Source organism: Kordia sp. E (genome assembly GCF_056033805.1).
The window spans coordinates 403,700-460,924 of record NZ_JBRASR010000002.1; the positions used below are offsets into that span (position 1 = coordinate 403,700).

Sequence of the window (57,225 nt, forward strand, 5' to 3'; positions counted from 1 at the left end):
GAAAAGCAAACACAAAACTTTGATTTTTAGTAATTTTTTGCCAAATTTGTGATAATCTTAACATTTCTAAATGTTTATTTTCATCATTGCTTTTTGAATTAGTCCGTTAAGGTTAAAACCTAAAATCACAATACTAAGTCCCGTTTTCGGGACTTTTTTTATAGCAATAATAAGCCTAAAATATATACTGCCGAACCGACTAACATTAAAATAATTGTATATGGTAGTATTTCTTTTGCTTTTAAACGTGTAATTCCTAATAATGGTAATGCCCAAAACGGTTGCAACATATTTGTAATTTGATCTCCATACGCTAATGCCATGATTGCTTTTGGTAATGAAACGCCTAATTTTAAAGCTGACTCTATGACAATTGGACCTTGAACTGCCCATTGTCCGCCGCCACTTGGCACAAATATATTGACCAATCCTGCACTAAAGAATGTAAATATTGGTAATGTTGTTTCGGTTGCAACCGAAACAAATCCGTCTGAAATCATTCCGACCATTCCAGAACTTTTCATAATCCCCATAATTCCAAAATATAATGGAAATTGAATTAAAATTCCTGAAGTTCCTTTGATAGCTTCTTCAACACCATTAAGAAAACTTTTAAAATTACCATGTAATAGTATTGCCAAACCTAACATAAAAAAGTTCAACATATTTGGCGAAAGTGAATGTAAACTATTTCCATATTGAATAAAGAATACAACCAATAACAAAGCACCAAATACAATTGCAAACCAGAAAGAATAGTCTAGTTTTTCTGCACCTTCCAAGGTTTCTTTGTCTGTTGTTTCAAATTCATAGTTTGGCAAATTGAGTTCTGTAGGCTTTGCTTTTTTTGAAATTATACTTAGCGTAAAAGGAATCACTAGTAATAAAACTCCAAATAAGAGTAAATTCCACCAACTAAATATGGTACTACTTGATTTGATGACTTCTGGAATTTGCGCCATCATATTTGCATCTAACACACCATTCATTAATCCTTGCAAATGACCTATTTCAGCAACTTTTGAAGGTGCCGAACCACTGATTCCTCCATGCCAAACCATTAACCCAACATATCCTGCTGCTCCAACTAATGGATAGTTTATAGGAATTTGATATTTCTGCGCATGTTCACCAACTTTTCTAGCTAAAATAGCGCCAAAAATTAAACCCAATCCCCAATTAAAAAACGCTACTAACATCGTGGTAACACTTACCAGAATTACAGCATTTGTAGTATTTGTGACTGATTTTGTAATTTTTAGAATTGCCCAATTAACAGGTTTACTTAACACCAATACATGACCTAAAACTAAAATTAACATCATTTGATAGGCAAAAACGAGTAAGCTCGAATTCCAGATGCCATCTTCCCAATACGACAATATTTGTATGAAATGAGTTCCTGTTGTTGCTGTTGTTGGTTTTGTAAATATTGTTGCTAGTGCAATAGTTAATAGTGTCAATAATACAGCAATTGTAAATGGTGAAGGTAAATAACGCTTAAATAACGTTTCAATGGCTTTGGTGATTTGCATTGGTTGATTTTTGTGTGAATTTACAAAATTATGACTTAGGATTTAGATCGCTTCGCTTTCAGGATTTTGGGTTTTGGAGAAACAATAATTAAAAGAATTTTTATTGTCATTCCTGCGAAGGCAGGAATCCATTTCAGTTCAAAGTAGATTCCGCAACAAGTGCGGAATGACACCAAACATGAACTTAGTTATTATTTAAGTAAATAAAAAAACCTCATAACAAGTTGCTATGAGGTTTTTATATATGTTTTTATTCCTTAGAAAGGTAAATCGTCGTGATCTTCTTCTTTGAAATCATTTGCTGGTTCAAAAGCATCTGCTGGTGGCACAGGTGGCATTCCTCCTCCTTGCGCTTCTTGTTGTGCTCCTTCAATTCTCCAACCTTGAATAGAGTTGAAATATTTAGTTTCTCCTTGTGGATTCACCCATTCTCTACCACGTAAGTTGATGCTGATTTTTACTGCTTGTCCAACTTGAAAGTTATTCAGTAAATCACATTTATCTTGTACAAATTCCACCATAATGTGTTGTGGATATTGTTCTTCTGTTGTTACTACAACTTCACGCTTTCTAAACCCATTGTTACCAAACGTCTGAGTCTGACCTACCATTTTTATTTTTCCTTGTACTTCCATCTTATTTATTTTGCTAATAATATTTTCCAAGCAGTTGTCACATCTCCTTTTGCTAAAAATTCTTGTGCTGCTTTATGATTTTTTTCTTCGTTTTCTGAAATCGAAATTTCAGTAGTTTTTATAAATTCTTGAATGTCTTCGTTTGATGGTAATTGTTCTACATTTCCAAGAACTCCAAGATCATTTCCTGTTAATACTTTACTTGTACGAATGTTTTCTGGAATTTGATCTACACCAATTCCTAACGTTGAGATAGGTTTTGGGATTTCAAAAAATCCGTCACGTGCTCTACTGTAAAAACTTCCACCTGCTCTGGCAACCAAATCAATTTTGTAATGATCAATCGTTCCGCGATCATTCAAAATATCTTCATTAATGTGTAATTTAACAACTTCACAAATGATCAAGTTGCCTGCGCCACCTTCATTTCCTAAAGATACAACTTCATTTACCTTACATTCAAATTGTACTGGCGATTCTGCTACTCTGAATGGTTTTACTTTATCAGAAGGCAACATTGTCAATCCTGCTTTTTCAAATTCATTCACATCTGCAGCATATTCCGTACTACTCAATGACATTTGCTGTACAATAGCATGATTTACCACATTAATCACTACTTCTTTCGTGGCAATAGCATTTTCAAGCGTATGCTTTGTTGTATTGTTACGAACTCTTCGCGCTGGCGAAAATATCATGATTGGCGGATTGGCACTAAATACGTTGAAAAAGCTATACGGAGATAAGTTAGGATTCCCTTCTGCATCTACAGTACTTGCAAACGCAATCGGTCTTGGCGCTACAGCACCTAATAGATAGCCATGCAATTTGGCAGTTGGAATTTCTTTCGGATCAATTGATACCATTTTCAATGTTTTGAGTGGCACAAAATTAGTGTAAAAAAGCGGAGCAAGCAACTATATTTATGAACGTCATTTATAGGTCATAAACATCAGGCTGAATCAAGTTCAACACATAGTTCGGAATGACTGAAAAGGTATTTTATTTACTTTCATTTTAGACTAGCTTTTCTACATTATTACCTCATCTTTTAAATTACACAATAAAACTGCTAGTTTTCGTTTATATTAGTGTTTTCAAAGTATTTGTATGATTTTTAAAAATAAACCAATCTTAATTCGAAGAATCTTAATTTTAGCTTCTTTTATTATTGTTTTAGGTATATTATGGAATACCTATATTTTCTTTCAAGAGTTTAAACAAGAGGAACGCGCAAAAATGGAGATTTTTGCAGAAGCAGTTTCGGAAATCACTCAAAATTCTTTACAAGACAATCTAAGTAATTTATCATTAAAAATTATAAGTAGTAACGTTTCAAACCCTAGAATATCTGTAACCGTAAAAGGAATTATGGATGCGCAAAATATGGATGAAGAAAAAGTAAAAGATTCTCTTTATCTGAAAAGAAAGATAAAACAATTCGCCAAAGAAAATGTACCTATAAATATTTCCTATTTTGATGAACAGTTAAATCGTCGTGTTGAACTAGGAACCTTATATTATGGAGATTCGGAAGCTTTAAACAAGCTCAAATATTATCCGCTTGCGTTATTATTAATTATTGTTTTATTTGCCGCAGTTGCTTATTTCTTTTTTAGTGCTTCTAAAGCGTCCGAACAGAATAAATTGTGGGCAGGAATGGCAAAAGAAACCGCGCATCAGATTGGAACACCTTTGTCTTCACTTGTTGGTTGGACAGAAATTTTAAAGACTGAAAATGTAGATCCTGAATATATTTTGGAGATTGAAAAAGATATTGATCGTTTGCAAACAATTACAGAGCGTTTTTCTAAAATTGGTTCTATTCCAACCTTAAAACGACTCGATATTGTACAAGAAACCAAAGATTCATATGATTACTTATTGACACGATCTTCCAAATTAGTCAACTTTACTTTTGAAGCTCCTGAAACGCCAATTTATAGCGAAATTAACGATCAATTGTATAGTTGGACCATTGAAAATATGGTAAAGAATGCTATTGATGCCATGAAAGGAAAAGGTGCTTTGAAGCTGGAAATTATTTCTGCAGATACTTTTGTAAAGATTCAAATTACCGATAATGGAAAAGGAATTCCAAAGCGAAACTTCAAAAAGGTTTTTCAGCCAGGATTCACAAGTAAAAAACGTGGTTGGGGATTGGGCTTATCACTTGCAAAACGTATTGTTGAGAACTATCACAACGGAAAAGTAAAAGTGTTAAAATCTGAACTTGGCAAAGGAACTACAATGCAAATTTCGTTGAAAACAGTTGATTAGATTCGATCACTCTTGGGTTTTGGGTTTTAAAAAGTAGATTTTATCATAATTTCGAAACGTCACTTCGAGTTAAATTCTGAAAGAATTTTGTATCGAGAAGTGTTGAAACGAAAATTAACCTTTTAAACTTCTAAACCTAAATTATAATGCTGCTTGAATTTTAGCTACAACTTCTTGAAATTCTTCAGGAGTTAGTTTTTGATTATTCCCAAAGTTCATACTCTGCATGTTTTGCAATGGAATTAAGTGAACATGTGTATGTGGTACCTCTAGTCCAATAACCGTTAAACCAACACGCTGACATGGAATTGCTTTTTCTATGGCAATAGCCACTTTTCGTGAAAAACGCATTAAACCCATATATGTTTCTTCCGACAGATCAAATATTTTGTCAACTTCCTGTTTTGGAATACACAATGTATGTCCAACAGTATTTGGATTGATATCTAAAAACGCATAATAGTTTTCATCTTCTGTGATTTTGTAAGATGGGATTTCTCCGTTTACTATTTTAGTGAAGATCGAAGGCATGAGCAGTAATTTTGTATTCTTCTAAGATAAAGAAGTTCTTTGTATAAATGCAAAAAAATCCTTTTTTAACATGTAAAGAAGGATTTTTTATGATTGTATTTTGATTTGCGATTAGCTACGTGTGATTTCTAATACTTCAAACTTCATTGTTCCGTTTGGCACTTTTACCTCAGCAATTTCACCAACAGATTTTCCAAGTAATCCTTTCCCAATTGGAGATGTTACCGAGATTTTCCCTGAGGCTAAGTCTGCTTCACTTTCTGCAACTAACGTATAGGCAACTTCCATTCCATTAGTTGTATTTTTCATTCGTACCGTAGACAGTACTAATACTTTAGAAGTATCTAACTGACTTTCATCAATAATTCTTGCAGTAGATAGTACAGTTTCCATTTTAGAAATTCTCATCTCTAATAATCCTTGTGCTTCTTTGGCTGCATCGTATTCTGCATTTTCACTTAAATCTCCTTTATCACGTGCTTCTGCAATATCTTGAGAGGCTTTGAGTCTTTCAACATTTTTTAAATGATCTAGCTCGTCTCTTAATTTTTTTAATCCTTCTGCGGTATAATAAGATACTTTACTCATAATTTCTTCGTTTTCTATCTATTGATATATCATTAAATTCATAATATAAATAGACATCCTTATAATATAGAACACAAAAAATCCCATCGAACACGGGATTTTGTAAATACAAATATAAGAAAATATTTAAAGTGCTTGCGAATGTGATTTTTAAAAAATGATTTTATGTAACTTGCAAGATGTAAACATTACGCCTGCTTAGCATTGTATTAAAATAAATAGTATGTATGTAAGCTTTTGTATTTTTTACAACATATATAATGAATGAATTAGAAATATAATTTAAATAGATTGATGAAACGTTTTTTGATTTTATGCTGTACAGCTATCCTTTTATTTTCATGTAACTCAGATGATGGCGGAATTAACAATAACCCTTATATACCAAATGCATTGGTTCAATTTCAGATTGATTTAGGATTACCTTCGTTTGATAATTTACGTTTTGCAGGTGGTTCTACATTTATTGCAAATGGCGGCGGTGTTCGTGGTTTTTTTGTGTTTAACTTGTCTGGAGATCAGTTTTTAGCTTGGGAAGCAAGTTGTCCAAATCATATTCCAAATAATTGCTCACGTATGACAATTAATGGAGTTTTAGCAACGTGTGCTTGTGAAGATTACGAATATAGTTTGGCAAATGGCCAACTATTGAATCCTGTTGAAGGAAGCGAAAATTATCCTATGATTAATTATCGTATTTCAAAATCAGGTGATGTATTGACAGTTTCTAATAATTAAACATCGTTATGGGATTTTAGTAGTGAATATATAGATACTGATTCTTGAATTTCAATAACATTCAATAGTATATAAACTAAAAAAGCGATTCAGAAATGAATCGCTTTTTGTTTTTTTAACATGCTACATTCCAAGAAGGACAACCTCTTGTATTATCAGGATCTCCTGGCTCTGGTGCTGGTGCTGGTGTACACAAACCAAGATATGAACAAACTAAATAACTTGCTATTGTAATTGGCACTGTAGTTTCTGTTCCGCCACCTGTTCCTCCTTTTACTGAATTTAGATCATTCATCTTAGAGATATCTACTTTATTCAGTTGTAAATTTTTAAGTTTCTTTTTTTTCATTTTTTTAAATTTTTGATAGTTAATAATCTTAAAACTAAAAGATTCTCAACCTTCATCCAATAAACAGTGCTCGAGATTTATGAATTTCTTGTATTATTTTTTAAATAAAAAAAGCGACTCTTTCAAGTCGCTTTTCTAATTATATGATATATTGTTTTTACTAGAATTTTAGTGTCATTCCTACTAAGAAGTTTCTAGTGGCTTGTGGATAAAATCCTGCGCCTTCAATAGTTGTCGTCGTTCCTGGATTTGACCAAGTATCATCAAATGTAAAGAAGTATCCGTTTGAGACATATTCTACTCCAAATATATTGTTGATCAATCCTGAAAAAGTAATCGATTCAAAAATCGTATTCATCTTAATTTCATATGTCAAGTTTATATCATTAATGAAATAACTATCTAATTTTGAAACATCTGAATCTATGTTCCCCATGTATTGTTCGCCTACATATTTAGACAATAATGATACCTGAAAAGTATTAGATGGCGCATATGTTAACACATTTCCTGCAACAAAATCTGGTGAAAAAGAAATGTTTGTGTTTCCTAAGTTCACTAAACTTCCATCTTTAGAAGTTACAAAGTCTTTGTTTTTATTTGCGCTAATAGCTACGTTAGGTCTTACCGTTAATTGATCGCTCAACTTGATAGAAGCATCAATTTCTAATCCTAAACGGTAACTTTTTCCACTATTGGTACGTAATGGTGTTCCTGTATCGTCTAACGCTCCTGTAAGTACCAATTGATCGTTATACAACATGTAATACGCGTTTGTGTTTACCGTGAATTTTTCACCTTTCCAACGCCAACCTAATTCAAAATCATCTAATTGTTCTGGTTTTACAGCATTGTTATTTTCAAAATCGCTTCGGTTTGGCTCTCTGTTTGCTCTTGCATACGAGAAATACAAACTGTTATTTGGGTTAATTCTGTAGTTAATTCCAGCTTTAGGATTGAAGAATGTAAAATTTTCATCAATGTTAAACGCAGCTAAATCTGAGTTGATTCCAGATGTTTTATAGCTTACTGTTCGTAATTGTAAATCTCCGAATAAACTTACTTTTTCATTAACGCGAATGGTTGCTTTTGTAAAGAAACTTAGTTCGTTTTTCTTTCCTGTTCCATCATAATAACGCTCTCTAATTTCGCTATCGCTTGCAAAACGTGCCCAAATTACTTCTCCAAAATGATCACCATCATAGATTCCTAAGAATGCTCCAAAATCCATATCCAAGTTTCCTTTTTTGTAGTTCGCATTTGCATTCACTACATAAAAATCATTGTCTAACCAGCGTCTGCGAATCAAATCCGTTTCGTTAATCGTTGTTCCATTGATTACAATTTCTTCAAAACCATATTCTGCAAATGGTTCATCTTCTTTATATTGTTCAAAGAATCCTCTTCCTTGTGTATAGTTCAAGCCTAAATTCGTAGTCCAAGTTTCAGACAATTTTTGATTCCAATGAAATTGATAATGATCTTGTCTGTAGTTGTCTACTTCATTGTCATGAAAACGCACATTTCCGTTTTCGTCTGTAAATTGTCCTGAAGGATTGAATGTTCTGTTTTCACGTAAGGTAGTTTCATCAATTCCGTTCCAAGCTTGGTATGTAATTTCATGTCCGCCAAAAGCCAATGCTTTTATTAAAGTATTTTCATCTACAAATGAAGCTTGTAAAAAGTACGAACTCAAGTCTGAACTTGCACGATCAATGTATCCGTCAGATTTAATTTTAGATAAACGTCCTGCTAACTCAAAGTTGTCATTTAGTTTTCCTGTGCTAAATTTTACGGTATGTTTTCTTGTATTAAAGCTTCCAAATGTATTTGAAATTTCTCCGTTTGCTTTTTCAGAAGTTGCATCTGTAAGTAGACTTAAACTTGCTCCAAAAGCTCCCGAACCATTTGTAGAGGTTCCTACTCCACGTTGCAATTGAATACTTTCTGTAGATGAAGCCATATCGGGTAAGTTTACCCAAAATGTCCCTTGACTTTCTGCATCATTAAATGGAATTCCGTTAATCGTAACATTTACACGCGTTGCATCACTACCACGCACACGAATTCCTGTGTATCCAACACCAGCTCCTGCGTCAGTAGTTGTTACCACAGAAGGCATAAAATTCATTAACACTGGAATGTCCTGACCAAGATTTCGTTTTGAAATTTCTTCTTTTTCCAAGTTAGAATACGTAATTGGAGAATCGGCATTTACACGAACTGCTGAAATTAATACAGCATCTAATGCTTCATTGTCTTCACCAAGTGTAAAGTTCAAAACAGTGTCTTTTGTAATTGTAACTGTTTTTTCAATAGGTTGCGAAAGCATACGTACTACAATAGTGTATGTTCCGTTGGAAAGTCTGAAAGCATACTTTCCTTCAATATCAGAAATTGTTCCGTTGGTTGTTCCTTTTACCAATACAGTTGCGCCAGGTACTGGTTTACCTGTTTCATCTGAGATGGTTCCTGATAGTGTAACATTCTGTGCCTGTATACTGACTGAGAGTACAAGAAGGCATAAAAAAGCGAATAAGTTTTTCATTCGTACTATAAATTTAGTGACGAATAAAAGGGGTAATTATTCTTTGATTAAAATAAAATGATTAAAATTTGACAGACTATGACTGTCGGCATACTAAACTTTAGAAATACATACATATTTTTAAATTTTAGTTCCTCCCTTGGCAGCATTACCTGCCCAGGTTCATTGGGTATAATCTCAGCGTTTTGAATATAATTCAAATTGCACCCCTTTGAGATGCTGCAAAAATAATTTAGTTTTTTCAATTGCACATCGTTTTTGTAGAATTATTTATCCATATGTTTTTATTCTAACAAAAGTCTTGCGTAAAGCTATAGAAATCAACAACTAAGATCTTTTTTTAACGTAAAAACGTTTCAAAATTTAGTATTTTTAGTACATAACCAAAAATACTTTTAATTATGAAAAAACAAAAATTTCAAAAAAGACTTCGTTTAAAAGCTAGAAAGATTTCTAATTTATCCATCATGAATACAATTTCTGGAGGAATGGTCGCTGTAAGATTCACCGAGAATCCATGTATTATTTCTGATGTAAATACATGTCAATCTGCTACAGAGCCTATTAAATTAACAGAAGCTTTGTACTGTACACATACTATTGGGAATGGACAAAACCCAGATGGAACTCCTTGTAAATTTTAAATGTAACTTTTTGAAACTTGTATTAAAAACAATTCAATATTAAAAGATTTTAATACAAGTTTTGCTTGTAAAATATTGCAAAATCTTCCCCTGTGATTATCGAATCACGGGTTGCTTTTCTTTTATAAGTCGCTAATGTGTAGTTCATTTACACTTTAACATCAAAATTATTTATTATGAAAAAACAAAGTCTAGACAGAAAATTGTCTTTAAAAACGTCAAAAATTTCTAAGGTTGGAAATGAAAATGCTATTATTGGAGGCGCAACTACTTTTTGCTTAACACAACCTATATGTGCAATTACCGATCAACCTCGTTGCACGCATACTATAGGAAACGGGCAAAACCCTGATGGAAGTCCATGTACTTTTTAAAAGTTAGATTGTAATAGTATCGAGAATAATTATTAATCTTGATTGTTCTCGATATTTTTAATTATTTTACCTGATGTGTAGGCTTTAGTAAGTTATTAATCGTTTTTACAGGATTGAACGTTACCAAAGGAACTTCCACAAAAACAGAATTCCAAAATGCCATAGCACCATTCCACAAGCCTGGCAATTCTAAGGCTTTTATTTTTTTACCACTTTTAGATTTTGCTGCAATGAAGTATGATTTTTTATCAATAAATTGGGTTAAATCATATTTATTTCCTTGATAATCTTTTATTCCACAAACGATATCTACAGGATTAAAATGCGTTGATTTTTTTAAGATACTTTGATGGTACTCGTTTTTTTTGTCAATCTGAGCAGATTCAACAATTTGCAATGAAACTGAGCCATTTTCATGTTTTACCCAAAATGGTCCACCACCAGGTTCTCCTTCATTTTTTACCATTCCGCATACACGAATAGGTCTATTTAGTTTTTCAATGAGGTATTCGATTTGATATTTTCGCGAATATTTTTCAAATTCTTCACTGATTTGAACATTTAGTTCTTCAAAAAGAAAGTGTAATGTTGTGGTGAGTTCATCATCAGAAACACCATTGTGAAGCATTTTGGTAAATTTGAATGCTTTTTGTTGTAGTTCAATTAGTTTGCCTCCTAAGATTTTTTTGTTGCGTGAAATCTCATCTACATATGTATTTACAACAACATTGTCAATATTTTTAATGAAGATTAAATCTGCATCAATTGCGTTTAGATTTTCTATTAAAGCTCCATGCCCACCAGGTCTAAATACTAATTCACCATTGGCATCTAAAATTGGTCTGTTTTTGAGGTCAACTGCAATGGTGTCTGTCTTTTCAGATTGATACGAGTATGAGATTTCAAATTCACAACCCGTTTTTTCTTCTATTTGTGGTACAATTTCTTGTTCTTCCTTGACAAATTTATTGTAGTGCTGCTTTGATATTGTAAAATGAAGTTTTGATTTTCCATTTTGACATGCATAGCTTGCAGCTTCATATAAGTGTTCTTGAAAAGGTGTAGATAAATGGTTTTTGTATTTGTGAAAAGGCAATAATCCTTTTGGATAATTCCCATAATTTAAGCCTTTTGTAGCCAATAGTGCTTGAGCGAATTCATAGTTAAAAGCATCCTCATTTTTAATACGATCTATTTCACTTTTATTCATGAATTTTAAGACATCATCGTAAAAAGGCAATTTTTCTGATCCTATAAAAAATAATCGAATTTCTGGTTCTCTTTCTTTGTTGATATACGAATTGATAGAGTCTTTTTTGGGGTCGTATGTATCCAAAAACTTGTATAGAAATTTAAACATTCGTGTTGCAGCTCCAGAAGCAGGTGTAAATTTGAGTATTTCTAATTTTCTATGCTCTTGCTCATATAGTTCAATGTACTTTGTTTCTGCAGCTTGATCAAATTTGGCAATTCCACGATCAATACTAGCATGCTCCGTAATATCTGCATACGGTATTTTTTCATCAAACTTACCTATTTGTTCTTTTACCTGTGCTTGCGTTAATCCTTTCGCTTCAATTTGTTTGCTTTGCTTGTCTGAGAATTTCAATGGCTTTCTAGGAGTTTATCTATTGCAACTACGGCTTTTTGAAATCGTTCTGTAGGGTTTCCGTTGAGCAATATATATGGTTGGTTATAGGTTTTTAAGGTAGCTTCAAATTCTAAAAATGCGCGTTCACGTTCATTTGGCAAATCTCGAATTCCATCCGCTTTCCAAGGCACATCAATATAAGTTAAAAAATATAAAGTTGCTGTGTTTTTTGTTACATATTTTTTAAGTGTTTCACTTTCAAATTTAGGATAATATATACGTGCATAGGTTAATGTTTCTAGTACGTCTGTATCACAAATTAACATTGAATCCCCAGAAGCTTTACATTCTAAACGTAGTTGTCCTTTGGCAATAGGTATTACATCAGCTGATGTTAACTCTTCTCCTTTTTGTTGTTTCTCTTCCGCGTAGATACGTGCATATTCAGGCACATACGCGGCATTGTAATGTGCTGAAAGTTGCTTTGCAAGTGTAGTTTTCCCTGTAGATTCAGGTCCAAAAACAACTATTTTGCGGCTTCTATTGTTTTGTTTTTTAAGGTTTTTCTCCATGCGATGTATCCAGAGATAGCTAAAAATAAGAAAATTGTGAATTGTATTGCCGTAAATCCGAGTCCTTTTACAAAATATAACGGAACTGAAATGATGTTTCCGAAAATCCAAAATAGCCAATTTTCGATTTTTTTCTTTGCCATTAACCACATTCCTGCAAAGAAAACACCTGTTGTAAACGTATCAAGATATGGTGTAATTGTTTTTATTTCTGCTAAAGAACCAAAACTTGAGAAGACTAAATCTATCGTTTCTTGCACATCTAAATGCTTGTCAATGACATCAAAATGCACATATACTACATAGGTAAAAACTGCTGTAAATATGAAAATTCCGATCGTTTTTAGTTTGTCCCAAAAGTTTGTTCGTGAAATTTCGAGTTTTGTGTTTTCTCGAACACGCGTCCATAAATACCAACCATATATGCTCATAATAGAATAGTAAACATTAATAATCATGTCACCATATAATATGAATTTGTAACATAAGTATATATAGATAATTGTGCTTACGATTCCTGTTGGATATACCCAAATTTTCTCCTTTTTAGCAAACCAAACACTTGCAATTCCAAATGCAGCGGCAGCAAATTCTAAAAATATATCTAACCAAATAGCTTCTTTGTATGGTTCTAGTAAAAAATCAAAAAGTTGGCTCATAGTTACTTCGGTCTGATTTTACAATTTTCATCGTTAATAGAATGTTGTCTTCTTTTTCAAATGCAGTTTTTACTTCAGAAGTTAGTAGTTTCATGATTCCGTCATAGTCACCATAAATTTGTGTACTTAATGGATTTTCTAAAACCGTATATTCAGAAGTTCTGAGTTTTTTGATGAAGTTGATTATTGGTGCTTCAAAATCATCCTGCAATGGAGTTAAGGTGAGTTCTACTGATATGTTCATTTTTTTTAGGTCTTAGCTTTTGGGCTTTAGGTGTTAGGTTATTTGCTTTTTGTTTATTCGAAATGACGTTTTTGAATTACAAATTATAATCTCAATACTCATTTCTAACTTCTCAATTCTAATAGAAAAGCTTCATTTTCTTCAAAAGCTGTTCCTATTACTACTAAATCTGCACCAGCTTCAAAAGCTGCATTTAATTGTTTTTTTGATCGAATTCCACCGCCGACGATTAATGGAATTTTTAATTGGTCGGATACTTTTTTTATTATTTCTGGCTTGACCATTTTTTTAGCGCCACTTCCAGCTTCTAAATAGATGAGTTTCTTTCCAGAGAATTCTCCAGCCAATGCTGTATGCAAAATTAAGGTTTTTTCTTCTTGTGATATTGGTTTTGTTTTACTCACACGTTGTACCGCTGTTTCTACATCGCCATCAATTAAAATATATCCTGTTGGAATGATTTCTAAATCAGCGTCTATTAGCTTTGAAACTGATTGTATTTGCTGTTCAATTAAGTATTCAGGATTTCTGCCAGAAAGTAATGATAAGAATAGTATTCCGTCTGCTGCTTCCGTGATTTGCTCATGACTTCCAGGGAAAATCAACACAGGTAATTTTGTATGTTGCTTGATGGTTTTTGTTACCATTCCCATCTTTTTTTCTTCATCTGTACTTCCACCAATAAATACATGCGTAATGATTGATTTGTGTACTTTTTTGAAAAATTCAGGAATGTGTGTGAGTTCAATTTTATCTGGATCAATTAAAACTGCAATACGTTTTTCTTTGTCCTTTTTAGCTTGAAGCATATCGTTATACATCATTTTCAATAGCTTTATATTAACGATTTTCTTCTAATGCATATACACAGGTAAACCCTTCAAACTCTAAAAAATCTAGTGAATAGGTTGCGGTTTCTTTTCCATAATACACATTTCCTTTCGTTTTGGAAGCATCCATAGAAAAATCGTCAATGTCAATATGTTTTAGAAAGCTTAATCCTTCTTGTGCATATACTTTATAAATTGATTCTTTTCCGCCCCAAACAATTGTTACTTTACGCACTAGCGCTTCATGATTAGCGATCGTTTTATATTCTTGTAACGGTGTAAATTTATGTGCGATACGTAAAATTTTATCACGTTGTTTTTCTATGTCTATTCCCACAGGAATGGAATCACTTATAATAATCCCCGAAAAGTTATAGGAATGTGTGATAGAAATGTGTTTTCCATCTTTTAAATGTGGCTTTCCAGTTGAATCATAATACAAATCAAAATCAGTATACCCTAACTCAGCCAACAAATGGCGTACACTTAGAAATCCACGTTGATGAATTTCAGAACGCATTCCGTCTAGTCGTTGTTGACAATGATTTGTTAATTTAACAGCTTTATTTAGCACTTCAAAAGATTCTTCTATCTTCCAAATCAGCACTTTAGTATGTTTATTTACTGTTATAGTTTTGTAAAGAGCCATTATATTAAAAAGTTATTTAGTACCTTTGCACTCGCAAACTTTCAACGCTGAGAAAGCATTGTAAAGTTACAAAGCGAATTTAAAAATATTTTGGGTCACAGCCCATATTTATTCAAATTATAAAAAAAGAAAAAGTATGAGTACAAAATCAGTTCCTTACGTAGCGTATAAAGTTAAAGATATTTCTTTAGCATCATGGGGAAGAAAAGAGATTGAATTAGCCGAAGCAGAGATGCCAGGATTAATGAGTCTTCGTGAAGAATATAAAGACGAGCAGCCATTAAAAGGTGCACGAATTGCTGGATGTTTACACATGACTATTCAAACTGCAGTTTTAATCGAAACTTTAAAAGCACTTGGAGCAGACGTTACTTGGAGTTCTTGTAATATTTTCTCAACACAGGATCAAGCTGCTGCTGCTATTGCTGACGCTGGAATTCCAGTGTATGCATGGAAAGGAATGAATGAAGAAGAATTTGAGTGGTGTATTGAGCAAACTTTATTTTTCGGAGAAGATCGTAAGCCATTAAACATGATTTTAGATGATGGTGGTGATTTAACAAATATGGTTTTAGACCAATATCCTGAACTAGTTGAAGGAATCAACGGATTGTCTGAAGAAACTACTACTGGAGTTCATAGATTATACGAAAGAGTAAAGAATGGTACATTACCAATGCCAGCAATTAACATTAACGATTCTGTTACTAAATCTAAGTTTGATAACAAATACGGATGTAGAGAAAGTGCTGTTGATGCAATTAGAAGAGCTACAGATGTAATGCTTGCTGGAAAGCGTGTTGTTGTTTGTGGATACGGAGATGTTGGAAAAGGAACTGCTGCTTCTTTTAAAGGTGCTGGAAGTATTGTAACTGTTACTGAAATTGATCCTATTTGTGCTTTACAAGCTGCAATGGACGGTTTTGAAGTAAAGAAATTAGAAAATGTTGTTGGAAATGCTGATGTAGTTATTACTACTACAGGAAACAAAGATATCGTTGTTGGAAAGCATTTTGAAGCAATGAAAGATAAAACGATCGTTTGTAACATTGGACACTTTGATAACGAAATTGATGTTACTTGGTTAAACGAGAAACATGGTGCTTCTAAGGTTGAAATTAAGCCACAAGTTGATAAGTATACTATTGACGGTAAAGACATTCTTTTACTAGCTGAAGGACGTTTAGTAAACTTAGGTTGTGCAACTGGTCATCCAAGTTTTGTAATGAGTAATTCATTTACAAACCAAACATTAGCACAAATTGAGCTTTGGAACAACATTGATAAGTACGAAAATGACGTATACATGTTACCAAAACAATTAGATGAAAAAGTAGCACGTTTACACTTAGCAAAAATTGGAGTTGAGTTAGAAGAACTTTCTCAAGATCAGGCTGAGTACATTGGTGTAACGGTTCAAGGACCTTTCAAGCCAGAATACTACAGATACTAAGAAATTAGATTCTATATATTTAAAATCCCGAGCAGCAATGTTCGGGATTTTTTTGTTTTTTAATGTATCTCGAATATATATTATTTATGATTTGATACTTATTCGTTATAATTTTTGAAGATAGAAATCGTAATAGTGTAAGTTGTTTTTGGTATGTTTGGGTAACAAAAAAACAGGTGACAGCATCTTGTTTATTTACACTTTCAATTCTACTACTTTATGAGTTTTCGCAGCTATATGGCATTTCCCTGTTATTTATTCATCTTTCTATATTGTTGTTGTGGGTATGGTCAACAAGATTCGTTACAAAAACTTTCTTATAAAGATTTAGGTAAAACCTTTCTTTCACTACGCTACAAGAATCCAAAAAAAGCAAAATTGTATGCTACTGCCTGCCTAGAGAAAGGAATTACTGAGCAAAATGATAGACAAAAAAACATCGGACTCTTATATATAAGTAATATTGATAATATATTGGGTAACTATGAAATTGCATTAAAAAATATAGCCATAGTACTACAGTATGCCACAGCAGAAAAAAAAGAATTTCTAGAGAAACATGCTTTAAATGAACAAGCTAGTATTTATAGGAATTTAGGTAACTACGACCAAGTTATTAAAATCAACATTAGACTCAATACTATTGCAAAAGAATCCAACGATATAAATCTTCTGATTGATTCAAAACAAGTAATTGGGCTCATGAAAAATGAGCTTGGGAATCATGAAGATGCCGTTAAAATTTTTTTAGAAAATTTAGAGGTCATTTCAAATTCCCCTAAAAACAATGATAATATACGTTACACAAATACAATAATTGCTTTGGCTGCTGCGTATGTTAATTTTGATTTAGAAAAAGGAATCGTATATACCAATAAAATTAAAGAAATAGCAGACGAAAATGATAATAAAATTGCGTTAGGATATCACTTTATGTTTAAAGGCAAAATAGCATTTAAACAGAAAATTTATACACAAGCATTGCAATTTTTTAATACTTCAGAAGATATATTTAAAGCATTGGCGTATGAAAGAAATCTATTTACCGTATATCGATATCAAGCCAAATGTTATTATGAGTTACAAGAATTTGAAAAAGCAATCACTACCGCCAAAAAGGCAAAAGATATTAAGGATCAAAAAAAGTTTCGCCATTTAGAGTTACTTGATTTACACTGGCTTTTAGTGGATAGTTATAAAAAAGTAAACCTTTTAGATCAGGCAGAAGAAAATTATAAGTTAGCACGTGAATTGAGTAAAAAAAATGACCTCACCAAAACAAACATTTATACTTTACTTAAAGAAAAATACGACATTGAGAATTTTAAATCTCAAATCAAAATTCTTACTTCAGCATCAAAAAAACAACAACTATATAGTACAATATTAACCTATATTGGAGCTATATTATTTATAGGTTTAATAGTGTTGATTATTAGATATTATCGATTAAAAAAAAGAAATAAAGTTAAGCTTTCTAATTTGTTAAGACATATTGAAAAGCTTGAAGACAAAAGCAAAGAGAATAATACAACCGTTGCTATTAAAAAAAGTATCACACAAAAAATACCTGATGCCAATACGTTACGAATATTAAAAGCTTTAGAGAAGTTTGAAGCTAAAAAAGAATTCCTAAATCCAAAAACAAGCTTAGTAACTGTAGCAAAAAAATTAAATACCAATACTAAATATTTATCTAATACAGTTAATGATTATAAGCAACAAACTTTTATAAATTACATCACATATTTACGAGTTAATTATGCGTTGCAACGTATTAAAAACGATAAAGTTTTTAGGTCATATAGTATCAAAGGAATCGCCGAAGAATCAGGTTTTAAAAGCCAAGGGCCATTTGCAAGAGCTTTCAAAAAACAGACCGGAATTTACCCATCTTATTTTATAAAGAATATAGCGTCTGATTCTTAAATTGAACACACTACAATTATAAAGTGCAAAATATATAGTATAATGTTACATAAAATTAATATTAAAAAATATCTATTTTATGAACAAGAAATCATTCACACTTGAATTAAAAAGAGTAAAAATTGCAAACCTAAATATTGTTAATGGTGGAAAGTATGATCCTGTACTCCATCATTCACGTTTAATAGACTCATGCGCTAATACAGCCGTACCTGATACAACGTGTTATACCTGCGAAACAAAGTGCTGTCCTACGACAATTAGCACTTCAGAAGCGAACTCAATATCACAGACACAATCGCTAATTGATTGTTAGACATATAGCTGTGTATAATTCTTAAACCGAAGATTGTAAACATTGTGTAACGGAAAAATCCATATTACTTTCAACTCATTATTAACACATTTAAAATCTTCACAATTATGAAAAAAAAAGAATTCAACACAAAATTGAAATTTAACAAATCGAAGGTATCTAATCTAGATAGCGCTAAAATGGTTGGAGGACGTGTAGATACGTTACAAAGAACGTGTGTTTCATTTCCAAACAGGTGCTCTATAAACGAATGTCAATATACAGACTTCTTTTGTATACATACGGAAACCTGTCAAGATCCTAAAGGAAATTAGTCATTAAATGCAATGCTTTAGCAAAAGCATCAAAACCCTTTATCAAATGATAAAGGGTTTTATTTTTTCTTATCTTGGGTAACAGTAGTTTTATTAAGTAACTATCATATAGAGCTTTCTTATTTCTAATATTTGTTATCTCATGAACTTGCGTTGTTATATTTGTTTACTTTTTATTAGCAGTTTTTTTGGAAGCATCACTGCGCAAGAATCTTATTCATTGATTCAAAAACCGTACGATACACTTAAAAATCAGTATAAAAATTTAGAATATACAAATCCTAAATTGGCAAAAGATTATGCAGAAGCGTTATTCGCGAAAGCAAAAAAAGAACAAAATACACTCGAAGAACACTTCGCTTTACTATTGAAAGCTTCTTCCGAAAATTATTTTGGCGATATGGATACTTCACTGAAGTATATTAATCGTTGTATCCTCTATGCTAATAAACAAAAAAATGACACATTACTCATAAAAGCATTAAGTCAAAAAGGAAAAACATATTACACCTTCGGAAAATATACAGATGCAACTACATACTTCTTAAAATTAGATTCTTTAGCGAGAAAAACACAAAATATTCGTTATCAAATTTATTCAAATCATAGTATTGGTAGTATCAAAAATATCATGGATGATCATGAAGGCGCAGCAATTTTATTTCTAAAAAACAAAGAACTTATTAAGCCTATAATAGAAGAAAAAAACTACTACACATTATATTTAAATATGCTAATTGGTTTGTGTTCTGCCTATACATATTTTGATATAAATAAAGCTGCGGATTGCTTACCTGAACTGAAAAAAATCAGTATTGAACAGAATGATACAGATGCACTGAGTTATTATTTTTCATTACAAGGAATTGTTGATTATAAGAGAAAGAAATATGATAACGCCTTAGTTGTTTTACACAAAGCTGATAGCTTAATTTCTTTGTTAGGCACGAAAAGAAGCTTATATCCTGTATATCGCTTTCGCGGGAAAGTATATTACGAAACAGAACAATTTCCAGAAGCTATTACTGCGTTTGAAGCGATAAAGTCCTTGCAAAAAGAAGTTGCATTTGATGATTTTGAATATAGAGAAGTACTTTCGTTGTTAGCAAATAGTTACGAACAAATTGGTGATACTGAAAAAGCATTAAAAAACTATCGCCTGGCACATGAGTTTTCATATACGGATACCATTCAAAAAGTGATTAGATATACTATTTTAAAAGAATATGATAAAAAAACACTTGAAGGTAAAATTTCTTCATTAAAAGTGAAATCGAAACAAAAAGAGAATCAAAACACTTCGTTAGTCATTATATGCATCGGTTTATTTACAGCATTTGCAGTTTTACTTTTTGTGTATAGAAAGCAACAACGTCTTAATAAAATAAAATTTGATCAATTGGTGAAACAACTCGCTATTGATTCTACAAAAAACACAGCATCTGAATCAGCAAATAAGTTTCAAATTTCAGATGAAAAGATTACTAAAATCCTTATTGGACTCGAAAAATTTGAACACTCTAATTCATTTCTACATCAAAATACCACATTAGTCACTGTTGCAAAAAAATTGAATACAAATACTTCTTATTTATCAGAAATAATAAATACTCACAAAGGCGTTACTTTTAAAAATTACATCACAAAATTGAGAATTAATCATGCTTTAAATCAATTAAACAACGATAAAGTATTACGATCTTATAGTGTGAAAGCAATTGCAAAGGAATTAGGCTTTAAGAGCGAAGGTGCATTTTCAAGAGCGTTTAAAAAGCAAACAGGAATTTACCCTTCCTTTTTTATCAAAAATCTAGCATCTATTTTATAAAATGAATGCGAGCTTTTTTCCTTCAAGCCTAGGCAATATCTATCTTTAAGTTCAATTTTACATAAACTCATTTTTATTATGAAAAAACAAGAATTTACTTCAATTTCTTTAAAACTCCGAAAAGTCAACATCGCAAATCTTGTGATTACTGGCGGAGCTGGTCCAAATGTAAGTGAAGCTACAAGCTGTTGTTCTAAACCTCCACTTTGTTTACATACAGTAACCACGCGCCCTGACAGCTTAAAAGCTAATGATGCACAAGCAGATCTTGGATAGTGAAATAATTACACCTCTTTTTTATAAAATGAATCTTACATAAATTGTTTTGACCAAAATTCCATTCTAATTTCATGTCATTAATTAATTTTAAAAACTCTACGATTATGAAAAAAAAGAATGTAACAAAAGTGAAATTAAAAAAAACAGTAGTTTCTAATTTAGATAAAGCAAAAGGCGGTTTAGGGTGGATTTCTTTACCTCATACTGATTGTAATTGTTGGGCAGCAAGTGCTGACAAAGCTTGGTCAAATGTTGGATGTTAATTAATCTAAATTAAACTTTACTATTATGAAAAAAAGAAATGTAAAAAATTTATCGTTAAGCAAGAGATCAATTTCAAGGTTTAACACTGCTTGGATAAATGGAGGATTGGGTTCTCAGCACGGAAGCTATCCGCCAAGTAAAGAAAAAGAATGGATGAGTCTTCCATATTCTCATTGTTGTTAAACTCCTTAAAATAAATCTTAAATTAACTATTACGATCATGAAAAAATCAAAAATCAAACTTAGCTTAAACAAAAAAAGTATTTCTAATTTAGAAACTAACGAGATCATCGGTGGTGTTTCTGGAAGGACTTGTGATTTCACAAATAAATATTACAAAACATGCTATACACTATGCCCTGTTCCGCACACTTGGGGAGATTGCCCTTCTGGCAATACTGTTTTTGTATGTGATCATTAGGAATATGACTCTTTAATTTCAATTAAAAGCCATTATCAAAATTTTATAGTTTTGGTAATGGCTTTTTAACTTATATAGCTAACCAGTTCTTAAAACTGGTTGTACGTTTATAAAAAATCACGCAGCTATTTTATAAAACGAACGCTACTTTCATTGTTTCTACTTAAGATTCATTCTAACTTCATGTCATTAAATAACCTAAAAATTAACAATTATGAAGAAAACAAAAATGAAACTTAACTTAAACAAAAAAAGCATTTCTAGTCTAGAAACTAGCACAATCATAGGTGGCGTTTCTGGAAAAACTTGTGAGCTTACAAGGAAGTATTATGTTACATGCCAAAACCTATGTGAACGTCCTTCTGGTGTATAGAACTTTTCTTTTACTACTACTGTTTTGCATGATCATTTCAAATAATTAATTAAACCTAAGAACTATATAATTATGAAAAAAAAGAATCTTAAATCGTTAAATATTAGCAAAGTTTTAATTTCCAATTTTAATATAAATGAAGTAAAAGGTGGTGCTAGTGGTCTTCCGTATACTTGCCATGGTCGCTCTTGTTATGTGGTCTGTGCACCAATAGAAGATCCAAGATAAACTATTACTTTTTTTAACGTAAGTAATAGTGAATTTCTGTTCAGTCATGATTGTAAGTTTTTTATAATCATGACTGAATTTTTAGTTTATATATCCAACTACTTTTTAAAATTGGTCGTGCGTTCGTGTGAAACGATGATTTTTGCTACTTGTGAAAGGTTCTGCTTTAATAACAATAGCATATACAATTTAAGACCTTTTTTTGTGCAATTTATTGACCGAAGAATTCGTTCTGTAGTAATTCGCTTTCTTTTTTTGTTATATTCGGGTAACAATTAGTAATTCATATTACTTGTTTATATCAAGCGATATTTTCCTCTAAAAAATAAAACTTTGCGCAATGAATATCTTCAAACGTTTTTTAAGCTGTACTATATTTCTATGTATTTCTTTTACATATGCACAACAAGACTCTTTACTACAACTGACATATAAACAATTAAGAAAAAACTATTATTCTGAACGAAATAAGAATTCTATCCTTGCAAAAACATACGCCGACAGTTACTTTAAAAAAGCTATTTTAGATAAAAATCGTTCTGAAATAGCACAATCTTATATCCTTTTAGGGTATCTAGAAAATTACAATGAAAATTATACGTTAGCGCTAAAGTATATAGATACTTGTATTTCCTATTGTAAAAAATTTAAAGAAAAGGAAAAATTATTATATGCTTATAAAGCAAAAGGAAATATTTATCGCAATATTGGTGATTATGATAATTCCATCTCGTATCATTTAAAAGTTGATTCTATTGCTAAGCAGACTAATGATACGCTTCAACAAATGCGATCTAATCATAATATTGCTATTATAAAAGAAGAAATAGGTAATGTAGAGGAAGCGATTCCTATTTTCTTACATAATTTGAACCAATTAGAATCTAATTCTTCACTATATAATAAATTTTTTCACTTAAATACTTTAATATCTCTCACAGCAACACACATAGAACTTGATCCTGAAAAAGCTGCTTTTTATAATAATAAAGCAAAAGAATTGGCGGAACAAAATAATGACATAGATGCTTTAAGCTATCATTATATGTATAAAGGAAAAATTGAATATTATCAAAAACAATATGAAAAAGCGTTGAATTCATTTCATACAGCGGATAGCATTATAGTATCTCATTTAAGAAAAAAAGGGAATTTATTTATTATTTATCGATTAAAAGGGAAAATTTTATTTGAACAAAATAAGTATAATGAAGCTATAACTGTATTAGAAAAAGCAAAAGTATTACATACTAATAAAGGCTATCAGCATTTTGAAATTTTAGAAATTTTCACATTACTTGCCAAATGTTATGATAAAACCAACCAACAAGATAAGGCACTCGAAAACTTTGAATTAGGCTCTTCTTCATATGAAAAAAATGATCATGTTAAAATGATTGTTTCTAAAAAGATAAAAGATAAATATGAAATCGCAAATTTTAAAGAGGAAATTAAAAGGCTTCAAGATGTTACATATGAAGAACAAAAAAGTAATAATATTTTAAAAATAGCAGGAAGCTTTTTATTTGTTTCTTTGATTATTTTCATAGGTCTATTTATTAAAAACAAACGTGCTAACAAGAAAAAATTCACAAAACTTTTAACGCATATCAACACCTTAGAAACACAACAAATACAAGTCAAAGTAAATCAACAAAAAACAATAAATACAAATACGATTTCCAATGATAAAGTCTTGACATTATTAAAAAGTTTAGAAAAGTTTGAAAATAAGAGTGAATTTTTAAATTCAAAAACTAGTTTAAGTTTTGTGGCTAAAAAATTAAACACAAATACAAGTTATTTATCCAAAATAATTAATGAACATAAAGGAAAAACTTTTATAAATTATATCACTGAATTAAGGATCAATTATGCATTGCAACGCATTAAAAATGATAAGGTTTTCCGTTCATACAGTATAAAAGGAATTGCTGAAGAATTAGGCTTTAAAAGTGAAGGTTCATTTTCTAGAGCATTCAAACAACATACAGGAATTTATCCTTCTTATTTTATAAAAAATATAACCGCTAATTCATAAACTGAAGGTTGTTGCATTATGAAATTCTAGTAATATCATTTATGTTGCACTCATTAACATTAAAAATTTTATTATGAAAAAAAAATCAATTGTATTGCAGTTAAGAAAGTCAAAAATTGCCAACTTTCATAGCATTTACGGAGGAGCAACCAACCCTTGTAACTCTCCTTCACAAGGCACAACAGATGATGACTTTATTCCTACGTCTACAGCAGGCGTAAAAAGTTGTAGTGGAAGTGGTAGAAATGATGAATCAGTAACCGGAGGACAAGATTAGACGTAACCTAAAACAGCATCTTCAATCTATCCACCAAAAGATTAAGTTGTTGTAAAAAAGAAAATTCATTTTAATTCCAGCATAATTATTAATTAAAAAAACGATGATTATGAAACAATTAAAATGAATTTTTTCTCGTATTTGTCGTTACCTATTAAAAAGTTGGAAACTGATAAACATAGTAGTATTGCTCATGATATTATGAACGTGCTACTGACAAAAATAAATACTAGTAGTAACTAAAGCATTTTGCCTCGTATAAGCAAAGTGCTTTTTATTTTTTTCACTAACTGGGTAACAAAATAATATAATTAGAACTTGACGATATATAAATTATAAAACTTTTATATTATGAAAAAAAAGATCGTAAACAAGTTAACATTAAAGAAAAATGTTATTTCTAATTTGGAAAGTGTAAATGGTGGTGCTGCTCCTAACAATGGAGGAAATGAACCTGTAAGACCTGCTGATGCTCCAGCTTGGTTATCATTACCAAAGACAGAGTGCATGGAATGTTGGGACGTTTGGGCTCCAACTTGGTAACATTCAAGGAAACTCTTTTCTCTTTTGAGGAAAGAGTTTTTTTATATTCTTACTATAATATTCAGTAGTTAAAAACCTTTTTGCATCATGCATGCAACACTTCTCTTTTTCTAATTGGGTACCTTACTTATGACTTTTCACTACCAAATTTCAATGCCTGTCAATAATTGAATTTAGAATAGTAATTACTACAACAAAAACGCTTCTTTCTATGAAAGGAGGTACTTTAATATCCTGTTACTAAAAGTCTTCTTGCGCCACGCATACCACATTTTTGATACTTATGATATGCTTTTGCTGCGCGTTCTCTAATATCAGCATCAGTTTCATTTAAAATCCAGCCATCTAATGCCCATTTTAAGGTATATGCTTCTGGCGCCATTAATCCTGTTGTCCAAACTAACGGATTTGCGCCTGTTTTTTCCAAATAAGGTTTAAAATAATCTTTACTAATACATGCAAGCATAATTGCGTCACGCTTCTTTGTATTTTTTGGTTTCAATTTAATGTCTAAATTAAATTCCATTAAACCATCATGACCAACATATGCTAACAAGTCTGAATTACCTCCAAAATTGAGCTTTTGATCTTTCACAGTAATTTCTTCTGAATATGAACCGCTACTCGCTTGTAGAAAATCTATCGTAGTTTGTTTGATATATTTCCCATCATATGCATCCGCTAACAAATATGTATTTGATGTTTTATGTTTAAATAGAATTCGCTCTAAAATTTTTGGATTATTTGAAGGAATCGTTTTTATAAACTCCCAATCCTTACTACGTTTAAAATGTGTTTTCACACCATATAATGCGCCCCAATATAAATTAGTTCGTGGATTCTGACCATTTCCCAATGATTTTGAAACTGGAACAATTCCTTGATTCACATTATCACACAACGCCACAAACACATGAATTTTCTTCTGACTGAAAACAGAAAGACTTGTGCAAAAAAATAAAAGGGTTAAAAAATATTTCATAAAATTCGGATTTCAAAAAAGTATACTTTTAAAACGTCTTAATACAACAATTCGTATTTCGCTGTATAGTTTACGGGAAACCGTAAGTTTTATCTTTATTTAGTCGATAGTAAAATATTCATTATATTTGAATAAAGGATAACTAATTATTATGGCCATATGCATGACTTAATTGTAGCTCTTATAGGGCTTTTTATAGGAACTCTTCTTGGTAATGAACTAAATAGATTTCTTTATAAGCCAAACGTATGGATTAAATTTAGAAATATCAATATTTTAAGAAATGAAGATGGAGCATTCTGGTCAATATTTGTGGCTAATACTGGAAGGACTTGCGCAGAAAATTGTATTGGATGCATAACAATATTCAATTTGAATAAAATGGATTTAATGGAGCAAAATGAAGCACTAACCGATGAACAATTACCAAGATACAAGCATGAAAATGTTGATTTAGAATATCCAAGGTCCCAGTTAACTACTCCTTCTAAATATACAGATATGAAATGTTCATCTTTATGTTGGGCTCATCATGGAAATCCTGATGAATTGAATATAAATCCAGGAATGGTAAGAAGTTTAAATATATGCAGGATACAATATCATCATAAAAATAAATATTGGTATCTTATATTTCCCTCAGAAAAAGGTTGGAGAAAAATAAGATTGAGATGCAGACTTAAAAATTACAAAGGAAGACTATTTGTTTGCCCAGCAAATGAGTTTCCTAGGAGTATTGATTTTGAAATCTTTTTGAATGAAAAAGAAATTCCTGTTTTTAAATTTATAAAAAGAACATGGGTTAAAAATATTAAATATTTTCTAAGAAGAAAAAGCATGATTTTGGATGATTATTAAATAGCTAGATAGTATGATTTACTATATTTCTTTGCACATTCTCTCAAGTCATTATTAACTCTAAACCTAATCATTTCTTCATTCTTTTTTTTATTTTCTCTGAAAGAAATAAACTCAATTATAGCTTTAGCTAATGATTTAGAATCTTCAGATTCAAAAAAATATGCATGCGAGTAATTTGTAGCAATCTCTTGATAAGTAGGTATTTCACTTAAAAAAGTAGGAATCCCTAGAGATAATGATTCTGAAATTGATAAGCCATAGGAGCAAAACCTTTCTGCTGAAATTACTATATCACATTGTTCATAAGCTTCTCTAATATCAACATAATTTTTTATTTTCACCTCTTTTATCAAATTATAAGAATTAACTTTTTCTAAAAAGAAACTAACTTCATTCTTGTAGTGCTCTTTAACTCCAGTGAAGATTATTTCAAAATTGACATTCTTCTTTTTTAGGATGCTACAAGCCTTTAAAGCTATTATATGTCCTTTTTGAGTCATTCTAAATCTTGATGGAAATAATAATTTTATTTTTCCTCCTTCATCTTTGTGTTTTTTATTTAATATTTGGAAATCTTCTAAATGAATACCTAATTTAATATTGCTAACTTGTAAATCAAACAACTCACTAAAAACTTCTGAGTAATAAATTGATGGAACATAAAGATTATCATATTTGTGTAAACACGTTTTTTTATTTTTTATCAGATTACTCATAAAATTAAAAAAACCATCTCCCCATTTGCTATCATACTCTTTTTCATTTTCATGATTAGTTACAAAATATTTTTTGTTAGTAGGAATGTATAGATTTGAGACAAAAGAATTAAAGTGAAATATATCTGCCTCTATATTTGCAATTTGAGCAAGGCAATAATTAGAAAGCTCTTGTAATTTCTCTATTGAACATTCATCATTTAAAATCTCTTTTGAAATAAAGTTTGAGCTTGAATTATAGAGTTTATAACTATCGATATACTTTTCAGGAACTATTCCAAATACTTTTATTCCTTCAATATTAATTTCTTTATTTAAACTAGAGCATACGATAAAAACATCATGACCAAGAGTTTTCATTTCTTTTGCATACTTAACCATAAATCTCTCTACTCCTCCAATATAATTTTTATTTATTGTGTAAAGTGTATGTAAGCAAATTTTCATATGGCCATAATAATTAGTTATCCATCATTCAAATAACCAAACTCATCAAAAACGCACTAAATTTCTTGGATTCTTAATCGTTAATAATTCCGTTTTTTTCTTCTCATTGACATGCGCATACATTTGTGTCACATTAATAGAGCTATGTCCTAAAAAATGTTGAATATATCTAATATCAACATCTTCCTCTAATAACAAAGTCGCGAACGAGTGTCGAAAAACATGTGGTGTGATATTTCTATGAATATTAGCCTTCATAGTATATTTCTTCACCAAATTCCGAACTGACTGTGTCGATAATCCATTTCCAAATCTGTTGATAAAGAAAAAACAAGACGCATCAATTATTGGCTGAAATGATGAATAATTATTCTGCAAGGCTTTTCTAGTTGCTTTATTGGTAATTGGAATATTTCGCTCTTTATTTCCTTTTCCTAAAATCCGAATGGTTTCAAAGTTTGCACCTATACTTTCCTTTTTCAAACCACACAATTCAGAAACTCTAATTCCTGTTGCTAACAACAATTCTAAAACAGCAATATCACGAATGACTTCTTTATACTGATACGATTTTTTTTGATTAATATCATTTCTACATAAATATGCTTGCTTCAAAATAGCATTGATCTCAATAATTGATAACACTTTTGGCAATAACTTATCCAACTTTATTTTTATACGAACTTTATGAAATGGATTCGTTTCAATAGATTCTTCAAACTCTAAAAAAGAAAAAAATGTTTTTAATGTGGCTACTTTCCGCTTCATGGTTCTTGAAGCATATGTAGACAACAGCTGTAAATACAATTTCAAATCCTCTTTCGTAATTGTTGTAATATCTTCTTTATTCAGGAATTCGTCAAACTGTCGCAAATCAGCTTTGTATGCTTTCAATGTTTTAGGGCTCAATTTTTTCTCTATCTCACAATGAAACAGAAAAAAGGAAATCTCTTTTTTCATAAATATATATTAGGTTTAGGGGAGTTATACAATGTTTAAAAGCTAAAGATCATATAATTTTCTATACTTATGCGACTTTCTCACAATGTTAAGATCATAGAAGATGTGATCATTTTAACGCAAAAACAGTATCTTGTTGTTCTAATTTTTTATACAAATGAAACGTACCTCAATAGCCATTATGAGTAGCATTCTACTATTTGCTTCCTGCAAAGATGCTACACCCGAAAAAAAATCAGATACATCTATGACCGATAATCCTTTATTAACCGAATGGAACACACCTTTTGGCGTGCCTCCTTTCGACAAAATAAAAAGTAGTGACTACTTACCTGCTTTTAGAATTGCTTTAGAAGAAAACAAACAAGAAATCAAAGGGATTACGGAAAACACAGAAGCTCCAACATTTCAAAATACCATTGAAGCACTAGAATTTAGCGGAGTAAACTTAAACAGATTACAACGTGTATTTTATGCTGTAAATGGAGCTAATACAGATAGTATTTTAAAAATAGCCGCTAAAGAAATTACACCTTCAGTTGCCACGCATACTGATTTCATTAACTTAAATGCAGACTTATTCAAGCGTGTAAAAGTTGTATATGATCAAAAAGAAAGTCTCAATCTTTCACCTGAAGAAACACGCTTGTTAGAAGAAACACACAAACGATTTGTGCGTTCTGGAATTAATTTACAAGGTAAAGCACAAAATCGCTTACGCGAGATTAATGAAAGGTTAGCTGGACTTGGTGGTGATTTTGGTGAAAATTTATTAGATGAAACCAACGCTTTTGAATATCATACTAAAGATAAAAAAGATTTAGGAAATCTTCCAGAAAGCTTAGTGGCTTTAGCAGCAGCAGAAGCTAAAAAAAGAGGTCATAAAGATGGCTGGTCGTTTACATTACAACGTCCAAGCATCAATCCTTTTTTACAATCATCTCCAAACAGAGATGCTCGTAAAGCATTATTTGATGGATATGCTATGCGCGCCAACAATGATAATGAAAACGACAACAAAGCAATTTTAATTGAAATGGCTTCTTTGCGTTTAGAAAAAGCAAAGCTCTTAGGATACGAATCCCATGCAGCGTATATTCTTTCAGATAATATGGCTGAAACACCAGAAGCTGTATTTGGTTTTATGGAAAAATTATGGCCTTCTGCATTAGCTATGGCAAAAACAGAACGCGAAGCATTGGCTAAAAAAATGGCGAGTGAAGGTGTCACTGGGAATTTTGCAGGAAGCGATTGGAGGCATTATGTAGAAAAAGTTAGAAAAGAACGTTACAATTTTGATGAAGAACAAACGCGTCCGTATTTTGAAGTAAATGCTGTTAGAGATGGTGTTTTTGCATTGGCAAATCAACTATTTGGATTAACCTTTAAAGAAATGAACGATGTTCCAAAATGGCATGAAGATCAGCAAGTCTTTAAAGTATTAGAAGCAGATGGTTCACACTTAGGAATAATATACATGGATTTCTTCGCTCGTGAAAGTAAACGTGGTGGCGCTTGGATGAATGCTTTACGTAGTCAAATGAACGTAGATGGAATGGTAACTCCAATTGTAACAAATAACTTCAACTATCCTGCTCCTTCTGGAGATTCACCTTCGTTACTATCGTTCACAGAAGCAGAGACTTTATTCCATGAATTTGGTCATGCATTACACGGATTATTCTCTAATGTAAAATATGAATCATTATCTGGAACAAACGTACCAAGAGATTTTGTAGAATTCCCATCGCAAGTAATGGAAAATTGGATGAGTGAACCTCAAGTATTACGCTTATTTGCCAAACATTATAAAACTGGAGAAGTAATTCCTGATAGCATGATTAAGAAAATGAAAGATGCAAATTCTTTCAATGGTGGTTTTGCTACGGTTGAATATATGGCTGCTGCATATTTAGATATGGCTTGGCATGCAAAAACGGAAAACATACCAACAGATGCAAATGCTTTTGAAAAAGAAGCTATGGATAAGCTGGGCTTAATTGACGAAATCATTCCACGCTATAGAAATACATACTTTGGACATATTTTTTCAAGTGCCACAGGATATTCTTCTGGATATTACAGTTACTTATGGTCAGAAGTATTGGATGCAGATGCTTTTCAAACATTTAAAGATACTGGAAACATCTTTGATCCAGAAACAGCTAAACGTTACCGTAAAATGCTTAGTATGGGCGGATCGCAACCTGGAATGGAACTATACAAAGGATTCCGTGGAGCTGAACCAGAAATTGGACCATTATTAAAGAAAAAAGGATTTGTAGAATAGCAAATCTCTTTCCATAAAAAAAGCCTGAACAACTAAATGTTCAGGCTTTTTTATATTGTTAAATCTTAATTATGCTTCGAATGCTTCGATTGACACGTAAGATCTATTGTTAGCTTTCTTTGTGAATTTCACAAGACCGTCTACTTTTGCATGTAATGTATGGTCTTTTCCCATATATACATTTTCTCCTGGATTGTGAGTAGTACCTCTTTGTCTAACGAGTATGTTACCAGCGATTGCCGCTTGTCCACCAAAAATCTTAACACCTAAGCGTTTCGATTCTGATTCTCTACCGTTTTTCGAACTACCAACTCCTTTTTTGTGAGCCATTTTAGTAAGGTTTTATTTTGTTATACTTAAGTAATAATGCAATTACGCTTTACCACCATCTAATTCGTCTTGCCATTTCTTTAATTCATCCCACTTACCATCAGCAGCTAATTGAGCTTGTGCTGGCCAAGTATCTGTAACGTGTTTTCCACGAACAGCTGCGATAATTTCAGAAATTTTAGCTGGTTCTGTTTTTGCTAATTCAGCAAAAGTTGCAATTCCAGCTTCTACTAAAGTAGATGCGATTTTAGGACCAATTCCTTCAATCTTCTTTAAATCATCAGCTTTAGCTGTTGTTGCTTTTTTAGCTGCAGGCTTTGCGGCTGGTTTAGCAACTTCTTTTTTAGCGGCTTCTTTCTTTGGAGCAGCTTTCTTAGCTCCTGAAGCTACAATGTTTTCAATAACAATTTCTGTTAAAGACTGACGGTGACCATTCTTAACACGGTAACCTTTACGTCTTTTCTTCTTAAAAACAATTACTTTATCACCTTTAAGGTGTTTTAAAACTTTGGCCTCTACTGCGGCTCCGTTTATAGCTGGGGCGCCAATCGTAACTTGCCCGTTGTCATCTAGTAAAAGAACATTATCGAAAGTAACTTTCTTTCCTTCTTCTACTGCCAAACGGTGAACAAATACTTTTTGGTCTTTCGCAACTTTAAATTGCTGCCCTGCCATCTCTACAATTGCATACATAGCGTATCGTTTATTTATTAATTTTGTCCAAAAAATGGACGCAAATATACATCTAATTAATTAATCTACAAACACTTCTACACTACTTTCTAAGATATATTCCAACTTGGCTTAAATTTTTGCATAAATAAGAGGCTCAAAACGACTGAAGAGGCTAAACCTTCTATGAGTATTATGAAGAGTAAAATACCCGGTTCGGCAGCATAACTACCTAGTCCCATTGTCATTATTTTTTCTGCGAAAGCTGTATCAATATAAAACATATAGACTCCCATAAATAGTGTGAAAATTATAGTCGCAAATAAACCTGATAAAATTCCCACCTTGAAACCTTCAAAATAATTGAATTTAACTCCTTTTTCTGCTTTTAAATCTTTTATCACCTTGTAAATACCATATGCAACAATAACTCCATTTAATAAACGTAACCAAGGATTCTCATGTATTCCGAATAATCGTACTATTAAAAAGTATAGTATTAATCCCAATGCAATAAATCCTCCATATTTTAATGATTTCTTTTCCATGCTCGGCTATATTTTTGATTAGTAATTAACTGATAGTCTTTAATTTACAAAAATTCACCAAGATGCCAAAATATTATTAAATTTCTTTTATTACTTGTATGGTGTAACATTTTTATAGAACTTGCGTCTCATACAAAATAACTAAAGTAAAAAAGTAAAAACGCAATGAAAAAAAGATTATTTTCAATAGCTTCATTACTGCTTTTCGGATTCGCTTCCCAAGCACAAGAAGTTAAGTTTGAAGAATATGATTTAGACAATGGTCTGCATGTAATTCTTCACCAAGACAATTCTGCCCCTGTTGTGACTACAGCAGTTATGTATCATGTAGGAGCTAAGGATGAAACTCCAGAGCGTACAGGATTCGCTCATTTCTTCGAGCATCTTCTTTTTGAAGGAACAAAAAATATAGAACGCGGACAATGGTTCAAAATCGTTTCTTCTAATGGAGGAAGCAACAATGCAAACACTACAGATGACAGAACGTATTATTACGAAGTTTTCCCTTCAAACAACCTAGAATTAGGATTATGGATGGAATCTGAACGTATGTTACATCCTGTTATTAATCAAGATGGTGTTGACACACAAAATGAAGTTGTTAAGGAAGAAAAAAGACAACGTGTAGACAATCAACCATACGGACATATTCTTGAAGAAATCAAGAAACACATGTTTAAAAAGCATCCTTATAAAGGAACTACTATTGGAAAGATGGCACATTTAGATGCTGCAACTTTAGAAGAGTTTATGGCTTTTAACAAAAAGTATTATGTTCCTAACAATGCTACATTAGTTGTTGCTGGAGATATTAATTCTGCTGAAGCTAAGAAAATGATCAAAGATTATTTCGGAGCAATTCCAAGAGGAAAAGATATCGTAAGAAGCTTCCCGAAAGAAGATCCAATTACAAAAGAATTCAAAGCAAAAGCATACGATCAAAACATTCAAATCCCTGCAATTATTGCTGCATACAGAACATCTTCTTTTAAAACAAGAGATGCACGTGTTTTAGATATGATTTCTTCATACTTAAGTAGTGGAAAAAGTTCTAAGCTTTATAAGCGTTTGGTTGAAGATAAGAAAATGGCTTTAGCTGTACAAGCTGTAAATATTAGTCAAGAAGACTATGGTACATATGCTTTATTTGCACTTCCATTAGGTGAAAATACTTTAGAAGATTTAGTCGCTGAAATGGACGATGAAATCAAAAAGTTACAAACTGAATTAATTTCTGAAAAAGATTACCAAAAACTTCAAAACAAATTTGAGAACAACTTTGTAAATTCAAATTCAAGTGTACAAGGAATTACAAATTCTTTGGCGAGATATAATGTTTTGTATGGAGATACAAACTTAATCAACACAGAAATTGACATTTACAGATCAGTTACAAGAGAAGAAATTAGAAAAATTGCTAACAAGTATTTAAAAACAAACCAACGTTTGTTATTAGATTATTTACCAGCTGAGAAAACACCAGGAGAAAAAAAATAAGATAGACCATGAAAACAAAAATATATTCACTTCTTGTATTGTTTTTAGCCTCGCTAACAATGCAAGCACAAATAGATAGATCTAAACAACCAAAACCTGGTCCAGCTCCAAAAGTAAACATTGGAAAACCAGAAACGTTTACTTTGAAAAACGGATTAACGGTGATGATTGTTGAAAACAATAAATTGCCTCGTGTTTCTGCAACTTTACGAATAGACAATCCTTTAATTGTAGAAGGTAAAAAAGCAGGAGTTAGTAGTTTAGTTAGTACATTATTAGGAACTGGATCTACTTCTATTTCTAAAGATGACTTTAATGAAGAAGTTGATTACTTAGGAGCTTCTTTAAATTTTGGTTCACAAAGTGCTTTCGCAAATTCACTTTCAAAATACTTTCCTAGAGTGATGGAATTAATGGCAGATGCTGCTTTAAATCCTAATTTTACACAAGAAGATTTAGATAGTGAAAGAGCTAAAATTCTTGAAAACTTAAAATCTGAAAAGAAAGACGTAAAAGCAATCGCTAGAAGAGTTGAATCAGTATTAGCGTATGGAGCAAAGCATCCATATGGAGAGTTTGTTACTGAAGAATCTGTAAAGAGTGTAACACTTGCTGATGTAAATAATTTTTACAAAAAGTACTTTAAGCCTGGAAATGCATACTTAGTTATCATTGGAGATGTAAAAGCAAGAGACGCTAAGAAATTAGTAAAAAAGCTTTTCAAGAAATGGGAGAAAGGTGCTATCGTTGCTGATCAATTTAATACTTCAAAAAACCCTGCTGCTACAGAAGTAAACTTCATTAACATGGAGAATGCTGTTCAGTCTGAGTTAAGTGTTCAAAACAATGTAAACTTAACAATGAAAGACGCTGACTACTTCCCAGTTTTAATCGCCAACAATATCTTAGGTGGTGGTGGTGAAGCGCGTTTATTCAACAACCTTCGTGAAGACAAAAAATTCACATACGGTTCATATTCAAGTATTGGAAACAACAGAAAAACAGCATCTCGTTTTAGAGCTTCTGCAAGTGTTCGTAATGCTGTAACTGATAGTGCAGTTGTTGAAATTTTAAAAGAAATTAAAAAGATTTCTACAGAATTAGTTTCTGATGAAGAACTAAAAAATGTAAAAGCTAAATATGTTGGAAGATTCGTAACAGGAATTGAGCGTCCTTCTACAATTGCTAGTTATGCATTAAATATCATCACAGAAGATCTTCCAAAAGATTTTTACGAAACGTATTTAGAAAAAATTGAAGCAGTTACAAAAGAAGACGTATTAAGAGCTGCTAAAAAGTATTTCTTAAAAGACAATCTTAAAATTGTAGTTACTGGAAAAGGTGCTGAAGTTATGGATGCTTTAGAAAACTTAACTTTTGATGGAAAAAAGATTCCTGTAAAATACTTTGATCAATACGGAGAATCAACTAAGAAGCCAGAATTTAAAAAACCAATTCCTGCTGGAGTTACTGCACAAAGTGTAGTTGACAACTATATCAAAGCAGTTGGTGGAAAAGATAAATTAATGGCTGTAACAACAACTGTTCAAGAAATGGAAGCTTCTTTCCAAGGAATGAGCATGATAACAACATTAAAGCAAAAATCACCTAACATGATGATGACAGATGTAAGTATGGTAGGTATGGGATCTGTTTTCAAACAAGCGTTTGATGGTGAAAAAGGATACATGTCACAACAAGGTAACAAACGTGAAATGCCTGCTGAAATGTTAGCTGAAATGAAATCAAGAAAAGGTTTATTCCCTGAATTAAACTATACTGATAGCAAATTAACATTAACAGGTATCGAATCTGTAGAAGGAAAAGATGCATATGTTGTTGTTGTTGAAAATGCTGCTGGAAAAAAAGTAACAAACTATTATAGTGTTGCTTCTGGTTTAAAAGTGAAAAAATCTGAAACGGCTAAAGGTCCAGGTGGACAAGAAGTTGCTCAAGAAACAACATACGGAGATTACAGAGAAGTAGATGGAATTAAATTTCCTTACGAAATGGTAGTTCCTATGGCTGGACAAAAAATTGAATTTGCAACAATATCTGTAAAGGTGAATGCACCTTTAACAAAAGCAGATTTTGAATAAAATCAATTTTTAAAATATATTTAAAAAGACTCTAAGATTTTCTTAGGGTCTTTTTTTGTATAATTATTTAGCTGTTGTTTTAATGCGTTTATTCACTAAATAAACGCCCGTTAAAATAATAATTCCTCCTAATACTTGATACACACTTAAACGTTCTCCAAATAATAATCCCCAAAAAATAGCAACAACTGGCATTGTATACGTTACAGAAGAAGCAAAAACTGGGCTTGAAATTTGAACCAATCTACTATAAATCACTTTTGCAATAGCAGTTCCAAAAAATGATAAAATTGTAATATAACCCATAGCTATTTGCATCTTTTCACTCTGCATAACATCATTTAAAAATCCTGTATACGCTAAAATAATTACTGCTGGAATTATGATAATTACAAAGTTCCCTGTTACAATAGCAAGTGCATTTACATCATTTAAATAGCGCTTAATAATATTCACATTCAAACCATATCCAATAGTAGCAAACAGTACAAAAAAGCTAAACCAATAGTTTTGACTCGGATTAAAATCTGCGCCTGCAAAAACTAATATCAAAGCCCCAACAAGACCAATTAATACGCCTAAAACTTGTCGTTTTGTAACAACAACACCAAAAAACAACACTCCAAAAACAATGGTATTCAAAGGTGTTAGCGAATTCAGCATACTTGCGACCGAACTGTCCAATTGTTCTTGTGCAATTGCAAACAGAAATACAGGAAATAATGATCCAGCCATTGCTGTCCAAAAAATCCACTTCCATTGATGCCGTTTGATGAGTTTAACTTTATTCAAACCAACCGAAAACAAAAAAATTGTAGTAATTACAATTCGTAACGCACCTACCTGAATAGAACTCAATCCATTCATTGCCTGATCAATTAAAATGAAAGAACTTCCCCAAATTAATGATAACATCGCAAGGTAAACCCACTTTAATTTTGCAGCATCCATAATGTTAATTCAAAATTACTGTGTAAAAGTCCAACAATTATTTTGAATATTTTGACCATAATTGTGTAATTTTGTAATAATCTTATAAGTCAAAACTATGCTGAATTTTTCAGTACGTTTTCTAAATAAACACATCATGAAAAATATACTATTCGTTTTTGCAATGGCACTTGCTGTTGTAAGTTGTAAAAACAACACTACACCAGAAACTATAACAGTTGATACACAAACTGAAACTGCAAAAAAAGAAGTTAGCACAAATGATTTAGCTGCGAATTATAACAAAGCTGAATTTAAAATTGACGGAATGACTTGCGCTATTGGATGTGCAAAGCGCATTGAAAGCAAATTAGCGTCTATGGAAGGTGTAAAATCTGCAACGGTAGACTTTGAGCAAAAACTAGCAATGGTTGAGTACAACGAAGCTAAAGTTGATTTTGATGCATTAACTAGCACAGTTGCAAAAGTTCCTGGAGATTATAAAATATCTGACATGAAAAATGTGGAAGCATTTGCAAAACAAGATGCTGAGAAAAAAGCATGTAAAGCTGACTGCAAAAAAGATTGTTGTACTAAAAAAGATGCTGAAAAGATGGCTTGTGCTGAAGATTGCAAAAAAGATTGCTGCACAAAAAAAGCATAAAACACACATACTATACTAGTTACAAAAAGCCGTCAAATTTTGATGGCTTTTTTGTTGTCTTTACTTGATTAAATAAACTTTCAAAGCTAACTTTGTAGTGATTTTACACGCGTGAGAACTATTTGGGCACATATCTTCATCTTACTATACGTAACTGCCATGTTACGTCCAGTAATGCCTTTAGCAAACTACTTGATCAATCAAGATTACATTGCTGAATTTCTATGTATTAATAAAGATAAGCCCGAACTTGAATGTAATGGTAAATGTTACTTAGCAAAGCAACTAAAAGAAGCTTCCGCTGAAAAGGAAAAAAATCTTCCCGCAATTGCTATGGAAGAATATCCAATTGGAATTATGACATTTACGGTATTTGAAGCAACTCATACTTCTGAAACCAATACTGAAGCTAACTTTCAATACAAAAATCACTACAAGTATTCATATTTGAATTTAGTTTTTCATCCACCAACTTTCAATTCATAACATACACATTTTTTACGTTTTTAGATGGTTTCTACACGATCTAAAAGCACATATCTATGAATTAAAATCAAACATTTTTGTTGCATGTTTTAATACATCAAACAGATATGCAACAGCATATATTAAATCATTACATCGATGAAAAATTATATATACGCTATCATCCTATTGGTAGCAACATTTACATACGCACAAGAAACTGAAGACACAACTTCAAAATGGACAGGTAGCAGACCTGACGGACACGCGCCAATCTCAGTAATGGGCGATCATACACATGGAAAAGGAGAAATAATGTTTAGCTATCGCTACATGTACATGAACATGGAAGATCTAAATCGCGGAAGCGAAAACACTTCTTTTGCAGATGCATTAACGCAATACATGGTTACTCCGACACGTATGCCAATGCAAATGCACATGTTGGGCGCAATGTATGCTCCAAGTGATAAAGTTACACTTCTGGTAATGACGAATTACCTAACAAGTGAAATGGATCATGTAACTCGTATGGGCGGAACATTTACAACAGAAACTTCAGGTTTTGGAGACACAAAAGTTGCTGCATTGTATAAAATCTTTAATAAAGACAAACAACAATTACATGCGCAAGTTGGTGTTTCTATTCCAACAGGAAGTATTGACGAACAAGATGCTACACCAGCTTCTGCACCAAACGAAGTTATTTTGCCTTATCTAATGCAAATTGGAAGCGGAACGTTTGATGGAGAGTTTGCATTAACATATTTGAAACAATGGAATAATTGGTCATTTGGAACACAAGCGAGAACAACTGTACGTTTTGGAAAAAATGACAACGATTATCGTCTTGGAAATCGTTACAGTTTAAATAACTGGGCAGCTTTTACAGCGACTAAATGGTTAAGTTTTTCTGGAAGAGTAGAACTTGGTGCAATTGACAGAATTGAAGGAACTAATCCTGCATTAAATCCAATGATGGTGATTACGGCTGACACACAAAATTCTGGAATGACCTATGCAAACGCTGGACTTGGCTTCAATGTATACGCGTTTAAAGGTTCATTAAAAAACCTACGTTTTGGATTTGAAGCGGCAATGCCTATCTTCCAAAATATGAACGGAATTCAGTTGCGAAATAAAGAAACCCTAACATTTGGATTGCAGTATGCATTCAAATAAGATTCTCTAAGTTTACGTAAAGAATCCTCAATTGTAATGATTGGGGATTTTTTGTTTTATTGGTCATTTAAGAAACTAAAGCAAGGCGATCCAAGAAATTTAGTCCTTCCATTCTAATGATTCAATCAACGTGCGAATGTCTTTTTTAATATAAACTACCGCTGGATATATAGAATCATAGTTTGGTTTTGCGTTAAAGTATAACGAACCTGTTAAGAAATGTTTTGTACTATCGGTTACATAAAACTGTGCTTGTGAGGCTGCATTTCCTTCAACTTCATATACCATTCCATACACATTCTGATCTTTATTGGCATACACTGTTGGTTCAATTGCATCCGCTTTTACAGCATGTTCATAGGTGAGTTTTTGAACATCTTCAAGTAGTTGATTTAAGTTTCCATCAATTTCTATATATGACAAATGCAATGTTCCGTTTAATGAAGGATAATCCAGATTTACCCAACAGTTTTTCTTAGAAACTAGTGTCGCAATTTGATTTTTTTCAAATGTATACGGGCAATCTAATTGCATTTTTGCATAATTTGCTTCTGGATATTCTAAACTCAAAAATGCTTTTGGCTTTGGCAGTACTTCTCCTCCACAAGAAATTAATAATATACCAAGAACCGAAATAATACTTATATACTTAACTATCTTCATTATTTGAGCGTTACTTTTACTTGTTTCAATCGTTTCTTATCAATCACTTCTACCGTAAACGTATAATTACCGAAGTTTATTTTATCTTTTACTTTTGGAAAGCCTCTAAATATTTCTAGCACAAAACCTGCTATAGTTTCCGACTCACCTTTATGCGCCTCAAAATCAGAAGTATCACTTAATCCAATTACTTTGTAGAAATCTTTTAAATTGGTTTTTCCTTCAAAGACATAATTTTTATCATCAATTTTAGAATAGATTAAATCTTCATCATCAAATTCATCGCTAATATCTCCAACAATTTCTTCAATTACATCTTCCAATGAAACCAATCCGGAAGTTCCTCCATATTCATCAACCACAATAGCTAAGTGAATTTTCTTCTCTTGAAATTCACGTAGTAAATCGTCTAGTTTTTTATTTTCAGGTACAAAATATGCATCACGCAATAACTTCGTCCAAGCAAAATTTTTGGCATCAATATGTGGAATTAAATCTTTCACATATAATATTCCTGAAATTTCATCCAAACTCTCTTTATATACAGGAATTCGTGAATATCCTTTTTTGGTAATTTCACTCAAAACTTCTTCAAACGGCATCTCTTCTTTCAACGCAAATACATCCATTCGCGGCTGCATTACTTGTTTAGTATCTGTATTTCCAAACGAAACAATTCCTTGTAAAATTTTCTGTTCTTCCTTCGTCGTTTCGTCTTCAGAAGTTAACTCTAATGCTTGTGATAATTGGTCAACCGAAAGATTTGACCCTTGTTTCCCCAATCTTTTATGAATAATCCCAGATACAAAACTCATTGGACCACTAATAGGTCTAAAAATCTTATCTAAAAAATTTAGCGGATATGCCATCATTGCCGAAAACTTTTGTTTGTTACGACTGGCGTATACTTTTGGAAGAATTTCGCCAAAGAGTAAAATTAAAAAGGTAACAACTCCTATTTCAATAACCAATCGGATCCATTCTGTGGTAATTCCTGCAAAGAAAAGATCGCTCATCGAAGCAAATAATAAAACCGTTGTGATATTAATAAAGTTATTGGCAACTAAAATGGTTGCTAATAACCTTTTGGGTTTTCGAAGTAATTTTGCCACTAATTGCAGACGTGCTGAATCAGACTCCTCAGCTTCATTGACCTCAGTTTGTGATAAAGAAAATAGCGCAACTTCTGCTCCTGAAATTAAGGCAGAGCATATTAATAAGATACCAAAAAAAACAATCTTAAAAATAACAAGTCCATCAAAGGCTGTTGTAAAGATGATTATACTGGGTTCTGGATCCAAACTTTCAATGGTTAATTAAACTTCGATTAAAATGGTAGATCATCGTCTTCTTCAACAGGTGTAGCTTGTGGCGCTGGCTGTTGTGGTTTTGCTGGCTGTGCAGCTTGATGATTCGTAGTTGCATTTGTATTTGCAGACGCATTTGCTGTATTTGCGTTTGCTGCATTTGATTGTGATTCTTTCTTGGTTGACAAAAATGTAAAGTCTGTTACTTGTACTTCCGTAGAATAACGTGTATTTCCATCTTCACCTTGCCATTGTCTGTTTTTCAAACGACCTTCTACATAGACTTTATCGCCTTTGCTTAAATATTTTTCACAGATTTCTGCGGCTTTATTTCGAACCACAACATTATGCCAATCCGTATTTACAACGCGTTCGCCTGTTTGTTTATTTGTATAGGAATCATTGGTTGCTATTGGAAAACGCCCAATACAACCGCCACCTTCAAAGTAATGCATTTTTACCTCATCACCCAAGTGCCCTATCAACATTACTTTATTTAGTGTTCCACTCATATTCTTAAATTTATGTGTATAATCAAATGTACTAAAAAACCATTAAAAATTGAAAGCTTCAATGAAGTTTCCAATCAAAATTGGTACTGGATATTTTCTAATTTCGTTCAAAGGTATTCCGTTTTTTAATGTATTACTAGTTTCTACGATCCAAAATGTTGTATGCAAATGTTGATGTGACAGCTTGTGTACAATTATTTTTTTATTGAATTGTGTAATAGAAAAGTCTTTCGTTTGTGTAATTTCTTGAATTTCAGCTCGATGATTTTCTATATTTTCAAGTTCGTTTGGCGTTTCAAGTAATGGAAACTGATACAATCCTTGCCAAATTCCTTTTCCTTTGCGTTCTTCTAAAATTGTTTGTTCTTGGTTTGAAACGACAACCAAATAGTTAAACCAGCGGTTTTTAACCTTTGTCTTTTTCAGCTTGACTGGCAACATTGGCACACGCTGATTTTTTAATCCTTCACAACTTGAAGTAAACGGACATATAATACAATATGGACTTTGCGGTTTGCATTGTACAGCGCCAAATTCCATAATTGCCTGATTAAAATTTGCAGGATCATCATGATCTACGACTTCAAAAGCTAACTTTTTGAATAATTTTATTCCTTCAGTACTATTAATAGGTGTATCAACATCAAAATATCTGGACAAAACTCTGTACACATTTCCATCAACTACGGGCGCAACTTCATCAAAACAGATGGAAGCAATTGCACTTGCTGTGTAATCTCCGACACCTTTTAGCTTCAAAAGTGCCTTATAATTGTCTGGAAACTGTCCATTATAATTATTTACGATGTCTTTTGCTGTATAATGTAGATTGCGTGCACGCGAATAATAACCGAGTCCTTGCCAGAGTTTCAACACGTATGATTCTTCGGCTTTCGCCAGATCGTACACTGTTGGAAATGCTTCCGTAAACTTCTCATAATAAGGCAGTCCTTGTGCTACACGCGTTTGTTGCAGCATAATTTCGGATAGCCAAATACGATATGGATCTTTAGTTTTTCGCCAAGGTAAATCGCGCTTATTTTGGAAATACCATTGTATAATTTCTTTGGAAAAATTCATTAAATTGAATAATAAGCAAAAATATATCTTTATATCGTTAAATTTTAATCAATTAGAATATAAATATTATCTAATTAATTATATATTTGCAACCCTTAATTTTTATAAAAAATAAATAAAATATATTAAAATGACGAAAGCGGACATCGTAGCAAAGATTTCAGAGAAATTAGGAATGGAAAAAGGTGATGTACAGGCAACTGTAGAAACTTTTATGGAAGAAGTGAAGAATTCTTTAGAGAGTGGAGACAATGTTTACCTTAGAGGTTTTGGTAGTTTTATCATCAAAACAAGAGCGGAGAAAACAGGTAGAAACATCTCTAAGAACACTACAATTAAAATTCCAGCACACAACATTCCTGCATTTAAACCTGCAAAAGTTTTTGTTGAAGGCGTAAAGAGCAACGTTGAAGTAAAGTAATTAAAGAATAATTTATTAATTAAAAACTATAGAGCATTATGCCAAGTGGTAAAAAAAGAAAAAGACACAAGGTGGCTACGCATAAGCGTAAGAAGAGAAGAAGAGCTAATCGCCACAAGAAGAAGTAGTTTATAGTAAACTACTTCTTTGTTTTATACAGATTATTAATTTGTATAAAGCAAAAAACGTTCTTTGAAAAAAAATTGCATACTAACGTAAGCACTACTGTCTTGTGCTTACATTTGTGTATGTATATTTTATTGGGTAGAAACAATACCTTTTGAAAATTGTTTAATCCATCTGTACATTTATGTATGGATAAAAATTAAATCAGAGTGAATAAAGAATTAATCATTAGATCCAATTCCTCTGAAGTTGATTTTGCCTTGCTAAAGGATGGAAAACTTATAGAGTTACATAAAGAAGAAGATAACAACGATTTTGCAGTTGGAGACGTATTTCTTGCTAAAATAAGAAAACCCGTTTCAGGACTAAATGCAGCTTTTGTAAACGTAGGCTACGAAAAAGACGCCTTTTTACATTACCACGATTTAGGACCGCAACTTCCTTCTTTATTGAAATTTATAAAACGTGTAAGCACAGGTAAATTAAAAGATTATACATTAAAAAACTTTCCTTTTGAACCAAATATAGATAAGAATGGTAGCATCATGGATGCCATAAAAGCCAATCAATCATTATTAGTTCAAATTGTAAAGGAGCCAATTTCGACCAAAGGTCCTAGAATTAGTTCTGAACTTTCTATTGCTGGACGATATATTGTACTTGTTCCCTTTTCGGAGCGTGTTTCTATATCACAAAAAATAGAGAGTAAGGAAGAAAAAGACCGGTTAAAACGTTTGGTACTTAGTATCAAACCGAAAGGTTTTGGCGTTATTGTACGTACAGTAGCTGAAGGCAAAAAAGTAGCTGAATTGGACCAAGACTTACAGAATTTGTTGACTAAATGGTCAACAATGTGTAAAAAACTGTATAAAGCTGAACATCCATCGAAAGTATTAAGTGAAATGAACAAAGCATCCTCAATTTTGAGAGATATTTTTAACGAGTCATTCACAGGAATTCAAGTAGATGATGAAGATCTTTATTACGAGATTAAAGAATACGTGCACAAGATTGCACCAAAAAAAGAGTCTATTGTAAAATTGTACCAGTCAAAAGTTCCACTTTTTGAAAAGTATGGAGTAGAACGACAAATTAAAACCTCTTTTGGAAAGACAGTTTCCATGAGTAAAGGCGCTTATTTAGTAATAGAACACACAGAAGCGTTACATGTTGTTGATGTTAACAGCGGTAACCGTTCTAACAAAGCCAAAACACAAGAGGACACTGCATTAGAAGTCAACATGATTGCCGCACGAGAAATTGCAAGGCAACTACGATTGCGCGATATGGGAGGAATTATCGTCATCGACTTTATAGATATGACCAATGCAGAACACCGAAGAACTTTGTTTGATCATTTGAAGACAGAAATGAAAGACGACAGAGCGAAACATAAAATATTACCTCCTAGTAAATTTGGTTTGGTACAAATTACACGACAAAGAGTACGACCAGAAGTAAATATTAAAACGAGAGAAGTAAACCCTAATGGTGGTGGCAGCGAAGTAGAAGCTCCAATTGTTCTCGTTGATAAAATTACAACTGATCTAGAAAGAATTTTAGCCAAAGATGGCTTCAACGGAGTTACGTTAAACACGCATCCTTTTATTGCGGCGTATCTCACAAAAGGATTTCCATCCATCCGTTTTAAGTGGTTTTTAGACCATAAGAAATGGGTAAAAATATTACCAAGAGATGCTTACACGTATCTAGAATATCGTTTTAAAGATAAAAACGATGAAGTTTACAATTAATGAAAAGCGACCAATATTTGGTCGCTTTTTTTGTTTATAAAAACTTAATATATCCGTCGTTTTTTTCTTATATTTAAATCTCTTTAATTTTACAAGTAATTTTTTAATGAATAGTTTAGGAGTAATACAAAAAACAATCGAGCAATTTAATCAGGATATATCTGACAATAATAAATTAATTATTGCACTAATAATTTTCACTTTGATAAATATACTATTATCTCTGATAAATATTTATTTTAAATTTAAATTAAAGAATAAAGAAAAAGAAATTAATAGCCATAACATCAAAGAAGTAAGTAGGATTGAAAATCAAGAAAAATTATACTCTTTGCTTGAAAATCTTACTTATTATGATGGAACTAAAGAAAAAGAATTTCAATCTAAGCTTACAGAAATTAATAAATTTTTAACTAAAAAAAGAATATACCTCACTAAAGGTATTATCAAAATAGCTAGTGAATTTAACGACTATAACATGCAAGTACTGGTAGATTATAGAAGTAAAAACTATGAGAAAGAAATTGAGTTTCTAGAAAAGTATAATTCAGAGTTTAATGATCGTAGATAATAGAAGAAATAAAATCATTAGATTACCTAAGAAAGTAAATGTCAATTCAGTAAGTAAAATACTTTACGAATTTGAAAAGGTTTTCTCTTATGAAAACATGAGTTTAAAAGGTTATGACTTAGACCTTACAGATATAAAAAAAGTTAATGTTTTAGGCATGCTCATAATTTATAAAATTATAGAGTATTCTGTTGAGAAAAAGTGTTTTTTAGATCCTGGAATTTATTATGATGATTTAATGGAAGAAAAGTGGATTGAATATAAATTTGAACATTTAATAAACTCATATATACGTGGCGTTGATTCTTTCCAAAAATTTAAAAACCTAAAAATACAATTGACTGAAAAATTTATTCTTGCTCCTCAACCACTTTTAAGAGAAAGTAATTTCACTGATAAATATCTAAAAAATCAATTCCTTCCAAAACTTAAGGAATATTACCTTAATCAAGAAAAAGTAATCTCTATGATTTTCACATGCTTTAGTGAAATTTTACTAAATTTTTGGGAACATGCTGTTCAAGATACTAAATCTATTTTGATGGCAGATGGCAACAAAAGTTATATTGAAATAGCATGTTCAGATACTGGAAATGGGATGATTTCTTCACTGAAAAAAAACCCAAAATATAAAAATCTAAGTAACAAAGAGGTTTTTTCAAAAAGTGTAAATAAAAATGTTACATCAAAAGAAAAAACTTTTCATATGGGATTTGGTTTATGGATAATTGATCAAATAGTTCGAGAAATAAAAGGTAGATTTCATTTATTTTCGGAAGGTTTTCATTATTCTAATGAATATGGCAAAATTAATATAAAAAAAACAGGATTTTGGAAAGGTACAATTGTATATATTGCACTACCTTTAAATAATGCCAAATCGCTTTGTGACATAAACATGTTTGAAACAAAAGAAATGCAAAACATTAAAATTGATTTTATATGATAATCAAGCTAGCAGAATATGGTCCGATAATTAGCAGTAAAAAAATTGGCGAAGAAATTTCTAAATTGTTAGAAGAATCTCTAGAAAAGAATGGTAGTGTCGAAGTTGATTTCAGAGATGTCGTAAGCATGGCTACATTTTGTGCCAAACAAATCTTTGGAAAACTTTATGTAGAAAAAGGAGCTAATCGGTTTTTTGATGAGATCAAATTATCCAATGTAAATGATGATTTAAAGATCATTATAAAAATGGGGATTCAAAATGCTATTCAAGAAAAATAACAATCTACTACTACTTCACGGAGCTTTGGGAAGCGAAGTGCAATTACAACCACTACAAGAGCTATTAGCAAACGATTTTAATGTACATACTTTAAATTTTGAAGGTCACGGCGGACGTGCTTCTGACAATACCTTTGACATGGAACGATTTGCAGGTAATGTTGTTGAAAAACTACAAGCTTTGAATATTTCTAATACACATATTTTTGGATATAGCATGGGCGGTTATGTAGCATTGACTCTTGCTAAGAAATATCCAGAAATGGTAGATAAAATTGTCACGCTTGGAACTAAGTTTGATTGGACATTAGAAACTGCACAACAAGAAGTTAAAATGTTGAATCCTGAGAAAATCGAAGAAAAAGTTCCTGCTTTTGCGAAACGACTTCACGAATTGCATCAACCAAATGACTGGAAAGAAGTGATGCAAAAAACAGCAGCAATGATGTTAGCATTGGCTAATGGAAAAAAGCTAACGAATGGTGATTTAAGTCAAATTCAACATAAATCTCTAATCGGAATTGGCGCTTTAGACACTATGGTTACAGCTGATGAATCAGAAAACGCGGCTTCACATTTACCAAACGGAACGTTGAAAGTTATTGAAAATGTAAAACATCCAATTGAAAAAGTAGATACGAACGTTTTAGCAACTTTTATTCAAAATTTTATTGCTTAATTTCAATTTATGAAATCACAAGTAGCAAATTATTTAAATCGATACGCATCTTTTGATTCAGAGGAAATTGATCTTATTTTTAAATCACTTTCAGAAAAAACGTTTCAAAAAAAAGAATTCTTACTAGAACAATATCAGGTTTGTAAACATCGCTTTTTTATTGTGGAAGGTTTGGTTCGCTATTTTAGAACCGATAGTGATGGAAATGAAAATATAAGTCTCTTCGGAATTGAAAATTGGTGGATTACCAACTTGGATAGTTTTGTAAATGTAGCACCTTCTCACAATGCAATTCAGGCTTTAGAAAAAACAATCGTTTTGTATATTTCTAAAGATGATTTGGAAGTATTATATCAAAAAGTTCCAAAATTGGAACGTGCTTTTCGTATTATTACAGAAAAAACACTCATTGCTGTGCTAAGAAAAGATGAAGTGTACATGAAACAAAGTAGCAAAGATCGTTATTACAGTCTTGTAGATACAATTCCAAATTTTGCACAACGCGTTCCACAGTATATGATTGCTTCTTATTTAGATATTACACCAGAATATTTAAGCGAAATCCGCAAGAATAGATAAGTTACCTTCAATTTTATAGCTATATCAGAGAATTTTTGAAAAACTATTCTCGATACGTTTTTATCAATTTCTATTACTTTCAATATGAAAAAACACTCGAATTGACGTTTTTCAAATTCAGTTTATATCTTTCTTAAGATATCTTAAGGAGTTTCAAACGTGTTCCAACTTAGTTTTGTGTAAACAATTAAACGAACTATTATGGAACGAATTTCATATGGAGATATTCCAACAGGAATGTTTGAACATTTACAGAAAATAGAAACTTTTATCAAAGAATCATCAATAGATAATCAACTTTTAGAATTGATTAAATTGAGAGTTTCTCAAAAAAATGGTTGCGCATATTGTGTAGATATGCATTACAAAGAGTTGAAAAAAACTGGAGAAACTGAACTTAGACTTTCTTCTTTGTGCGTTTGGGAAGAAACACCTTATTTTTCTGATAAAGAACGAGCAGTATTAACTTTTGCAGATGCTTTAACCAAGTTACAAAGAACGCCAATTCCTGATGCGATATACAATCCGTTATTACAGTTTTTTGGTAAGAACGAAATTTGTGTACTTACACTTGCTATTACACAAATAAATACTTGGAATCGATTGATGAAAACATTTTTATTTACGCCTGGGAATTATGTAGCAGTTTAATAGAAAAGCGATCAAATTTGATCGCTTTTCCATATCGTTTCACCTTAATTCTACAATGTTTCTAATCGATTGTTTAATTTCTGTATATTGTTCATCAATAAGAATAGTAAAAGTCTTTATAAAATGAAAAAAGGAGTATTCTTCCTATTATTGATTAGTATTTGTACGATTATATCTTGTACTACGCAAAAAGCAACATCAAGTAGCTCAATAAATGTAGACACTGTTTATTTATTTCAAAATGGTAAAGAAATTAGCATTTCAAAAAGTAATGAACAGGTTTCAATTAAAAGAAATACGTTTTCGTTACGATTTTATAATAAGAAATATAACGTTAGCACCAAAGAGTTTTATGCGATTCAGATTGCTTCTTTTTTAGATGAACAATCTTTGGGCAATATAAAAGTTGGAATGTCAAAAAATGATACTCATAATTTTTCACCAGGAACAGGAATGGCGCCTAGTATTAGCGGGAAGTATGAGTCCTTAATGTTTCAGGAATATGCTTCACATCATTATTTAATGTATAAAAATACTGAAAGTAAAAGAGTGAATCTTATTGATACTTATGGCGATTATTTAAAGCTTGAATTCGAAATTAACAACCTTCAATATCAAGGAAAACAAGTTCATATGTCCGAAACAGATTTAACTGATTTTTATTTAGCAATTTTGATAGACCGAAATTTAAATGGTTATATCGATGAAGGAGAATTAACTAAATTGAAAATAAAAATTAAACAATAAATACATTCACTTTTTTAGTAATATTCATGTTATTCTTAGTCCAATCCAATATTTATTCTGATCCAGATCATGACCGTATTTTTGATGCGTTACACGATTTGAACATTTCATATGAGAAAATCGAATTAAATTCAGAAACCCAAAAAATTACTACTGAAGCCAATCGCACAGATGTTTTTGTATATGGTTCTGTAAAGTTAGCACGACTTGCCAAAGCCAACACACACTGGAGTCCAGGTTCGTATTACGGTGGAAATCATCAGTATAAAATCTATTCAGAATATTACAAAGAAAACCTACTCAATTATGATGTAGAAGTTTTCAATTTTGAAGATCCGATTAGCTGGAAACCGAACGAACAGAAATTCATTAAACCATATAAAGATGCCAAAATTTTTACAGGAAAAGTGTTTACAGAATTAAAGTGGACAGATTTTGTAAAGCATTCGTTAGAAAATCCAAAAACACCTTTGTTAAATTCAACGTCGTTGATTCAGGCTTCTATTCCAAAAGATATTTATAAAGAAGCACGTTTATGGGTTGTTGGCGGACAGATTGTAGCTGCTGTGTATTACAAGTTTAATGGAGATGTTGTTTTTGAAGCAGAAGTTTCCTCGGAAGGAATTGAGTTTGCCAAACAAATGATTCAAACCTACGAAGTTGCAGAAGCTTTTGTAATGGATATTTGCTTAACAAATTACGGCTGGAAAATTGTAGAGATCAATTGTATTAATAGTGCTGGATTTTATCCAAACCTCAACGTACATAGTTTGATAAAAGCATTAGATATTTACTTTTCTTAGGAACATAAATACGCAGTTCTTCGTATTGTCTTTTCTCGAAATGACAACTATTTTTATATTGAAAAATAATATGAGAATATGCAAAAACCATTAACACAAAAAGACCGGAATAAAATTCGAAAAAAGATAGGATTCGTAGCTGTAGTTGCAATAGCTGCCATCACAATTTTTACTTTTATTTACTTTTTTATAATGAAAGGTAACTTCTCAAGTAATGATAGTTTTAGCTATATACCTTTTGTAATGTTCGGGATTTTTGGATTGTTTTTTGTGGGCATTATTGGCTACTTAGTATGGACGTTGACACAAGATATGAGTGCTGGAGTTAAAAACTGTTTTGAAGGTATTGTAGAAGATAAAAAACTGAATATACGCAAAAGCACTTCAGCTGGATCTGGAAGATCTGGAAGGAGAACAAGTACGAAAAGAGATTATTCTATCACGGTTGACGGCATAGAACATAAGGTAGAGTTTGACATGTATAATTATGTAAGCGTTGGCGATCTTATCTATTTTGAAGTTGCACCAAAATCTAATGTTGTATTGCATTATGAAATTCTGGAAGAAGTAGTTTCAGAACCAAAACATTTTATCAGTCATAGACAAGCCAAATATCCAGATTCAAAAATTAGAAAAGCACCGCTGACTAGAGAAGACGAAAGCCAACTTCAAACATTTTATAAGGCAAAAATCCGTTCTCGCTTCACAACTATTACATTTATAAGTATTCCTATTATCGGGTTATTATTGAGTGGCTTAGGATCATTGCTAGTTTTTCTTTTTCCATTACCATTAGTTTTAATTTATCTATTATATAAGCTATATAAATTTCATGTAACCTATAGAAAATCTACCAATAAAGGGCGAAAAGAACTAATTACAACACAAGTTATTGACAAGCTTTTTACTACCGTTTCAAACAATGGAAGAAAACACAGCAAGTACAACCTAAAAACAACTTATGGAACTATTCTTGTTTCGGAAAATTTGTATCAAAGAGTTAACGCAGGAGACGAAATTACCATACACAAAGCATTGCATTTACCAAATCCTCTTGGCATTTCTATGGATGAAATTTATTATCCTTTTTACTAGTTTTCTGAAGAATCTTTTTTTTAAAAATAACTCCTGTTTAAAGTAAAAAGTACTTGTGAGTTACTATTTTTACATCAAATTTAGCGTACTAAACAGTTATGAAATTACTTTGTTCTTGGTCTGGTGGAAAAGATTCTTGTTATGCTTTAATGCAACTACAACAACAACCTATTGTTTTATTAAATGCTTTGAATGAGAATGGTGAAATTAGTCGTTCGCACGGACTTTCCAAAACCTTATTACATGCACAAGCTGATGCTTTAGGAGCTTCTATTCATTTTATCTCAGCAACTTGGACTGATTACACAGAGAAGTTTATTCACAAGCTTAAAACGCTTACAAATCAATATGAATTAACGGATGCTGTTTTTGGAGATATCGATATTCAATCACATCGCGATTGGGAAGAAAAGGCCTGTAAAGCTGCAACTATTAACTGCAATTTGCCGCTTTGGCAACAAGATCGAAGAAAGCTTGTCACAGAGATGATTGACGCAGGAATTGTAGCCATGATTGTTTCCTGTAATGATTATTTAGGTCAAGAATTTTTAGGTAAAATCATCAATACAGAAACCATTGAACTACTCGATAAAAAAGGTGTTGATATTTGTGGTGAAAATGGTGAGTTTCACACCGTAGTATTAGATTGCCCACTTTTTAATAAACCTATAAATGTGGTTCAAGGAAAAAAAATGAGCAATGGAACTGGTTATAATTTTATTGAATTATTTCTCAAAGAATAATTAGCGTGTAATTTTCTTTGTTATTCTTCCTTTTTCAGTATCAATTACAACAATATATACACCTGAAGCTTGTTCGTTTAGCGATATTTTTTGACTCATATCGTTTACAGAATTAATCTTTGTTCCCAACATAGAATATACCGTTGCACTATTAATTTCTATTCTAGATTTTTGCTTTATTTCTAATTCGTTATTGTTGTTTAAATACACAGCAATTGCATCCTCATTTACAACCTCATCAACATTTAGCGTAGATTCTTCTATAAATTGCAATTCAAATCGATCTGAAAAAACACCATCAACACTTGTAAATGTATAATCGGATATTTTTAAATCATGAATTATATTTAAATCTAAATCTTTTAGATAAATATCTGTTGTGTTTAATATTCCATCTACTTCTCCAAGTCCAATCGTTAAATCACCTAAAATCTGCGAATCGTATCCTAATGGAACAATATCATTTACCGTAAATGTTGGACGTCCTTGAATCCCATATTCTGCCGTAGCATCTTTGGAATAAAAACTTAGATAGTTTGTTCCTTTTATACGAATTCCATCATATAATCGATCTCTTTGAAGCGTTGCATCATCAAAAAATCCAATTAATAGCTCACTAAATACGCCATCAGCATTGGTAAGGTGTAACCAAACTCTATCTTTTTCTATCGTTGGATCATTTTCAGCATTATTTGGTCTGTAAAAATTAGTATTACTGTATGTATTGCTTCGCATACTATTATTAAAAGTAACAGTTCCTGCTGTAATTGCTTCTAGGAAAAATCCTTGTCCAGAAGCTATAAATCCTGTTGGTGTCGTACTTCCACTTACTGAGCCAGTACCGATTCCTCCAACTGTATTATACATAGCATAATCATCCGTACTGTAGTTAAATGTATTTGGTCCAGGGTTTGAAATCGAAACATCATCTACATGTGTCCAGAAATATAAGGTTCCGGTAATATTTGTATTGAATGTAACAAAATCATCCGCACTTACAGCAGAAGGATATGGGTTTCCAATAAAATTCCAATCGTCATCTGTGTCAGTTGCATCAGCACTTAAACTTATAGGCGTTGTAATAACTCCATTGTTAACCGTTCCACTAAACATAATTGATTCGGTTCTTGGAAAACTTCCTGTTGTTGGTCCCATCACGGCGTATCCAACACCGGGCGTCATTGTATTTGTACTTGCTTGTGGGCTCCAAATATTATTATCATCATCGACTTCGTCATTGTCTAAATCTTCATAGTTTGCTGCAATATAACTATATGCTCTATCTAATCGCCAACCACTTAATGCTGTCCCAAAAGTTGTACTTGTCACTGGTGATGACCAATATGTGTAATCATATTGTTCAAATGAAGTGGTGGTTTTTTCAACATTTATAATTCCTGTTCCGTTTAATGAAACATTTCCAGCGTCTTCTACCATGATAAGTGAGCCTCCATTATTGATATTCAGAATTCCAGTATTATTAACCGTTAAATCATTTTCTATATCAGCATAGCTTCCGCTTGGAATTGTTAATGTAAAACCACTATCTATCGTTAGTGAACATACAATTAAATCACCGTTCGTTGTTGTATTATAATTTGCCGCTAAGGAAGCTTCTCTTGATCTATCTGGCGTTCCATTACTCCATGATGCTCCATTCCAAATGGTAATTCCCCTATCATGTTCTCCTAAGTACGGATTTGTTGAAATTGCTGCGTTTTCTACTTCTGCATCAGTAAATTCAACCCAATCACTAATATCCCATGTAGTGGATGGCCCAGAAGATACACACGAGTTTCGCACAAAGCATCTGCGATCTCCCCAAGTTGTCCCATCTCCAATAACATCTACTCTATTTGCCCATGTATTACTATCAATGCTTGTTGAGATAATTACAATATCATCTCCACTAAATAGACTTGCTCCAGAAGGAAATTCAAACGTAGGGTTTCCATCATAGCCAACTTCGCCAGGTGATGCATATGCTGGCAATACTGCAGTATCATGTTTATAACGACGAACTTCTCCGACTGCCATATCTGTTGAAATCAACACATTGTTATTGAACGATGACGAACTTCCATTTGATGGATCAGCAGAAGTTGGAGTATCAGCATCCGCATTGTTTAATACGACTATGTAATATGTATTTGCAGGGATTATGGCGCCACTTATATTTTCTACTTCAATCCATTTATTTGTAGAAGAGCCTTCATAGTATTGCGAAATCATAATATCACCTGAACCCGCACCATCATTGTCTGTAATTGTTAATGTATGTGTTGTATTTGTTCCGATAGATGGCGTTGTTCCACCTGCTACATTTTGCAAATTTAGGATTACTGTTTCACTAGGTTCTACAACTGCATCATCATTTGATATAAAAATAGTTACACATTGATTTGTAGAAGATCCTGCAGGGAATGTAAGTGTTACAGGAAACGAAATTGCCGCTGGTATTCCTGCTCCATCGTCATAATCTGTACCGTTTGTAGCTGTGCTTGCTCCATCTAGCGCTACTTCAACAGTTGTTGCAGTTGAACCACTTGGATTTGTAATTGCTACACAGACATCTATAAATGCACCATTTTCCGCGAGTGTAGAAGTTGTTGCGACAAATTCAACTTCTGTGGATGCACATGGAGATACTAATGAGTTTGTTCCTGGCGATCCACCAATAGTAACTTCTTGCCAATTAGTTCCTGTATCAGAATTGTCCATCGTGATATCTGTAACATGTAGTGAAGCGCCATTTCCATCGGCGCCATCTCCATTGTCGTAAGTTACAACATCAGCTACCGTAGTACCATCAGCAGCAAATAGTGTTACTGTTCTTGTTGAGTTTGCTAAATTATTAGTGTTATTTATTCCTGCGGTGAGTCCGAAATCTGGAGCAAAATTACATCCAGGATTAAAGCTTCCATCTCCATTACTTCCGACTCCAATGGTAATACAAGTTCCATTTGCTATGGTTTGCCCACCTGAAAAAGTATACAAAGTAGAACCATTTGAATCTAATGTATACAAACTTAAACTTTGCGTACTTCCTGAAACATTACAGATTTCAATCCATTCGTCATCTGTTCCAGTAGAATTGTACATTATTTCAGTAATGACAACATCTGCTGTTGGCGGTGTGTTTATTGTTAAGATTCCAGAATTATTTGTTACTGGATCCCAAAAATCACCCATATTATCTGCTTGAATTCCTCCATAGGTAAAATCACTACTGTTTATTCTAAAACGACTTGCATAATAGTATGTTCCTGCGGATCGCGAAGAACCAATTTCAGATGTATATTGATCATTATTTCCAACATCAGAGTCATAAGTTGCTGCAATCCAAGTCCATCCAGCATCTACTCTAGGGTCATTATCTGTTGTATTATATCCAATCCATGCTTCTACATTTGCTCCTTGACCAACTGCATCTGTGATTCCAGGCTCATATACTTGTCCATATACATTAAATGAGTCACCTTCAGTTATGGTTGCAGTTTTAGGAAAATCAACATTACAAAAATCTGCTATATCTGGATCAACGGTTAGTTGCACAGAATCACTACTCCAAACTCCTCCAGAACCGCCATAGGTAAAGTTACACATATTGAGTCTAAAACGACTTGCGTAATAGTATGTTCCTGTTGCTAAACCAGAACCGATTTCTGCACTAAATTCATCATTATTCCCAGCTTGTACATTAAACGTAGCCGCAACCCAAGTCCAACCTGAATCAACACTCGGATCATTATTTGTTGTATTGTAACCAATCCATGCTTCTACACCGGTTCCTGCGCCAGCCGCTTCTGTAACTCCTGCTTCATATCCTTGTGCAAATACGGTAAAACTATCGCCTACAGTAATGGTTTGTGATGTTGTTGGAAATTGCACGTTTGTAAAATCCATTGCATCTGTACAACTTGAAGTTACTGTTCCATTAACGACAATGTCATCACCTGAACCTTCAAATCCTCCAGATCCACCAGTAGATTCTGAAAAACCATATATTCTATACGTAACTGCTGCTGTATTTCCTGTTTGACTTACCGTAAATGTAATTATTTGTGTACTTGTATTGTCGGCAATAGCCATTTCTGCATCAATATTTGCCGCATAACTATCTAATGAGCTTCGCAAAGAAATAGCACTTAGTCCAGTTCCTGAACGTTGTACATTAAAAACCATTGTTGTGACATTGAACTCAAAACCACTACTTGGTGTGATTGTAAATTCCATATAATCATTCCCAGAAACAGCATTTGCTATACTTGTTGTTGCCCAAGAAGTAGCATTAAATCTGTTTCCGTTGTTGGAGGCCGTTAATCCCGAACCTCTTGTTATTGTTGAACTTGATAAATTTGCATCATTTGAATTTGATGCTGCTGAAGTTTCATTTCCTGATAATCCATTGAAGTCAAAAGTTAGAATTTGACTATATCCAATAAAGCACATAAGAAAAAAGAAAACGAGGGCTATTTTTTTTTTCATCCTACTACATTTTTAATACCCTACTAATATACTCGATAATTCGTTAATTATCAAAAGTCTTAAAACTTGTTTCTGTAAATAAATAGTTATTCTTTTGTAAACT

At 32.0% G+C, this 57,225-nt stretch carries 62 protein-coding genes; 37 read left to right on the forward strand and 25 right to left on the reverse strand.

Annotated features, from left to right (window positions below; translation table 11 throughout):
- Nucleotides 1-158 precede the first annotated feature (158 nt).
- The 3 genes from ACUUYC_RS04730 to ACUUYC_RS04740 all read right to left on the reverse strand — a co-directional run bounded on the left by ACUUYC_RS04730 (nt 159) and on the right by ACUUYC_RS04740 (nt 3,036).
- Entirely contained in the window at nt 159-1,535 is a 1,377-nt protein-coding gene (locus ACUUYC_RS04730) for a short-chain fatty acid transporter (RefSeq protein ID WP_474264322.1), read from the reverse strand.
- Between the two features lie 257 nt (nt 1,536-1,792).
- Nucleotides 1,793-2,170: a DUF3127 domain-containing protein gene (locus ACUUYC_RS04735; RefSeq protein ID WP_474264323.1), complete on the reverse strand. Its 378-nt coding sequence runs from the start codon at nt 2,168-2,170 to the stop codon at nt 1,793-1,795.
- Between the two features lie 5 nt (nt 2,171-2,175).
- A complete protein-coding gene (locus tag ACUUYC_RS04740; protein ID WP_474264324.1) occupies nt 2,176-3,036 on the reverse strand; it encodes a flavin reductase family protein in 861 nt (286 codons plus the stop codon).
- Nucleotides 3,037-3,280: 244 nt separating this feature from the next.
- On the opposite strand from ACUUYC_RS04740, the gene ACUUYC_RS04745 reads away from it, so the two are divergent.
- A complete protein-coding gene (locus ACUUYC_RS04745; RefSeq protein WP_474264325.1) occupies nt 3,281-4,450 on the forward strand; it encodes a sensor histidine kinase in 1,170 nt (389 codons plus the stop codon).
- A gap of 141 nt (nt 4,451-4,591) precedes the next feature.
- On the opposite strand, the gene ACUUYC_RS04750 is transcribed toward ACUUYC_RS04745, so the two are convergent.
- Complete coding sequence (locus tag ACUUYC_RS04750) at nt 4,592-4,981, reverse strand: HIT family protein (RefSeq protein ID WP_474264326.1); 390 nt, start codon at nt 4,979-4,981, stop codon at nt 4,592-4,594.
- A gap of 111 nt (nt 4,982-5,092) precedes the next feature.
- Entirely contained in the window at nt 5,093-5,569 is a 477-nt protein-coding gene (gene greA, locus ACUUYC_RS04755) for a transcription elongation factor GreA (protein WP_474264327.1), read from the reverse strand.
- A 294-nt stretch (nt 5,570-5,863) separates the two neighbouring features.
- Here greA and ACUUYC_RS04760 point away from each other — a divergent pair, with 294 nt between their 5' ends.
- Nucleotides 5,864-6,307, forward strand: coding sequence for a Rieske (2Fe-2S) protein (locus tag ACUUYC_RS04760; protein ID WP_474264328.1), 444 nt, complete (start codon nt 5,864-5,866; stop codon nt 6,305-6,307).
- 115 nt (nt 6,308-6,422) lie between these two features.
- On the opposite strand, the gene ACUUYC_RS04765 is transcribed toward ACUUYC_RS04760, so the two are convergent.
- Both ACUUYC_RS04765 and ACUUYC_RS04770 read right to left on the reverse strand, forming a co-directional pair.
- The gene (locus ACUUYC_RS04765; protein WP_474264329.1) at nt 6,423-6,656 is read right to left on the reverse strand and encodes a hypothetical protein; all 234 of its coding nucleotides are present in this window, start codon (nt 6,654-6,656) and stop codon (nt 6,423-6,425) included.
- A gap of 160 nt (nt 6,657-6,816) precedes the next feature.
- A complete protein-coding gene (locus tag ACUUYC_RS04770) occupies nt 6,817-9,204 on the reverse strand; it encodes a TonB-dependent receptor (protein ID WP_474264330.1) in 2,388 nt (795 codons plus the stop codon).
- Between the two features lie 401 nt (nt 9,205-9,605).
- Here ACUUYC_RS04770 and ACUUYC_RS04775 point away from each other — a divergent pair, with 401 nt between their 5' ends.
- Nucleotides 9,606-9,848, forward strand: coding sequence for a hypothetical protein (locus ACUUYC_RS04775; protein WP_474264331.1), 243 nt, complete (start codon nt 9,606-9,608; stop codon nt 9,846-9,848).
- Between the two features lie 176 nt (nt 9,849-10,024).
- The gene (locus ACUUYC_RS04780) at nt 10,025-10,222 is read left to right on the forward strand and encodes a hypothetical protein (protein WP_474264332.1); all 198 of its coding nucleotides are present in this window, start codon (nt 10,025-10,027) and stop codon (nt 10,220-10,222) included.
- 61 nt (nt 10,223-10,283) lie between these two features.
- On the opposite strand, the gene ACUUYC_RS04785 is transcribed toward ACUUYC_RS04780, so the two are convergent.
- The 6 genes from ACUUYC_RS04785 to ACUUYC_RS04810 form a co-directional block, all read right to left on the reverse strand.
- Nucleotides 10,284-11,831 (reverse strand): DUF4301 family protein, encoded by a 1,548-nt coding sequence (locus ACUUYC_RS04785; RefSeq protein WP_474264333.1) that lies wholly within the window; start codon nt 11,829-11,831, stop codon nt 10,284-10,286.
- On the reverse strand, nt 11,828-12,385 hold the full coding sequence (locus ACUUYC_RS04790) for an AAA family ATPase (RefSeq protein WP_474264334.1): 558 nt from the start codon (nt 12,383-12,385) through the stop codon (nt 11,828-11,830). Before ACUUYC_RS04790 ends, ACUUYC_RS04785 begins: the two co-directional genes overlap by 4 nt.
- Nucleotides 12,340-13,044, reverse strand: coding sequence for a nicotinamide riboside transporter PnuC (gene pnuC / locus ACUUYC_RS04795; protein ID WP_474264335.1), 705 nt, complete (start codon nt 13,042-13,044; stop codon nt 12,340-12,342). Before pnuC ends, ACUUYC_RS04790 begins: the two co-directional genes overlap by 46 nt.
- Nucleotides 13,028-13,288 (reverse strand): hypothetical protein, encoded by a 261-nt coding sequence (locus ACUUYC_RS04800; protein WP_474264336.1) that lies wholly within the window; start codon nt 13,286-13,288, stop codon nt 13,028-13,030. The genes pnuC and ACUUYC_RS04800 overlap by 17 nt, the downstream gene beginning before the upstream one ends.
- 104 nt (nt 13,289-13,392) lie before the next feature.
- Nucleotides 13,393-14,112 (reverse strand): phosphoglycerol geranylgeranyltransferase, encoded by a 720-nt coding sequence (locus ACUUYC_RS04805; RefSeq protein WP_474264337.1) that lies wholly within the window; start codon nt 14,110-14,112, stop codon nt 13,393-13,395.
- A 16-nt stretch (nt 14,113-14,128) separates the two neighbouring features.
- Nucleotides 14,129-14,767: a 4'-phosphopantetheinyl transferase family protein gene (locus ACUUYC_RS04810; RefSeq protein WP_474264338.1), complete on the reverse strand. Its 639-nt coding sequence runs from the start codon at nt 14,765-14,767 to the stop codon at nt 14,129-14,131.
- Nucleotides 14,768-14,903: 136 nt separating this feature from the next.
- Between ACUUYC_RS04810 and ahcY the strand changes: the two genes are divergently transcribed.
- The 14 genes from ahcY (at nt 14,904) to ACUUYC_RS04880 (ending at nt 25,033) form a co-directional block, all read left to right on the forward strand.
- On the forward strand, nt 14,904-16,220 hold the full coding sequence (gene ahcY, locus ACUUYC_RS04815; protein ID WP_474264339.1) for an adenosylhomocysteinase: 1,317 nt from the start codon (nt 14,904-14,906) through the stop codon (nt 16,218-16,220).
- A 219-nt stretch (nt 16,221-16,439) separates the two neighbouring features.
- Complete coding sequence (locus ACUUYC_RS04820; RefSeq protein ID WP_474264340.1) at nt 16,440-18,149, forward strand: helix-turn-helix domain-containing protein; 1,710 nt, start codon at nt 16,440-16,442, stop codon at nt 18,147-18,149.
- A gap of 79 nt (nt 18,150-18,228) precedes the next feature.
- A complete protein-coding gene (locus tag ACUUYC_RS04825; protein WP_474264341.1) occupies nt 18,229-18,465 on the forward strand; it encodes a hypothetical protein in 237 nt (78 codons plus the stop codon).
- Nucleotides 18,466-18,572: 107 nt separating this feature from the next.
- On the forward strand, nt 18,573-18,779 hold the full coding sequence (locus ACUUYC_RS04830; RefSeq protein WP_474264342.1) for a hypothetical protein: 207 nt from the start codon (nt 18,573-18,575) through the stop codon (nt 18,777-18,779).
- 142 nt (nt 18,780-18,921) lie between these two features.
- Nucleotides 18,922-20,607: a helix-turn-helix domain-containing protein gene (locus tag ACUUYC_RS04835; protein WP_474264343.1), complete on the forward strand. Its 1,686-nt coding sequence runs from the start codon at nt 18,922-18,924 to the stop codon at nt 20,605-20,607.
- 78 nt (nt 20,608-20,685) lie between these two features.
- The gene (locus ACUUYC_RS04840) at nt 20,686-20,883 is read left to right on the forward strand and encodes a hypothetical protein (protein WP_474264344.1); all 198 of its coding nucleotides are present in this window, start codon (nt 20,686-20,688) and stop codon (nt 20,881-20,883) included.
- 107 nt (nt 20,884-20,990) lie between these two features.
- Nucleotides 20,991-21,149, forward strand: a complete 159-nt coding sequence (locus ACUUYC_RS04845) for a hypothetical protein (protein WP_474264345.1) — start codon at nt 20,991-20,993, stop codon at nt 21,147-21,149.
- 25 nt (nt 21,150-21,174) lie between these two features.
- A complete protein-coding gene (locus ACUUYC_RS04850; RefSeq protein ID WP_474264346.1) occupies nt 21,175-21,333 on the forward strand; it encodes a hypothetical protein in 159 nt (52 codons plus the stop codon).
- 37 nt (nt 21,334-21,370) lie between these two features.
- Entirely contained in the window at nt 21,371-21,571 is a 201-nt protein-coding gene (locus ACUUYC_RS04855) for a hypothetical protein (protein ID WP_474264347.1), read from the forward strand.
- A 214-nt stretch (nt 21,572-21,785) separates the two neighbouring features.
- On the forward strand, nt 21,786-21,944 hold the full coding sequence (locus ACUUYC_RS04860; protein ID WP_474264348.1) for a hypothetical protein: 159 nt from the start codon (nt 21,786-21,788) through the stop codon (nt 21,942-21,944).
- A gap of 72 nt (nt 21,945-22,016) precedes the next feature.
- The gene (locus tag ACUUYC_RS04865) at nt 22,017-22,172 is read left to right on the forward strand and encodes a hypothetical protein (protein WP_474264349.1); all 156 of its coding nucleotides are present in this window, start codon (nt 22,017-22,019) and stop codon (nt 22,170-22,172) included.
- A 340-nt stretch (nt 22,173-22,512) separates the two neighbouring features.
- Nucleotides 22,513-24,213 carry a helix-turn-helix domain-containing protein gene (locus tag ACUUYC_RS04870; RefSeq protein WP_474264350.1) on the forward strand — a complete coding sequence of 567 codons (1,701 nt, stop codon included), beginning with the start codon at nt 22,513-22,515 and terminating at the stop codon, nt 24,211-24,213.
- Between the two features lie 73 nt (nt 24,214-24,286).
- On the forward strand, nt 24,287-24,490 hold the full coding sequence (locus tag ACUUYC_RS04875; protein WP_474264351.1) for a hypothetical protein: 204 nt from the start codon (nt 24,287-24,289) through the stop codon (nt 24,488-24,490).
- Nucleotides 24,491-24,841: 351 nt separating this feature from the next.
- The gene (locus ACUUYC_RS04880; protein WP_474264352.1) at nt 24,842-25,033 is read left to right on the forward strand and encodes a hypothetical protein; all 192 of its coding nucleotides are present in this window, start codon (nt 24,842-24,844) and stop codon (nt 25,031-25,033) included.
- Nucleotides 25,034-25,259: 226 nt separating this feature from the next.
- Here ACUUYC_RS04880 and ACUUYC_RS04885 read toward each other — a convergent pair whose 3' ends face one another.
- A complete protein-coding gene (locus ACUUYC_RS04885) occupies nt 25,260-26,015 on the reverse strand; it encodes a hypothetical protein (RefSeq protein WP_474264353.1) in 756 nt (251 codons plus the stop codon).
- 159 nt (nt 26,016-26,174) lie between these two features.
- On the opposite strand from ACUUYC_RS04885, the gene ACUUYC_RS04890 reads away from it, so the two are divergent.
- Nucleotides 26,175-26,873, forward strand: coding sequence for a hypothetical protein (locus tag ACUUYC_RS04890; protein ID WP_474264354.1), 699 nt, complete (start codon nt 26,175-26,177; stop codon nt 26,871-26,873).
- Here the strand turns inward: ACUUYC_RS04890 and ACUUYC_RS04895 are convergent.
- Together ACUUYC_RS04895 and ACUUYC_RS04900 are read right to left on the reverse strand one after the other, a co-directional pair.
- Nucleotides 26,870-28,039, reverse strand: a complete 1,170-nt coding sequence (locus ACUUYC_RS04895) for a glycosyltransferase family 4 protein (protein WP_474264355.1) — start codon at nt 28,037-28,039, stop codon at nt 26,870-26,872. The two genes, ACUUYC_RS04890 and ACUUYC_RS04895, sit on opposite strands and share 4 nt — an antisense overlap.
- Nucleotides 28,040-28,084: 45 nt before the next feature.
- The gene (locus ACUUYC_RS04900) at nt 28,085-28,999 is read right to left on the reverse strand and encodes a tyrosine-type recombinase/integrase (RefSeq protein ID WP_474264356.1); all 915 of its coding nucleotides are present in this window, start codon (nt 28,997-28,999) and stop codon (nt 28,085-28,087) included.
- A gap of 157 nt (nt 29,000-29,156) precedes the next feature.
- Here ACUUYC_RS04900 and ACUUYC_RS04905 point away from each other — a divergent pair, with 157 nt between their 5' ends.
- Nucleotides 29,157-31,289, forward strand: a complete 2,133-nt coding sequence (locus tag ACUUYC_RS04905) for a M3 family metallopeptidase (protein WP_474264357.1) — start codon at nt 29,157-29,159, stop codon at nt 31,287-31,289.
- 69 nt (nt 31,290-31,358) lie between these two features.
- Here ACUUYC_RS04905 and rpmA read toward each other — a convergent pair whose 3' ends face one another.
- The 3 genes from rpmA to ACUUYC_RS04920 all read right to left on the reverse strand — a co-directional run bounded on the left by rpmA (nt 31,359) and on the right by ACUUYC_RS04920 (nt 32,839).
- On the reverse strand, nt 31,359-31,619 hold the full coding sequence (gene rpmA, locus ACUUYC_RS04910) for a 50S ribosomal protein L27 (protein WP_474264358.1): 261 nt from the start codon (nt 31,617-31,619) through the stop codon (nt 31,359-31,361).
- Between the two features lie 42 nt (nt 31,620-31,661).
- Nucleotides 31,662-32,312 (reverse strand): 50S ribosomal protein L21, encoded by a 651-nt coding sequence (gene rplU / locus ACUUYC_RS04915; protein ID WP_474264359.1) that lies wholly within the window; start codon nt 32,310-32,312, stop codon nt 31,662-31,664.
- 89 nt (nt 32,313-32,401) lie between these two features.
- Nucleotides 32,402-32,839, reverse strand: a complete 438-nt coding sequence (locus ACUUYC_RS04920; RefSeq protein WP_474264360.1) for a DUF4199 domain-containing protein — start codon at nt 32,837-32,839, stop codon at nt 32,402-32,404.
- A gap of 165 nt (nt 32,840-33,004) precedes the next feature.
- On the opposite strand from ACUUYC_RS04920, the gene ACUUYC_RS04925 reads away from it, so the two are divergent.
- Complete coding sequence (locus ACUUYC_RS04925; protein ID WP_474264361.1) at nt 33,005-34,336, forward strand: M16 family metallopeptidase; 1,332 nt, start codon at nt 33,005-33,007, stop codon at nt 34,334-34,336.
- Between the two features lie 8 nt (nt 34,337-34,344).
- Nucleotides 34,345-36,435, forward strand: a complete 2,091-nt coding sequence (locus ACUUYC_RS04930; protein ID WP_474264362.1) for a M16 family metallopeptidase — start codon at nt 34,345-34,347, stop codon at nt 36,433-36,435.
- A 63-nt stretch (nt 36,436-36,498) separates the two neighbouring features.
- Here the strand turns inward: ACUUYC_RS04930 and ACUUYC_RS04935 are convergent, their stop codons facing one another.
- Nucleotides 36,499-37,386 (reverse strand): DMT family transporter, encoded by an 888-nt coding sequence (locus ACUUYC_RS04935; protein WP_474264363.1) that lies wholly within the window; start codon nt 37,384-37,386, stop codon nt 36,499-36,501.
- 136 nt (nt 37,387-37,522) lie between these two features.
- On the opposite strand from ACUUYC_RS04935, the gene ACUUYC_RS04940 reads away from it, so the two are divergent.
- The 3 genes from ACUUYC_RS04940 (at nt 37,523) to ACUUYC_RS04950 (ending at nt 39,676) form a co-directional block, all read left to right on the forward strand.
- Nucleotides 37,523-38,029 carry a heavy-metal-associated domain-containing protein gene (locus tag ACUUYC_RS04940; protein WP_474264364.1) on the forward strand — a complete coding sequence of 169 codons (507 nt, stop codon included), beginning with the start codon at nt 37,523-37,525 and terminating at the stop codon, nt 38,027-38,029.
- Nucleotides 38,030-38,140: 111 nt separating this feature from the next.
- Nucleotides 38,141-38,515 carry a hypothetical protein gene (locus ACUUYC_RS04945; RefSeq protein WP_474264365.1) on the forward strand — a complete coding sequence of 125 codons (375 nt, stop codon included), beginning with the start codon at nt 38,141-38,143 and terminating at the stop codon, nt 38,513-38,515.
- Between the two features lie 138 nt (nt 38,516-38,653).
- Entirely contained in the window at nt 38,654-39,676 is a 1,023-nt protein-coding gene (locus tag ACUUYC_RS04950) for a transporter (protein WP_474264366.1), read from the forward strand.
- A gap of 99 nt (nt 39,677-39,775) precedes the next feature.
- Here ACUUYC_RS04950 and gldD read toward each other — a convergent pair whose 3' ends face one another.
- Genes gldD through mutY form a run of 4 tightly spaced genes read right to left on the reverse strand, consistent with a single transcriptional unit; the run spans nt 39,776 to nt 43,238 of the window.
- Nucleotides 39,776-40,339, reverse strand: a complete 564-nt coding sequence (gene gldD, locus ACUUYC_RS04955) for a gliding motility lipoprotein GldD (protein WP_474264367.1) — start codon at nt 40,337-40,339, stop codon at nt 39,776-39,778.
- Nucleotides 40,339-41,640 carry a gliding motility-associated protein GldE gene (locus ACUUYC_RS04960; RefSeq protein ID WP_474264368.1) on the reverse strand — a complete coding sequence of 434 codons (1,302 nt, stop codon included), beginning with the start codon at nt 41,638-41,640 and terminating at the stop codon, nt 40,339-40,341. Before ACUUYC_RS04960 ends, gldD begins: the two co-directional genes overlap by 1 nt.
- Before the next feature lie 26 nt (nt 41,641-41,666).
- A complete protein-coding gene (locus tag ACUUYC_RS04965) occupies nt 41,667-42,158 on the reverse strand; it encodes a single-stranded DNA-binding protein (RefSeq protein ID WP_474264369.1) in 492 nt (163 codons plus the stop codon).
- A 42-nt stretch (nt 42,159-42,200) separates the two neighbouring features.
- Nucleotides 42,201-43,238: an A/G-specific adenine glycosylase gene (mutY, locus tag ACUUYC_RS04970; protein ID WP_474264370.1), complete on the reverse strand. Its 1,038-nt coding sequence runs from the start codon at nt 43,236-43,238 to the stop codon at nt 42,201-42,203.
- 130 nt (nt 43,239-43,368) lie between these two features.
- Here mutY and ACUUYC_RS04975 point away from each other — a divergent pair, with 130 nt between their 5' ends.
- The 12 genes from ACUUYC_RS04975 to ACUUYC_RS05030 all read left to right on the forward strand — a co-directional run bounded on the left by ACUUYC_RS04975 (nt 43,369) and on the right by ACUUYC_RS05030 (nt 52,634).
- Nucleotides 43,369-43,659 carry an HU family DNA-binding protein gene (locus ACUUYC_RS04975; protein ID WP_007095511.1) on the forward strand — a complete coding sequence of 97 codons (291 nt, stop codon included), beginning with the start codon at nt 43,369-43,371 and terminating at the stop codon, nt 43,657-43,659.
- A gap of 335 nt (nt 43,660-43,994) precedes the next feature.
- Nucleotides 43,995-45,539, forward strand: a complete 1,545-nt coding sequence (locus ACUUYC_RS04980; RefSeq protein WP_474264371.1) for an Rne/Rng family ribonuclease — start codon at nt 43,995-43,997, stop codon at nt 45,537-45,539.
- 106 nt (nt 45,540-45,645) lie between these two features.
- Nucleotides 45,646-46,110 carry a hypothetical protein gene (locus tag ACUUYC_RS04985; RefSeq protein WP_474264372.1) on the forward strand — a complete coding sequence of 155 codons (465 nt, stop codon included), beginning with the start codon at nt 45,646-45,648 and terminating at the stop codon, nt 46,108-46,110.
- Entirely contained in the window at nt 46,097-47,056 is a 960-nt protein-coding gene (locus ACUUYC_RS04990; protein WP_474264373.1) for a hypothetical protein, read from the forward strand. The genes ACUUYC_RS04985 and ACUUYC_RS04990 overlap by 14 nt, the downstream gene beginning before the upstream one ends.
- Complete coding sequence (locus ACUUYC_RS04995; RefSeq protein WP_474264374.1) at nt 47,053-47,337, forward strand: STAS-like domain-containing protein; 285 nt, start codon at nt 47,053-47,055, stop codon at nt 47,335-47,337. Before ACUUYC_RS04990 ends, ACUUYC_RS04995 begins: the two co-directional genes overlap by 4 nt.
- Nucleotides 47,318-48,016, forward strand: coding sequence for an alpha/beta fold hydrolase (locus ACUUYC_RS05000; RefSeq protein WP_474264375.1), 699 nt, complete (start codon nt 47,318-47,320; stop codon nt 48,014-48,016). The genes ACUUYC_RS04995 and ACUUYC_RS05000 overlap by 20 nt, the downstream gene beginning before the upstream one ends.
- Before the next feature lie 9 nt (nt 48,017-48,025).
- Nucleotides 48,026-48,595 carry a Crp/Fnr family transcriptional regulator gene (locus ACUUYC_RS05005; RefSeq protein WP_474264376.1) on the forward strand — a complete coding sequence of 190 codons (570 nt, stop codon included), beginning with the start codon at nt 48,026-48,028 and terminating at the stop codon, nt 48,593-48,595.
- Between the two features lie 201 nt (nt 48,596-48,796).
- A complete protein-coding gene (locus tag ACUUYC_RS05010) occupies nt 48,797-49,246 on the forward strand; it encodes a carboxymuconolactone decarboxylase family protein (protein WP_474264377.1) in 450 nt (149 codons plus the stop codon).
- 123 nt (nt 49,247-49,369) lie between these two features.
- Nucleotides 49,370-49,993 (forward strand): hypothetical protein, encoded by a 624-nt coding sequence (locus ACUUYC_RS05015; RefSeq protein ID WP_474264378.1) that lies wholly within the window; start codon nt 49,370-49,372, stop codon nt 49,991-49,993.
- 26 nt (nt 49,994-50,019) lie between these two features.
- Complete coding sequence (locus ACUUYC_RS05020) at nt 50,020-50,796, forward strand: ATP-grasp domain-containing protein (RefSeq protein ID WP_474264379.1); 777 nt, start codon at nt 50,020-50,022, stop codon at nt 50,794-50,796.
- Nucleotides 50,797-50,874: 78 nt separating this feature from the next.
- On the forward strand, nt 50,875-51,891 hold the full coding sequence (locus ACUUYC_RS05025; RefSeq protein WP_474264380.1) for a hypothetical protein: 1,017 nt from the start codon (nt 50,875-50,877) through the stop codon (nt 51,889-51,891).
- 98 nt (nt 51,892-51,989) lie between these two features.
- The gene (locus ACUUYC_RS05030; protein ID WP_474264381.1) at nt 51,990-52,634 is read left to right on the forward strand and encodes a Dph6-related ATP pyrophosphatase; all 645 of its coding nucleotides are present in this window, start codon (nt 51,990-51,992) and stop codon (nt 52,632-52,634) included.
- Here the strand turns inward: ACUUYC_RS05030 and ACUUYC_RS05035 are convergent, their stop codons facing one another.
- A complete protein-coding gene (locus ACUUYC_RS05035; protein WP_474264382.1) occupies nt 52,635-57,122 on the reverse strand; it encodes a lamin tail domain-containing protein in 4,488 nt (1,495 codons plus the stop codon). It abuts the gene before it with no gap.
- Between the last annotated feature and the right edge of the window lie 103 nt (nt 57,123-57,225).

What these genes read in the sequence shown, in the direction of transcription:
- pnuC (WP_474264335.1), bottom strand. Translation starts at nt 13,044, where the DNA reads ATGAGCCAACTTTTTGATTTTTTACTAGAACCATACAAAGAAGCTATT.
- ACUUYC_RS05020 (WP_474264379.1), top strand. Translation starts at nt 50,020, where the DNA reads ATGTTATTCTTAGTCCAATCCAATATTTATTCTGATCCAGATCATGAC.
- ACUUYC_RS04790 (WP_474264334.1), bottom strand. Translation starts at nt 12,385, where the DNA reads ATGGAGAAAAACCTTAAAAAACAAAACAATAGAAGCCGCAAAATAGTT.
- ACUUYC_RS04895 (WP_474264355.1), bottom strand. Translation starts at nt 28,039, where the DNA reads ATGAAAATTTGCTTACATACACTTTACACAATAAATAAAAATTATATT.
- rpmA (WP_474264358.1), bottom strand. Translation starts at nt 31,619, where the DNA reads ATGGCTCACAAAAAAGGAGTTGGTAGTTCGAAAAACGGTAGAGAATCA.
- mutY (WP_474264370.1), bottom strand. Translation starts at nt 43,238, where the DNA reads ATGAATTTTTCCAAAGAAATTATACAATGGTATTTCCAAAATAAGCGC.
- ACUUYC_RS04825 (WP_474264341.1), top strand. Translation starts at nt 18,229, where the DNA reads ATGAACAAGAAATCATTCACACTTGAATTAAAAAGAGTAAAAATTGCA.
- ACUUYC_RS05005 (WP_474264376.1), top strand. Translation starts at nt 48,026, where the DNA reads ATGAAATCACAAGTAGCAAATTATTTAAATCGATACGCATCTTTTGAT.
- ACUUYC_RS04830 (WP_474264342.1), top strand. Translation starts at nt 18,573, where the DNA reads ATGAAAAAAAAAGAATTCAACACAAAATTGAAATTTAACAAATCGAAG.
- ACUUYC_RS05030 (WP_474264381.1), top strand. Translation starts at nt 51,990, where the DNA reads ATGAAATTACTTTGTTCTTGGTCTGGTGGAAAAGATTCTTGTTATGCT.
- ACUUYC_RS04840 (WP_474264344.1), top strand. Translation starts at nt 20,686, where the DNA reads ATGAAAAAACAAGAATTTACTTCAATTTCTTTAAAACTCCGAAAAGTC.
- ACUUYC_RS05035 (WP_474264382.1), bottom strand. Translation starts at nt 57,122, where the DNA reads ATGAAAAAAAAAATAGCCCTCGTTTTCTTTTTTCTTATGTGCTTTATT.
- ACUUYC_RS04740 (WP_474264324.1), bottom strand. Translation starts at nt 3,036, where the DNA reads ATGGTATCAATTGATCCGAAAGAAATTCCAACTGCCAAATTGCATGGC.
- ACUUYC_RS04820 (WP_474264340.1), top strand. Translation starts at nt 16,440, where the DNA reads ATGAGTTTTCGCAGCTATATGGCATTTCCCTGTTATTTATTCATCTTT.
- gldD (WP_474264367.1), bottom strand. Translation starts at nt 40,339, where the DNA reads ATGAAGATAGTTAAGTATATAAGTATTATTTCGGTTCTTGGTATATTA.
- ACUUYC_RS04845 (WP_474264345.1), top strand. Translation starts at nt 20,991, where the DNA reads ATGAAAAAAAAGAATGTAACAAAAGTGAAATTAAAAAAAACAGTAGTT.
- ACUUYC_RS04745 (WP_474264325.1), top strand. Translation starts at nt 3,281, where the DNA reads ATGATTTTTAAAAATAAACCAATCTTAATTCGAAGAATCTTAATTTTA.
- ACUUYC_RS04920 (WP_474264360.1), bottom strand. Translation starts at nt 32,839, where the DNA reads ATGGAAAAGAAATCATTAAAATATGGAGGATTTATTGCATTGGGATTA.
- ACUUYC_RS04885 (WP_474264353.1), bottom strand. Translation starts at nt 26,015, where the DNA reads ATGAAATATTTTTTAACCCTTTTATTTTTTTGCACAAGTCTTTCTGTT.
- ACUUYC_RS04765 (WP_474264329.1), bottom strand. Translation starts at nt 6,656, where the DNA reads ATGAAAAAAAAGAAACTTAAAAATTTACAACTGAATAAAGTAGATATC.
- ACUUYC_RS04900 (WP_474264356.1), bottom strand. Translation starts at nt 28,999, where the DNA reads ATGAAAAAAGAGATTTCCTTTTTTCTGTTTCATTGTGAGATAGAGAAA.
- ACUUYC_RS04875 (WP_474264351.1), top strand. Translation starts at nt 24,287, where the DNA reads ATGAAAAAAAAATCAATTGTATTGCAGTTAAGAAAGTCAAAAATTGCC.
- ACUUYC_RS04950 (WP_474264366.1), top strand. Translation starts at nt 38,654, where the DNA reads ATGAAAAATTATATATACGCTATCATCCTATTGGTAGCAACATTTACA.
- ACUUYC_RS04750 (WP_474264326.1), bottom strand. Translation starts at nt 4,981, where the DNA reads ATGCCTTCGATCTTCACTAAAATAGTAAACGGAGAAATCCCATCTTAC.
- ahcY (WP_474264339.1), top strand. Translation starts at nt 14,904, where the DNA reads ATGAGTACAAAATCAGTTCCTTACGTAGCGTATAAAGTTAAAGATATT.
- ACUUYC_RS04775 (WP_474264331.1), top strand. Translation starts at nt 9,606, where the DNA reads ATGAAAAAACAAAAATTTCAAAAAAGACTTCGTTTAAAAGCTAGAAAG.
- ACUUYC_RS04860 (WP_474264348.1), top strand. Translation starts at nt 21,786, where the DNA reads ATGAAGAAAACAAAAATGAAACTTAACTTAAACAAAAAAAGCATTTCT.
- ACUUYC_RS04800 (WP_474264336.1), bottom strand. Translation starts at nt 13,288, where the DNA reads ATGAACATATCAGTAGAACTCACCTTAACTCCATTGCAGGATGATTTT.
- ACUUYC_RS04730 (WP_474264322.1), bottom strand. Translation starts at nt 1,535, where the DNA reads ATGCAAATCACCAAAGCCATTGAAACGTTATTTAAGCGTTATTTACCT.
- ACUUYC_RS04805 (WP_474264337.1), bottom strand. Translation starts at nt 14,112, where the DNA reads ATGATGTATAACGATATGCTTCAAGCTAAAAAGGACAAAGAAAAACGT.
- ACUUYC_RS04925 (WP_474264361.1), top strand. Translation starts at nt 33,005, where the DNA reads ATGAAAAAAAGATTATTTTCAATAGCTTCATTACTGCTTTTCGGATTC.
- ACUUYC_RS04835 (WP_474264343.1), top strand. Translation starts at nt 18,922, where the DNA reads ATGAACTTGCGTTGTTATATTTGTTTACTTTTTATTAGCAGTTTTTTT.
- ACUUYC_RS04905 (WP_474264357.1), top strand. Translation starts at nt 29,157, where the DNA reads ATGAAACGTACCTCAATAGCCATTATGAGTAGCATTCTACTATTTGCT.
- greA (WP_474264327.1), bottom strand. Translation starts at nt 5,569, where the DNA reads ATGAGTAAAGTATCTTATTATACCGCAGAAGGATTAAAAAAATTAAGA.
- ACUUYC_RS04880 (WP_474264352.1), top strand. Translation starts at nt 24,842, where the DNA reads ATGAAAAAAAAGATCGTAAACAAGTTAACATTAAAGAAAAATGTTATT.
- ACUUYC_RS04855 (WP_474264347.1), top strand. Translation starts at nt 21,371, where the DNA reads ATGAAAAAATCAAAAATCAAACTTAGCTTAAACAAAAAAAGTATTTCT.
- ACUUYC_RS05015 (WP_474264378.1), top strand. Translation starts at nt 49,370, where the DNA reads ATGAAAAAAGGAGTATTCTTCCTATTATTGATTAGTATTTGTACGATT.
- rplU (WP_474264359.1), bottom strand. Translation starts at nt 32,312, where the DNA reads ATGTATGCAATTGTAGAGATGGCAGGGCAGCAATTTAAAGTTGCGAAA.
- ACUUYC_RS04990 (WP_474264373.1), top strand. Translation starts at nt 46,097, where the DNA reads ATGATCGTAGATAATAGAAGAAATAAAATCATTAGATTACCTAAGAAA.
- ACUUYC_RS05025 (WP_474264380.1), top strand. Translation starts at nt 50,875, where the DNA reads ATGCAAAAACCATTAACACAAAAAGACCGGAATAAAATTCGAAAAAAG.
- ACUUYC_RS04760 (WP_474264328.1), top strand. Translation starts at nt 5,864, where the DNA reads ATGAAACGTTTTTTGATTTTATGCTGTACAGCTATCCTTTTATTTTCA.
- ACUUYC_RS04810 (WP_474264338.1), bottom strand. Translation starts at nt 14,767, where the DNA reads ATGGCTCTTTACAAAACTATAACAGTAAATAAACATACTAAAGTGCTG.
- ACUUYC_RS04995 (WP_474264374.1), top strand. Translation starts at nt 47,053, where the DNA reads ATGATAATCAAGCTAGCAGAATATGGTCCGATAATTAGCAGTAAAAAA.
- ACUUYC_RS04850 (WP_474264346.1), top strand. Translation starts at nt 21,175, where the DNA reads ATGAAAAAAAGAAATGTAAAAAATTTATCGTTAAGCAAGAGATCAATT.
- ACUUYC_RS04985 (WP_474264372.1), top strand. Translation starts at nt 45,646, where the DNA reads ATGAATAGTTTAGGAGTAATACAAAAAACAATCGAGCAATTTAATCAG.
- ACUUYC_RS05010 (WP_474264377.1), top strand. Translation starts at nt 48,797, where the DNA reads ATGGAACGAATTTCATATGGAGATATTCCAACAGGAATGTTTGAACAT.
- ACUUYC_RS04770 (WP_474264330.1), bottom strand. Translation starts at nt 9,204, where the DNA reads ATGAAAAACTTATTCGCTTTTTTATGCCTTCTTGTACTCTCAGTCAGT.
- ACUUYC_RS04930 (WP_474264362.1), top strand. Translation starts at nt 34,345, where the DNA reads ATGAAAACAAAAATATATTCACTTCTTGTATTGTTTTTAGCCTCGCTA.
- ACUUYC_RS04870 (WP_474264350.1), top strand. Translation starts at nt 22,513, where the DNA reads ATGAATATCTTCAAACGTTTTTTAAGCTGTACTATATTTCTATGTATT.
- ACUUYC_RS04965 (WP_474264369.1), bottom strand. Translation starts at nt 42,158, where the DNA reads ATGAGTGGAACACTAAATAAAGTAATGTTGATAGGGCACTTGGGTGAT.
- ACUUYC_RS04735 (WP_474264323.1), bottom strand. Translation starts at nt 2,170, where the DNA reads ATGGAAGTACAAGGAAAAATAAAAATGGTAGGTCAGACTCAGACGTTT.
- ACUUYC_RS04935 (WP_474264363.1), bottom strand. Translation starts at nt 37,386, where the DNA reads ATGGATGCTGCAAAATTAAAGTGGGTTTACCTTGCGATGTTATCATTA.
- ACUUYC_RS05000 (WP_474264375.1), top strand. Translation starts at nt 47,318, where the DNA reads ATGCTATTCAAGAAAAATAACAATCTACTACTACTTCACGGAGCTTTG.
- ACUUYC_RS04780 (WP_474264332.1), top strand. Translation starts at nt 10,025, where the DNA reads ATGAAAAAACAAAGTCTAGACAGAAAATTGTCTTTAAAAACGTCAAAA.
- ACUUYC_RS04865 (WP_474264349.1), top strand. Translation starts at nt 22,017, where the DNA reads ATGAAAAAAAAGAATCTTAAATCGTTAAATATTAGCAAAGTTTTAATT.
- ACUUYC_RS04975 (WP_007095511.1), top strand. Translation starts at nt 43,369, where the DNA reads ATGACGAAAGCGGACATCGTAGCAAAGATTTCAGAGAAATTAGGAATG.
- ACUUYC_RS04940 (WP_474264364.1), top strand. Translation starts at nt 37,523, where the DNA reads ATGAAAAATATACTATTCGTTTTTGCAATGGCACTTGCTGTTGTAAGT.
- ACUUYC_RS04890 (WP_474264354.1), top strand. Translation starts at nt 26,175, where the DNA reads ATGCATGACTTAATTGTAGCTCTTATAGGGCTTTTTATAGGAACTCTT.